This window comes from Listeria immobilis, assembly GCF_014322765.1.
GTDB lineage: Bacteria > Bacillota > Bacilli > Lactobacillales > Listeriaceae > Listeria > Listeria immobilis.
The window spans coordinates 57,672-115,342 of record NZ_JAASTZ010000006.1; the positions used below are offsets into that span (position 1 = coordinate 57,672).

Below are 57,671 nucleotides of genomic sequence, written 5' to 3' on the forward strand. Positions count from 1 at the left end.
CTTGATATAAATAAAGTGCGTGAACTTGCCGGGGAAAACCCGATTGTCTCAACTTCTCTAGTAAATGATGAAGGTTTAGAGGCTTTAGAAGAAGCAATTAAAACACTATTTTTTGCTGGTGATATAGATGCCGGTGATGCAACCTATGTATCAAACGTTCGACATATTGCGCTCCTTCATCAAGCACTAGAAGCGTTAAATGCTGTTACAACAGGGATTCAGCTTGGTATGCCAGTTGATATTGTCCAGATTGATATGACTCGTGCATGGGATTTACTAGGTGAAATTACCGGTGATTCTGTTCAGGATGAACTACTGGATCAGTTATTTAATCAATTTTGCCTTGGAAAATGATTTTTTAGGAGATGTTTTTATAAAATGCAAACCTATGATGCAGGAACTTTTGATGTTATCGTTGTTGGTGCAGGACATGCGGGTGTAGAAGCAGGTCTTGCCAGTGGCCGAATGGGAGCCAAAACGTTGATGTTAACAATAAATTTAGACATGGTCGCTTTTATGCCGTGTAATCCTTCTGTCGGAGGCCCAGCAAAAGGCGTCGTTGTGCGCGAAATTGATGCACTTGGCGGAGAAATGGGACGTAATACAGATAAAACTTACATTCAAATGCGGATGCTAAATACAGGTAAAGGACCTGCTGTTCGTGCGTTACGTGCTCAAGCAGATAAATGGGATTACCAGCATGAAATGAAACATACAATTGAAAAAGAAGAAAACATTACTTTGCGCCAAGGACTTGTTGACCGTTTAGTCATGGAAGATGGCGTTTGTAAAGGCGTTATTACAAATAGTGGTGCCATTTATTACGCGAAAACAGTCGTTATTACTACAGGAACCTTTTCACGTGGCGAGATTATTGTCGGCGAACTGCGCTATTCAAGTGGTCCAAATAACCAACAACCATCTGTCAAACTATCAGAGCATTTGGAAGAACTAGGTTTTGAATTACGTCGTTTTAAAACAGGTACGCCACCACGAGTAAAATCAAGTACAATTGATTACTCAAAAACGGAAGAACAACCAGGTGACGATCATCCGCGAGCATTTAGCTTTGATACGGTCGAAATGATGTTAGATCAATTACCATGTTGGTTAACCTATACAAACGAAACTACCCACGAAATAATCCAAGCGAATTTGCATCGTTCACCTATGTTTACAGCTACGAAAAAAGGAACTGGCGCAAGATATTGCCCATCAATTGAAGATAAAATTGTTCGTTTCAGTGATAAACCAAGACACCAAATCTTCCTTGAACCAGAAGGCAAAAATACAGAAGAAGTATATGTCCAAGGTCTTTCCACCAGTTTGCCGGAAGAAGTACAACGTGAAATGTTAAGAACTATTCCTGGTCTTGAAAATGTAGAAATGATGCGTGTTGGGTATGCAATCGAATATGATGCTGTTATGCCTGATCAATTATGGCCATCGCTTGAAACTAAATTAGTTGAAGGACTTTTTACAGCCGGACAAATTAATGGTACAAGTGGTTATGAAGAAGCAGCCGGACAAGGGCTAATGGCAGGAATCAATGCCGCACGCAAAGTCTTTGAAAAAGAACCTGTTATCCTCGGTCGCGATCAAGCTTATATTGGCGTTTTAATTGATGATTTAGTAACTAAAGGAACAGACGAACCTTATCGTTTGCTTACATCTCGTGCCGAATATCGCCTGCTACTACGTCACGATAATGCTGATTTACGTTTAACAGAAATTGGACATGAAATCGGTCTAATTAGCGACGAACGTTATGAACGCTTTTTAGCTAAACAAAGTGCCATTGAAGCAGAAAAAGAACGACTACAAAAAACACGTATTAAACCAACTGCTGAAGTACAAGCAATGCTAAAAGAAATCGGTTCAGGCGAGCTTAAAGATGGTATTTTAGCAGCCGATTTACTCCGTCGTCCCGAAATAACCTACGACAAAATCGCCCAAATTGTTTCACGTGAAACATTTGTGACTGATGAAATCGCCGAACAAGTAGAAATTCAAATAAAATACGAAGGCTATATCCAAAAATCCAAGCTTCAAGTAGAAAAAATGAAGCGCATGGAAGACAAAAAAATCCCAGAAAACATCGACTATGATGCGATTAGCGGATTAGCAACCGAAGCATTAGAAAAATTGAAGAAAATCGAGCCACTATCCATTGCCCAAGCTAGCCGTATTAGCGGAGTCAACCCAGCTGATATTTCGATATTACTAGTCTATATTGAACAAGGGAAAATTGCGAAAGTGAGCAAATGACATAATTCAACACCAATAAACCACATCATTCATGAAAGTTTTAACCCTTTTATAAATGATGCGGTTTTTCTTTTTGCTTAAATAGCGAGAAAAGTTTTTGAAGGGGAAAAGTTGAAAAATGTTGAATATAGCTAAGCAGCAATAGAATTCATATAATGAGTTGGATTCAGTGGGAATAGGGAAAAGCAAGAAGACAATTGGTGTCATATCCCAAATAACCAACAAACCCACCAGCGAACAATCTTTCATTATCACAGATAAATATACACCGCCCACAGCTCCACTCACCGCAAGAAACCAAGTGAAAAAACTCACTATCCTTTACAAAGGTTCTATGGCACCAAATATGGATAATCTCAGTGTTTCAATCCATCCGCAGAAACTTTACCCAGATGCTTAAGTATATGTTTATGGGCATTCTCTAGTATTCATGAATACTAGAGAATGCTATTGCAGACTTAGATAAACTATTTAATTTCATAGACAGAAAAGATTATGTACCAATAAGTTACGGTATTGGAGACCCGACAATTGGTCATACGACATCAGAGACTCGTAAGAAAATGATGAAAAAAGACCAATTAGCAGATATAAAAAGTAACTGCATAAGCTATGTCGACGGGATTTCTACAACAGCAAAAGGGAAATGGGTGACTCAAGCAAAAGAAAACTTTAAAGAAATTACAGGCAAGTTGGATAAATGTTAGAGATGAAGCGGTTGATAATTAAGGAGAAAAAATTTATACTTTATAAAGACAATAGAAATGAGACTCTATTAATTCGCGAAAGTAAAGTGAGGAAAAAACATGAATCCAGAGCAGTTCAAAATGGCGCTTGCTGAAAAAGGAATAGAACTCAGCGATATGCAAATGAAACAATTCCATGACTACTTTAAAATGTTAGTAGAGTGGAACGAAAAAATGAATTTAACAGCAATTACCGACGAAGAAGAAGTATATTTAAAGCATTTCTATGATTCGATTTCGGCCACGTTTTATGTGGATTTTACTAACTTTGAAACTATTTGTGATGTTGGGGCTGGCGCTGGTTTTCCAAGCATCCCAATTAAAATCTGCTATCCACATCTAAAAGTAAGCATCGTTGACTCCTTGAAAAAACGCATGACTTTCCTAGATGCGCTAGCAGAAAAATTAAGGCTATCAGATGTTCATTTTTATCATGACCGCGCTGAAACATTCGGGCAAAACAAAGCGCATCGTGAAAAGTATGACCTCGTAACTGCTCGTGCCGTGGCAAGGATGAGCGTATTATCCGAACTTTGTATGCCGCTTGTTAAAAAAGATGGCTCCTTCCTAGTAATGAAAGCAGCCCAAGCCGAACAAGAGCTACAAACAGCCGAAAAAGCTATTAAACTTTTTGGTGGAAAAGTGGTGGATCATTTCTCCTTCCTATTACCAGTAGAAGAAAGCGAACGAAACATCTATGTCATTAATAAAACAAAAGAAACACCCAATAAATATCCACGTAAACCAGGAACACCCAACAAATTACCAATCGAATAATGAAGCAAGTCCTTTCAAATGAGAGGACTTTTTTATTTTTAATAGCAACGTCATTTTTTAAAGTTAGTTTCAAATAAGCTGCATTGATAAAATCATTTTCTTGTGATATAGTCTGCTTGAAAACACATACTTTACACTGGAATACAGTATAGAGGGGGAGTATCAGTGAGGAATTCAGCAATGGAAAAAATAAAAGGCGGGTTAGTGGTTTCCTGCCAAGCTTTACAAGAGGAACCACTTCATAGTGCATTTATTATGTCGAAAATGGCTCTGGCCGCAGTTCAAGGTGGGGCTGTTGGCATCCGAGCAAATACAGCAAAAGATATTCAAGCAATCCAAAGCGAGGTAGATGTCCCAATTATTGGTATTTACAAAAAAGATTATGATGATTCAAACGTGTTTATTACACCAACCTTAAAAGAAGCCAGAGAAATATGTGAAACAGGAGTAGAAATTGTTGCAATGGATGCGACAACTAGAAAAAGACCACATAATGAAGACCTCAAAGAAATTTTAAGCACCATTCGAAAAGAGTTTCCAGATGTACTTTTCATGGCAGATACAGGTAGTATGGAAGACGTTTATTACGCTGACTCCCTCGGTTTTGACTTAATTGGCACCACACTTTATGGCTACACCAAGGAAACAGCGAATAAAAATATCAGCGACCACGACTTTTCTCATTTGAAAGAAGTGTTGAAAAGTACAAATCGCCCGGTGATTGCAGAAGGAAAAATCGACTCGCCCAGTAAAGCCAGACAAGTTCTTGCTTTAGGTTGTTATGCCGTCGTTGTTGGCGGTGCAATAACTCGGCCACAGGAAATAACCACCCGTTTTACAAATGAAATCCAAAAAGATAGAACTAATTGATCTAACAAAGTAAATCCTTGCTGACATAATTAATGTAGAACAAATGGGGCAATATCATGCGGAAATTTATCAAAAACTCTCATAAGTAGGGCTGTTAGCAAAAGTAAAAGATATTTTGCCAACCAATACAGTAACCGATGAATTTCATTAACAGCAATTAGGAAAATAGATGGGACTGTGTAACTTTAACAGCACCATCTATTTTTTTATTGAACGACAGAATTAACGTGTTTTTCTGTGCCATTTCTGCTAAAATAGTTAATGAGACTTGTGGATAGAAGGATTTACTTACTTAGCGCCCAAGATTTTCCGGAAAGGAAGGACCCAGATGCCTTTTTCACGTTTATTTGGAAAAAAAGATAAGAATAATCAAATGGATGATATAGTAGAAGAAGGAGTACAACGCGTACAAGAACTTCCTATGGACAAAATTTTCCCAAACCAATTTCAACCACGGACGGTGTTTAATCAAGAGAAAATTGATGAACTTGCTCGAACTATCCGAATTCATGGGGTAATTCAGCCTATTGTGGTTAGAGAGATGGAGCCGGATTATTACGAAATCATTGCAGGAGAGCGCCGTTTTCGAGCTGTCCTATCTTTAGAGATGGAGAAAATCCCAGCAATTATTCAAAATTTAGATGATGAAGAAGTAGCTGCGATTGCCTTAATTGAAAACTTGCAGCGAGAAGAACTTACACCTATTGAAGAAGCAAAAGCGTACCGGAGTTTGCTAGATATGCAAGATGTGACACAGGAAGCACTTGCGCAGCGTGTTGGGAAAAGCCAATCTGCCATTGCTAATAAAATGCGACTCTTAAAACTACCAGAAGCTGTTCAAAAAGCAGTACTTAATAAACAGATTTCAGAACGTCATGCGCGTTCATTACTAGCTTTAGAGACAGAAGAGCAACAAATATCTCTTTTAGCAGAAATAGAAGAAAACCACTGGAACGTTAAACAAACTGAAGCACGAATTCAGGAATTATTAGTCGCGAAGAAACCAGTTGCAACTAAAAAAACCAAGCCGAAACGCCAAGCTATCAGTCGTGATGTGCGGATTGCTATGAATACAATTAAGCAATCTGTTACGATGGTTAAAGATAACGGAATGGAACTAGATTTTAAAGAAGAAGAAACAGATGATTTTTATCAAATTACCATTCAAATCCCTAAAAAGAAGTAAAGAGGTGTAATAGTGAGGTTTTTGAAGATAATTGGACATGTAATTGGGGTTATTAGTTGCTTAATGGTACTTCCATCGTTTGTAATAGCAGTCACTAGTGCCATCCTAAGTTTTAACCCATTATATATTACGTATTTTTTCACCAGTCCTTATACCCGAGCAGTTGCTGTCGCAGAAGAATCCGGTTGGGGAAGTGCCATTAATATTTTATTTATTAATTATGGAGCGTTTCTTATCGCTTTTGCATATACCTTCTTTGCGATAGTGAAAATCTATAGTTGGTATCAAATTGCAAAAGAAACGAAAAAATAAGCGCAACCAGTTAACCCGCCTATTTAAGCGGGTTTTTCTACCTATTTAATATAAAAAGGAAGGAGGAGAGAGTGTGAAGACGACAATAAAAGACATCGCAAAAGAAGCGGGGGTTTCCATTGCGACCATTTCATTAATTATCAATGGAAAGGCAGAATTATTTAGCCCGAAAACGGTCAAAAAAGTAAATGAAGCCATTGAAAAACTAAACTATCAACCTAATTATTTTGCTAAAAACTTAAATAGTGTTAAAAGTAATACAATTGGTTTAATTGTTCCTGATGTTTCCAATCCGTTCTTCTCTAAATTAGCCAATAGTATTGAAAACGCGCTTAATGAGGCGGGTTATTTACTATTTCTATGCAATAGCGCATACGATTTAGAACGCGAACAAAAATATATTAATGAAATGCTATACCGTTCGATTGAAGGAATCATTTTTGCTAGTGCTGAAAACTTAACTGAAGCAACAATACAGCAACTAGGAAAATCAAATGTGCCATATATTTTAATGGATCGACCTAGTAGAGTGGTAAATAATGGTGTTTTTGTGGATGATTATGCTGGTGGAGTGATTGCAACAGAGCATTTAATTGCGAAAGGGCACACTAAAATTGCTTGTTTAAGTGGAGCGGAAAAGTTTGTAAATATCTCTGAACGTGGTCGAGGATATTTAGAAACAATGAGAAAGCATCAATTAACACCCATTTATTCAGAAAATGGGACGTTGACTGTTGAAAGTGGTTATGAAGAAGGTATGGCCATCTGTAAAAAAGATATTTCGGCAATATTTGTTTGCAATGACTTAATGGCAATAGGCGTTTATGAAGCGGCTAATGAGCTCGGCAAAGTGATTCCAAGCGATATTTCAGTGTTAGGATTTGACGATATTACAACAGCACAATACTTAACACCTAAGCTAACAACCATTCAACAACCCATCGAGGAAATTGGCAAGGTTGCTGTGGAAAATTTAGTTTGGCGGATTCAAAATAATAATAAGGCTGTAGAAAATTATGTAGCACCAGTTACTTTGGTTGAAAGATCGAGTGTTAGACTAGAAGAAAACTAAAAAGAAGCGGTTGACTTTTAAAACGTTTTAATTTATGCTTTAAAAAATGACAGCGCTCACAAATATGGCTTTACCGTTTTGTTAAAACGTTTTAATAAATTAGGAGGTAGTTTAAAAAAATGAGTCCAAATAGAGTAATTATTGATACAGATGTAGGCAGTGATATTGATGATGCAATGGCACTTGCACTTGCGATGAAGTCGGATGAAATTTACATCGAGGGAGTAACAACCGTATATGGCGATACCCTTCTAAGAGCAAAACTAGCAAAAAAATTATTAACGCTTGGAGATGCTGAAGAAGTAAAAGTTTATCCTGGGATTGAACTACCGCTTCTACACAACCGAGAAGTTTGGATGGCTGGGCATGAAGGGGATGGTGTTTTAGAAGATTATGAGACGCTTGAAGTGGAGGCAGAGCATGGTGTTGACTTCATTATTAGAACTATTATGGATAATCCACATGAAATTACCCTTATCCCAATTGGACCGCTAACAAATATAGCAGCCGCAATTATTCGTGAACCAAAAGTAGCAGAAAATGTAAAAGAAATTATTTTAATGGGTGGTGTAACAAGACTTGGTGATAACGGATTAAAGATACGCCAAATCGAACATAATATTAAATCAGACCCAGAAGCAGCCTCGTTAGTTTTTCGCAGTCAAGCCAAAATTACTATGGTTGGTCTGGACGTAACAATGAAAGTGAAATTCACCAAATCAGAGCGGGACCAACTAAAAGCATCGGCATTACCATTAAATGATGCGCTTGTTAAAATGTTAGATAGATGGTTTGACTTTATTGAAGAAGATTTTACATTAATGCACGATCCTCTTACCGTATCACTGCTTCTTGATAGAAGTTTAGTGAAGACTGAAAAAGTAACAATTGAAGTGGAATATGACCACAGACATCCGACCGGTCAAACTGTTGCTACTTATGATGAATCTGGCAATGTGGATTTATGTTTAGATGTGGACAGTGAACGTTTTAATGAACTATTACTAGGGGTTTTACTAAAAGGAAAATAAATTATATGGAGGTTTTTAAATGAAGCGCGGAATGAAATATGATTTTTCGTTACTGTCGATTTTGTTAATACCGATTGGAGTGGCAATTAATGTTGTTGGGTACCAATTGTCTTCTATTTTAAAATTACCTGTGTTTTTAGATTTAATGGGTACCGCACTGGTTAGTATGATTGCTGGTCCTTGGGTTGGGCTTGTCACTGGGGGACTGGGGAGCTTAGTAAATGGCATGCTCAATCCTGTTGCAATCCCTTTTGCACTGGTTTCAATGTCAGTTGGTTGGACTGTCGGGATGCTTTCAAGAGTTAAAATGTTTAACAATATAATCTTGTTACTAATTTCCTCTGTTATTGTGACTATTGTTTCATCCATTACCTCTGCACCCGTTCAAGTTATTTTGTTTGGCGGTGTTACAGGGTCATCCATTGACTTAATTACAGCAACATTACTATCTACTGGGGAGCAAATTTGGACAGCAGTATTCTCACAAACACTCATAATTGGAAGTATTAATTCGGTTGTAAACTTGCTGATTGCATGGCTGATTGTAAAAAAAATGTCGGCTCGTTATCTATCGAAGCAAAATTACGGAATGCCATATATTAAAAAACAAGAGTTAAATACTACAAAAATCGTATAAAAAAGGAGTTTGTGATATGAAGCGATTTATTCTTAGTCTCTATCCAACGACCAAACTGTGGGTTGTTGCTTTTGTAATAATATCTAGCATGTTTATTCCGGGTTATTTATATCAATATGCTATTTTTCCCGTGTGTTTACTAATTGCGATGCTTGCAGGTAAGGGTGGCGAATTTTTTAGCTTATTTATGAAAGCTATTTTTACAATTATCATCTTTATTTTTGTTATTCAAGGGCTATTCTATCCAGGAACTACAGTGCTTTTCAGCTGGTGGATTTTCACGGTGAATATGGAGGGGATTGTATATAGTCTCGTATTAACTTCCAAAATTGTTGCTATTAGCTCCATTATCATCTTATTTTTCCGTATTACGAAAACAAAGGACTTTATTTACTCATTAGAAAAAATGGGCATGCCAAAAAAAGTAACCTATGTTATCATGTCGACACTCCAAATTACACCTCAAATGAAAGAACTCTCTAAAACAATTATGGACGCGCAAAGATCACGAGGAATTGAAACAGAAGGAAGCCTGCTTATACGCGCGAAATCATTTTTACCAATATTAGGACCATTAGTACTTTCATCCGTAGAATCATCAGAAGAACGGGTGTTAACACTAGAATCTAGAGCTTTTTCCGCAAAAGTAAAGAAAACCAATATTTATTCCATTAAAAAATCAAAGAAAGATTACTGGATTTCTACTATTTTCATTATCTTGATTATACTCTTAGCTGTGAGGGGTCTTATACTATGAATGTAATAACTTTAGAAAACGTTTCTTACAAATATCCTATTGGTCATAAAGAAGTCTTGCAAAATATTAACTTATCCATTGAAAAAGGTAAATTCTATGCCTTAATTGGAAGTAATGATGCGGGAAAAACAACCTTGTGCAATTTGCTTCGAGGATTTATTCCGCATTTCTATCACGGACAATTAGTAGGGGAAGTAGTAGTTTTTGGAAAACGATTAGAAGAATGGACGTTAAGCGATTTGTCGCAAAAAATTGGCTATGTTTTCCAAAATCCATTTACACAAATCAGTGGTTCTAAGGAAACTGTTTTTGAAGAAATTGCTTTTGGGCTTGAAAATTTAGGGATGCCAGAAGAGCTAATCCGAGAAAAAGTAAATGCGATTATGGATTTATTGGAAATTGATTTTTTACGTGATAAAAACCCTAACTTCCTTTCTGGAGGGCAAAAACAGCGAATTTCTCTAGCATCCATTATTGTGATGGAACCAGAAATTCTAATTATTGATGAACCTACATCTCAGTTAGACCCTCAAGGAACAGAAGATGTATTTAAAATTATTAAAATGATGAAAGACTTGGGTTCCACGATTATTTTAGTAGAGCATAAGATTGAACTTGTTGCTGAATATGCGGACGAAATCATTTTGTTGCAAGATGGCGAAATTAAAATGATGGGGGAAAAACAAGCTATATTATCTAAAGAACAAGTCATTGAATATGGTGGAGTTATTCCTCAATTTGCGATTTTAGGTTTAGAACTTATGAAGACGGGGATTCCGTTAGAAGAAATTCCGTTAACAGAAGACGCGGCCGTGAAACAACTTCAAGCACTTTTAGGGGAGGTTAAGACATTTTGAGTTATTTACAGTTAGATCAAGTCTCATTTTCATACCCAGGTGGTTTTAGTGCAGTAGAAAATGTTAGCATGTCTTTTGAAAAGGGCGAGGCTGTTGCAATCGTTGGCCAAAATGGCGCAGGAAAAACAACGACTGTGAAACTTATGAATGGCTTGCTTCGACCTACTTCTGGAAAAATTGTAGTGGATGGTTGGGATACAAAAGATTATACAACGGCGAAAATATCAAGAAAAGTTGGCTATGTTTTTCAAAATCCAGATGATCAAATTTTTCATAGTGATGTGCTAAGTGAAATTCAGTTTGGACCAAAAAATCTTAAACTTTCAGAGAAACAAGTACAAGAAAACGTAAATAAAGCAGTGGAATTAACTGGGCTTAAGCCATATTTAGAAGAACATCCTTATAATTTACCTTTTTCAATTCGGAAATTTATAACGATTGCTGCGGTTATCGCGATGAATCCAGACGTTATCATTCTCGATGAGCCAACTGCAGGACAAGATTATCCATCAATGCTTAGACTAGGAAAGATTATTTCTGAGTTGCAAAAGGAAAATAAAATCATTATTACCATTACTCATGATATGGAGTTTGTCGTAAGTAATTTTGAACGAGTTATTGTTATGGCAAATAAACAGAAATTACTTGATTCCTCAAGGCGTAAAGTGTTTTGGGATTTTGATATTTTAGAAAAAGCAAATTTAAAACAACCATATATCAGTCGAGTTGCTAAACAACTTGGGATAGGAAATCAAATTTTAGATATAAATGAAATGATTGAGGCAATTAAAACAAATAGAGCATAAATTTTATGCGAGAGGAAGATAGCATGAGTAGAATAGTTGTTTTGGGGAGCTGTTCCATTGACTATGTCGTGGAAACAGAGCATCAGCCGCAAAAAGGCGAAACAATTAAAGGCATAGAATTCCAAAAATATTTTGGTGGAAAAGGTGCAAACCAAGCAGTTGCAGCTAAGCGTTTTGGCGGGGATGTTGCTTTCGTTGGAGCTGTTGGAAATGATGAAGCGGGAAAACAAATTTTAGCTAATTTTAAAAATGAAGGAATTCAAACGAACTTTTTAAAAGAGGTGGAGGCTTCAACTGGAGCGGCTGTAATTACCATTATAGACGGGGATAATTCAATTATTTACGTCCCGGGAGCTAATCATCAATTTACAGTAACTGACTTTTCTTCCATTTTTAGTGATGCGGATATTGTTTTGCTCCAATTGGAATTACCTAAAGAAATCATTTTAGATGCACTAACTTATTGCGTGGAGAACGAAATTACTACCATCTTAGACCCTGCACCTTCTGAGTTATTTTCAGCAGAAATGTTTGAAAAAGCAACGTATATCACACCGAATGAAATGGAATTCAGTGATATAGCGCGTAAATTGCGTACTACAGAGAAAGAACTGCTTGAAAAGAATCCGCAGAAAATCATCCTATCAAAAGGTGCAGAAGGTGTGAGTTACTTTGCTAATGGCATTCAAGTAAATGTTCCAGCTGAGAAGGTAGAAGCAGTTGACTCAACAGGTGCGGGGGATACGTTCGCAGGTGTTTTTGCAGCAACCTTATTAGAAGGAAGCTTTGATCAAGCGGTAAAATGGGCCGTGAAAGCAAGTGCTCTTTCTGTGAAGTCAAAAGGTGCTCAAACCGGCATGCCCACTAGAATGATGCTAAAATGACCTTTCAAACAATCAAACGTCTTCCAAAAATAGAGCTACATTCGCATTTGGATGGTTCCATTTCGCTAGCAACTTTAAAAAAATTAGCAAAAATTGCTGGTAAGAAGCTACCGCCGGACGAAGAAGTTAGCAGAAATCTGCACGTTGCAGCAAATTGTCAGAGTTTAGCCAGTTATTTAAAATGTTTTGAGACGGTAATGCCATTTTTGCAAAATGAAGAAGCGTTAAAAATCGCCGCCTATGACTTAATTGCGCAGGCGGCAGATGAAAATATAATTTATATCGAAGTACGCTTTTCACCAATGTTATTTAAGTTAGAAGGGTTAAGTGAGCAGGAAATAATTCAGAGTGTTGCATCCGGCCTGAAACAAGGGTACTTGGATTATGGTGTACACAGTAATATGATTCTTTGCGCTATGCGAGGGCATGATTTAGAAACAAATAAACGTGTTATTGATTATGCAGTTTCTTATCGAAAAATTGGTGTTGTAGGCGTTGATTTAGCTGGTGATGAAGCTGCGTATCCGCCAAAGATGTACCTTGAATGGTTTGATTATGCAAAAGAAAAAGCAGTTAATTTAACCATTCATGCTGGTGAATGTGGTTCGGCTGCAAATATTCGTGATTCAATTGTTTTTGGAGCAAAGCGTATCGGTCATGGAACTAGCATGCGAGGACATCAAGATTTAATGGCTACTTGCATCCAGCATCAAATTCATATCGAAATGTGTCCAACTAGTAATTTACAAACAAAAGCTATTTCCACAATGGACGAATACCCATTTCAAGCGTTTTATAATGCGGGGATCTCTCTTTCTATTAATACAGATAACCGTAGCGTATCGAGAACCACTTTAACGAAAGAATGGCAAACATTACAAGTAACAACAGAAGTCATTCAAAAAATCACCTTAGATGCCTTGGAAGCCTCATTTGCTACGGACGAGGAAAAACAATTACTAAAGGAAAAAATTACTTCATTTGATTAGGAAAGGAGAAACAATGAAAGAAGCAGTCACTTTTCTAAAAAAACACGGCATTCAAGCGTTGGATTTTGGTCTCGTTTTAGGATCGGGTCTTGGAGAACTTGCAGATGAAATAGAGGATGCAGCTTACTTTGATTACCATACTATTCCGGGCTTTCCAATTTCTACTGTAGAAGGACATAAAGGAAGACTCGTATATGGAAAATTAATGGGAAAATGGGTTCTTGGTATGCAAGGAAGGTTTCATTACTATGAAGGCTACTCGATGGAAGAAGTAACCATGCCAATCCGACTGATGAAAAAGTTAGGGGCACATTCAGTTATACTAACTAATGCAGCTGGGGGAGTTAATGAGCAGTTTAAACAGGGAGAGTTAATGCTAATTTCCGATCAAATTAACTTCACTGGCACAAATCCTCTTATTGGCCCTAACTACGGAGCGGGACCACGTTTTCCAGATATGAGTAGAGCTTATGATCAAGCGTACCAACATAGCTTGCAGCGTATTGCTCAAAAGCTTGAAATCAAACTTCAAGAAGGCACTTATATGGGCTTCTCAGGACCATCTTATGAAACACCAGCAGAAATACGTATGGCTCGGTTGATGGGCGCAGATGCGGTTGGGATGTCTACTGTTAGTGAAACTATCGTTGCCAACCATTGCGGCTTAAGGATTGCGGGTATTTCCTGCATTACCAATTTAGCAGCGGGAATGCAAGAAACATTAAATCATCAAGAAGTGGTGGAAACAACCGAAAAAGTAAAGGCGCATTTTAAAAGATTAATTAAGACTTTTATTCAGGAAGAGCCGCACAAGTAAGTGGCTCTTTTTTATTTAAAAAAGCGACTCATTTTGAGTTGATTTATATTTAAAAGAGTAATTGTTATGTATTTTAGAAAGATTAGAGAAAATAAGTGCAATTTTGAGCAGAAAAAAGTACAATAGAATTAGGTAAAGTTGTAAAGGAGGGAGTGATTCGCTCAAGTAGGAGTGGAATCACGAAACGAATGGCAAAAATCATTTTTGTGAAAGACGAACAAAATGAGTTCCAAGCGTATGATTTTTTACAAAATTTAATTGTAGAAGAACCACTAATGGCCACCTTAGTATTCCAAGGCCTACTACAACTCGAAACAGCAGAAACAAGAAAGCTTAGTACTGGAAAGCAAATTCTCCCTGATGTACATTTAATTATTGGCAAAAGTCAAGCCTATTCACTACAAACAACTCGTATCGAAACAACGGTAGATCAACCAATCCAAGAAATGAAGGCACATTTTAAAGATAAAAATAGCCGTTTAATTTACTTCACTGCCTTTAGTGGAGATGAAACTTATTATTGTTTTGTTAAAGGTTATTTTAAAGATAAAAACCCGTTCACTGATCAAATGGGCTCTTATCGAGAAGAAGCCAAACGTGTTTTCTTACGACGGATTGATGTAGAAACAAGTATTGGTAATTCAGATTATCAATTTGAAACCCTTAAAAAACAAGCATTAGAAAACGAAGGAATTGCTCATTACTTAGAAAGTTTTTCAGCAAGTATAGGTAAATATATATTTGCCAAAAGAATGGAAAAGAAATGGTCGCAATTGGATTTAGCTTTAAAATCCGATCTATCACCAGTAATTATTGGTCGTTTAGAAGCTGGAGATCCCGATTTAACTCTTAGAATGTATCAGAAAGTTTGTACGGTTCTAGGCGTTAAGACAACTTTTTCAGTCGATTGAGTTTAGAGAAGTAATCAGCTTAGGTTGGTTGCTTTTTTTTATTTTAAAATGTTTCACGTGAAACATTTTAAAATAAAAAATAATATTTTCACGCTTTTTTTGCTCTGAAAACACGAATTTAAATTTATTTTTACTTTTTGTAAGACTAAATGAAAATCTTTTGGTAGAATAGAAGATAAAAGAACCGGAAATTTCGGTACAAAATAAGGGTTGGTGAAAAAGATTGAGCAAAGTGATTGCACTAGCGAACCAAAAAGGTGGAGTTGGTAAAACAACATCATCCGTTAATTTAAGTTCTAGCCTAGCTTTTTTAGGCAAGAAAGTATTACTAGTAGATATTGATCCACAAGGAAATGCATCCAGTGGGGTTGGTGTAAATAAAGGTGAAATAGAACATTGTATTTATGATGTCCTTGTTGACGATGTAGCCATTCAAGATGTGTTACAAAAAACAGATTTGGACAATTTAAATGTAATTCCGGCAACCATTCAGCTTGCAGGCGCTGAAGTAGAGCTTGTTCCAGCAATTTCACGTGAAATTAGATTGAAAAAAGCAATCGACTCAATTCGTGACGACTATGATTATGTCATTATTGATTGTCCGCCATCGCTTGGGCTTTTGACACTAAATGCTTTAACAGCAGCAGATTCCGTATTAATTCCTGTTCAATGTGAGTACTATGCGCTGGAGGGTTTAAGCCAGCTTTTAAACACAATAAGAATTGTTCAAAAACATCTTAATGAGGATTTGCAAATTGAAGGTGTCTTACTAACAATGCTTGATGCAAGAACAAACCTAGGTATACAAGTAATTGGAGAAGTGAAAAAATACTTCCAAAACAAAGTGTTTAACACGATTATTCCACGTAATGTACGTTTAAGTGAAGCGCCTAGTCACGGTAAACCAATTTTGCTGTATGATGCAAAATCAAAAGGTGCAGAAGTTTATTTAGAATTAGCAAAGGAAGTGGTTGCACATGGCTAAGGGTCTAGGTAAGGGAATCAATGCGCTATTTAATAATGTTGATACAAATGAAGAAACCGTTCAAAATATTGCTATAAAAGAAATTAAACCAAACCCATATCAACCGCGTAAAATTTTTGATACAAAAGCAATCAATGAATTACGCGATTCAATTAAAGTTCATGGGATATTACAACCAATCATCTTAAGGAATGCTGCTAAGGGATATGAAATTGTTGTAGGTGAACGTAGATTCCGAGCAGCAAAAGAAGCCAAATTAAAAGAAATTCCGGCAGTTGTCCGTGATTTAACAGAAGAAGAAATGATGGAGCTTTCTGTAATTGAAAACTTACAACGGGAAGATTTATCTCCTTTAGAGGAAGCTGAATCATATCAATTCCTAATGAAAAAATTGGGATTAACGCAAGCTAAATTAGCAGAACGTCTTGGTAAGAGCAGACCATATATTGCTAACTTTGTCCGCCTTTTAACGCTACCGGAAGAAGTTCAAGAGATGCTTCGAGATGGCTCATTATCAGCTGGACATGGTCGTGTGTTGTTAGGGCTAAAACTTAAGAAAAATATTGTTCCAACAGCCCAAAAGACTATTACACAAGGCTTAACAGTACGGCAGTTAGAAGAGGTTGTAGCAAACTTAAACGAAAATGTTTCACGTGAAACATTAAAACCAGCTCGTGTTCCTATCTTTATTCGTGAAAGTGAAAGTCAATTACGCGAAAAATTTGGAACTGCTGTATCTATTAAACGTCGCGATAAAAAAGGTAAAATTGAAATTGAGTTTTTATCTGATGATGACTTAGATCGTATTTTAGAAATTCTAGATATTCAGTTTGATGATGAATAGGTTGTGATGTTTATGGAAAAAAAGCATTTCGATTTAAATGATGTTGTAGAAATGAAAAAATCTCATCCTTGTGGAACGAATCGTTTTAAAATTATCCGCATGGGAATGGACATTCGAATTAAATGTGAAGGCTGCGGACATAGTGTGATGATTCCGCGTCGAGATTTTGAAAGAAAAGTGAAAAAGATTTTAGTGAAGGCTGAAGAAAACTAAAAAAGCAATCCATTCGTTATCTTTTATTTTAGGTAACGGAAGGATTGTTTTTTTAAAGCCTTTTAGTTGAAGTTTGAGAAAACCTTCTTTAGAATATAAATAGTATCATTTAATAATAATTATAAATAAAAATGATCAAACTATTTTATTGGAGGTTTATACATATGCCAGATAAAAAGAATTTAACAACGAATCAAGGAGTACCAATTGGGGACAACCAAAATTCGATGACAGCGGGATTAAAAGGACCAACATTACTAGAAGATTATATGCTGATTGAGAAGTTGGCGCATTTTGATAGAGAGCGTGTTCCAGAACGCGTTGTACATGCTCGTGGTGCAGGAGCGCACGGAAAATTTGTTACGAAAAAGAGCATGAAAAAATATACAAAAGCGCAATTTTTACAAGAAGAGGGAACCGAGACAGAAGTTTTTGCACGTTTTTCAACAGTTATTCATGGACTGCATTCACCAGAGACTTTACGTGATCCACGTGGTTTTTCTGTTAAGTTTTATACGCAAGAAGGAAATTATGATTTTGTGGGAAACAATTTGCCAGTATTCTTTATTCGTGATGCGATTAAGTTTCCGGATGTAATTCATTCTTTGAAGCCAGATCCACGTACGAATATTCAAGACGGGAATCGTTATTGGGATTTCTTTAGTTTAACTCCCGAAGCGACGACGATGATTGCTTATTTGTTTAGTGATGAAGGAACACCGGCTTCTTATCGTGAAATTCGTGGTTCCAGTGTGCATGCTTTTAAATGGATTAATGCAGAAGGGAAGACAGTTTATGTAAAACTTCGCTGGGTTCCAAAAGCTGGAATTGTTAACCTTTCAACCGAGCAAGCGGCACAAATTCAAGCAAAAGAGTTTAATCATGCTAGTCGTGATTTATATGAAGCGATTGAAAATGGGGACTATCCTGAGTGGGACTTATATGTGCAAGTTCTTGATCCAAAAGATCTGGATAACTATGATTTCAACCCACTTGATGCAACCAAAGATTGGTTTGAGGATGTATTTCCATACGAATTAGTCGGAACGATGACCTTAAATCGTAATCCGGATAATATTTTTGCCGAAACAGAGTCTGTTGGCTTTAACCCAGGTGTGCTTGTGCCTGGAATGCTACCTTCTGAGGACCGTTTGCTTCAAGGGCGATTGTTCTCTTACTCTGATACGCAAAGACATCGCGTTGGACCAAACTATTTGCAACTTCCAATTAACAGCCCGAAATCAACGGTTGCTAACAATCAACGTGATGGTTATATGCCATTTAAACAACAAACAAGCTCGATTAATTATGAGCCTAATAGTTGTGAGACTGAACCAAAAGAAAATCCAGCATTTATCGAACCTGAGCAAGAAATTCGCGGTGATATTTCTGGTCGCCTTGCTGCTGAAAAACCAAATAACTTTGGACATGCGAAAGAAGTTTGGAATCGTTATTCAGATGCAGAACGTGCGGCACTTGTGAAAAACATTGTGGATGACTGGGAAAGCGTTCGTGAAGATATTAAGATTCGCAACCTGCGTAATTTTTATCAAGTGGAGCCTGAATTTGCAGAGCGTGTTGCTGCTGGAACGGGCATTAATCTCGCAGAACATGTAATAGATTTAAAATAAGCTAAAAGAAAAACGAAAATCCTACACTATGTAAAGGGTTTTCGTTTTTTTATTGGGTGGCTTTTTGTGTGAAAAACCTTTATAATATACGTTAGTGAAAAAATGTCTATTTGACGGGCATTTGAAAATGAAGTTAATGAAAAGGAGTTTATATATAATGGCACTTACAGCTGGTATAGTCGGGCTTCCTAACGTAGGGAAATCGACACTTTTTAATGCAATCACAAAAGCAGGAGCAGAGGCTGCGAACTATCCATTTGCGACGATTGACCCAAATGTTGGTATTGTAGAAGTACCTGACCACCGCTTAAACAAATTAACCGAACTTGTAAAACCGAAAAAAACAGTTCCAACCACTTTTGAATTTACAGATATTGCTGGTATTGTGAAAGGGGCCAGTAAAGGGGAAGGGCTTGGGAATAAATTTTTATCACATATTCGCCAAGTAGATGCGATTTGTCATGTGACTCGTTGTTTCGATGACGAGAACATCACGCACGTAGAAGGCCGCGTAGATCCGTTAGATGATATTTCTACAATTAACTTAGAACTTATCTTAGCGGATTTGGAAACAGTAGAGAAGCGCATTGGTCGTGTGGAGAAGCTCTCTAAACAAAAAGATAAAGATGCTGTTGCAGAATTTAATGTTTTAGTTAAATTACGTGACGCCTTTGAAAATGATAAACCAGCTCGTGCCATTGAATTCAGCGACGATGAGGAAAAAATTGTTCGTAATTTATTCTTGCTTACAAGAAAACCAGTTTTATATGTGGCGAATGTAAGTGAAGAAGATGTTTCTAACCCTGATGATAATAAATACGTGCAACAAGTACGTGAGTTTGCTGCAAGTGAAAACTCCGAAGTTATCGTTGTTTGTGCTCGTGCAGAAGAAGAAATCGCTGAACTAGAAGACGAAGACAAAATCGAGTTTCTTGAAGCATTGGGTATTGAAGAGTCTGGTTTAGATCAACTTATTCGTTCTGCGTATACATTGCTTGGACTTGCTACTTACTTCACAGCAGGAGTTCAAGAAGTTCGTGCATGGACGTTCATTAAAGGAATGAAAGCTCCTCAATGTGCGGGAATTATTCATACGGACTTTGAACGAGGATTTATTCGTGCAGAAGTAGTTGCTTACGATGCTTTAGTTGAATATGGCTCTGAACAGGCAGCTAAAGAATCAGGAAAAGTTCGTTTGGAAGGTAAAGAATACGAAATGAAAGATGGAGATGTAGTTCATTTCCGCTTTAACGTTTAATATGTTTCACGTGAAACAATTTCTTGATAAACCTATAGTCGAGAAATTGTTTTTTTTCGTACTTTTTAACGGATTTATGAAAGAAACGTTCACAAAAGCTACAAACCTGATAATAGTTTTAAATGCTATAATTAAATGTAAAATTTGATTTTAGGAGTGTTTTATTTGATCCAATTAATTGGAATTGTATTTTTAATTGTTTTATTTGTTCTTATACCAAAGAACAATAAAGAAGAAGTAAAGGCGGCACATTTACTAATAGATAAATATGCAATACCCGTTGTGAAGAAGAAAAATCCGGTACGCCAGTTAGCGTTACTTGAAAAGCAATTAGACGTTTCGACTTATCGGGCAAGCCGGAAGAAAACGCTGCTTTTCATACCATCATATTTTGTTTTGGTTATTGTTTTAGGCGCACTTACCGCTTTCTTTGCGGTAAACACCCAAAATTCAGCAGCAATAGTAACTGGCATTCTGTGTTTTTTGGTATTGATTGCTGGAATCATTATATTGTTTGTTATGACGATTCGTCAATCATCATCTTTGCGAACAGATGCATGGGCGAAAATCCTCCATAAACTAGACCCATCATTTCCAATTGAATTCTTGAACGAAAAGAAATGGCAAAAAGCATTCTTGGCACAAATGGAAAATTTAGCTTAATAACAAAAAGAGCATTAAGTCCAATTTAATGCTCTTTTTGTTATTAAAAAACAGATAAACTTAAAAGGAAGTGAGTGTATGAGGAAATCTTATTTTTCAGAATATGGAACTAAATTATCTAAAGAGCAAATAAAAAATATTTTTGAAGATAAGTGGGATATAATATGTTCAGAGCATGATAGCTTGTTTTTTGGTGTATACTTTCTTTATAAAGGACTTTATGCGGATAAGTTAACTATTACTGATAATTATGTAGCTTCTTCACAAGAATGGTTGTATGCAGAAAATAAGCAATTCAATACTTTGGTAGAAGTAGCATTTACTAATGGCAGAAATGCAGATAAGCTAAGCAGGTATAAATTTATGAAGAATGTCATTAATCAAATGGATGAAGTAGTATTGATTGAAGAAAATTGTATCGAGGAAACCTCTTGAACAATGTCTTATATATAAAGACCCCTTAGCAATTTACAATAATTGCACTGACATGGAAAAGTGAGAATTGAATAAAAACACCTTTGATTAGGCTGCTTGTTTTCTGAAATTAACAGGAGACTGGTAGCCTAATTTTTGTTGAATTCTTTTTTCATTATAATATTTAATGTAATCTTTTACAATTTGGATTACAATAGATTTAGCGTATTTATACGCTTTATTGAGGTAGAATGTTTCACACTTTAGCGAGGAATGGAAACATTCTATGGGAGCGTTATCTGCTGGTGTCCCTTTTCGGGACATACTGCGGATAACGTTTTTCTTTTGACAACATTGATAATACTCATAAGAAGTGTACACAGAGCCAGGTCGGTTTTTCTTTTTCACTTTCACTTGGCATTGCCAACTGTGTTTCTGCATAATGCGTTGAACTTGATTGATACCAATAGTTTTTTCTTGTTTCATTAGTGCAGCAATCTTTCGATAACCACACGTATAACGATAAGTTTTACACAATTTCCCCACTTTGTTTTCCACGGTAGTTCGTGTAAAATCTTTCTTTTTCCAGCGGTAATAAGTGGATATTGGAACTTGTAATGCTTGGCAGATTTCTTTGACTAGATAGGTTCCTTTTAGATTTTCTACTAAGGAAACAAAATAGGAGGGATTCCCTTCCTTTCCAACGCCTTGTACTTTTTTAAGATTTCCAGTTCCACTTCTTTTTGTCGAAGAGCTATTTTTAATTGCTCTATTTCTGGTAATTCAACAAGACCTTTTTGATATTTATATTGTTTTCCTACACCTTGATGAAACCGATTTTCTCCATTTCGATACCAGCGCCACCAAATTTTCACTTGTGTTGGATTCTTGATATTTAAAGCGTCCATAATTTCTTTGGTTGCTTTGCCAGCTAGCTTCATTTTGATTGCTTCTTCTTTTATTTCTACTGGATATATAACTCTTGTACGCACAAAAAACACCTCCATTAATTTCATTTTACATGAATTCAACGAAAGTGTTTTTCTTTTATTCTCATTTTTTAGTGGCAGTGCCTAATAGCTAAGGGGTCTTTTCTAATCAAATAAGAAATTTAAAATTTTATCGCCAATTTTTTTCTGTTCACCTTGATATGGGAAGCAGTGCATATGCATCGCAGGATTGAAATTAAGCTCGATGATAGCATGTTTTTCACGATCAATTGTTTCACGTGGAACAATTATATCAACGCCGCAAATTTTGGCATTAAGCACTTGTGTTGCTCGAATTGCAATTTCTTTAAAGTAATCATCCATTTCAGCAGTGTAATCAATGCTATCGCCACCAGTGCTGACGTTGGAGTTTTCACGCAAGTATATGGTTTCGCCGGGTGCTGGAACGCTATCCCAAGAAAGTTTTTGCATAGAAAGCATCAGGGTTTCTTCTGGGCCAGTCTGGATTTTCTCAAGTGGTTTTAAATGATTTGTTCCACGTAATGGGTCGGTATTTTTTTCGTTTACTAGTTCGCGAATACTATGGATGCCATCACCAGTAACATTAGCGGGAACGCGCTTTAATACTGCTTCTACTTTGTCGTTAATTACTAGAAAGCGAAACTCATCACCGGGGATAAATTCTTCAATAATGACGGAACTATCATAACTAAAAGCGATGTTTAAAGCTGCTTGATAGTCTTCCAGCGTAAAGGTGTTTTTAAATATACTGATACCCCATCCGTAATTGGTGGATTTAGGTTTAATAACGATTTTTCTATCTTTAAACAATGGATAGGCTTCACTTGCCAGAAGTTGGTCGCTAAAACTGTCGCCAAATGGGACGCGGATGCCATTTTCTGCTAAAACCATTTTGGTGACGACTTTGTTTTCCATCATTAAGACGGAGACATAATTATCTTTGGAGGTTTTGCTTGCTTGTTTAACGTATTCAACATGGTTATCTTTTTGGAAGCGTAAAAAATTTTCGGCGCGGTCGAGAACATCTACCTTTATACCCCGTGCGATGGCATCTTTCCAAATGATTTGTGTGGATAGTTCCATGTCTTCAGCGCCAATCAGTTTATAGGCTAGCGCATCGGTTTCTTCCATAAATAATTGGGCTTGATTTAAATGGAAATTGATATAGCCGTTTGTTGCTGTTTGCTCTTTTACTTGATAAGCAATGGTCTTTTCAGGGTGTAGCAAGCGCTCTTTTTGTTTTTCGATGATACTAGAAAAATAGGTATCATTTGGAAGAAGGGCGCTAACAAAGTCATCCATTTTTGTAAGTTCTAGGAGTCCAGCTTCAGAAAGGCTGATTTTCTCATTGTCACAATTTTTGATGGCTGGTTGTGCCAGACCATTTAAAGCAATATTATTTTCATTTTCATCGGCTAATTGTTGGTTGTTGTCGCATAGTTCACGGTCTTTGGACAGCAGCCCTTTAATTAAAAACAGATGAATAAAGTTAAGTTCGTCTTTTGAAATGCCGTTTGCTTCTAGTGGGTTTAAGTCAATGGAGCGGATTTCTAAATATTCAACGCCGTGCTCTGCTAAACTTTCAACGGTTTGATCAGTATGGGCATTTTTGAGGCGAATGGGATTGTAAAATTCGCGCATGCTTTCGATTTTACCTTGTTCAATATAATTAGAAATGCTAGCGATATAGGCATCAAAAGAATTGTAATCAACAAAAAGTGTTTCTTTATTTTTGTAACCGGCGCTGCTATTACGAAGCGAAATTCCGTCACGGAGAGAACTGCTTCCATCAGTTAGTGTTTCTTCGTTTTCTGTTTTGGTAAAGTCAGTTAGATAAACGGGGCTAGCACCAGTTAAGTAGATTAATAACCAGCGATTTTTCATGAAGTATTTGGCGACTTTTAAATATAAGCGGTTTTTAAAAGCTTGTTTGGACTCTTCTGGTAAGCTGATTTCTGAATAAAGACCATCAATCAACGCTTCTGGGAAGGAAAAATTATAATGAATACCGGATAATAACTGGATTTTTTTGCCATATCCTTTTGCTAAATGTTCGCGATATTTCCGGTCGGGACTATCGGGTGTTTTATACTCAGCGATTGGAATATCTTCTTCAGCTGGTAAAATTGGTGGATTACTAGAAGGCCAAAGAAGTTCGTTTTTAGAGCGTAAGGAAACGATGTTATGGAGGTTTTCAAGCCACTCATAAACAGTGTCAATGGAGTCTGTCACTGGTGTAATCATTTCAATTTGGCTCTCAGAAAAATCAGTTTTGATATATGGATTATCTTCTTTCGGTCCAAAAATGGCTGGATGAGGGGTAAGGGCTAATTTTCCATCAGCAGTTACGCGAACATTTTCTTTTTCCAAGCCAAAATGACCAGAAAATAAATATTTCCGGAGAGTTGGGTTTTCTTTAAAATAATCAAGCATAGTAGTGTCTAGTTTTATCATGTTTTCACCTCAGGGAGAGTTAAATAAATTCATATAGAAGTATTTTACCGCAATATGTGAAATTAGTATAATGATTGGTTTGGGCCTTAAGTTTGTGAAAGGAATTAGTAGAAAATTTTAAAAAGTATAGAAAAATTATCATGGAGCTTATATAATGGTTTGGAGAGGTGAAAAAATGGAAATTCGAAAGATAACAAAAAAGATGGAAGACAAGATAGTGCTGAAGGATATTTCATTTGATTTAAAAGGTGGAGAAGTGACTGCGCTTATTGGTCGAAATGGTGTGGGGAAAACGACGCTATTTTCAACGATGACGGGAATTTACTTACCTGATGAGGGGGACGTTTTTTTAAATGGGAAAAGCATCTATGCGCATCCCGAAGTAAAGTGTGATTTGTTTTTCTTGGAAGACAATATGAACCATTATAATACATATAGTGTGAATGCAGTTGTCAAAATTTATAAAAATATTTATACGACGTTTGATGAGCCTTTTTTTAATGATTTAATGGAGCAATTTGAGCTTCCTAAAAAGGCAAAATTAATGTCTTTTTCGAAGGGGAGAAGAGCTTTATTTTTCATTATTTTAGCTTTTTCGCTTAATGTTCGTTATTTACTGTTAGATGAGCCGATGGATGGTCTGGATGTGATTATTAAAAAACAGATTTTAACACTCATTACGAATACGGTTAAAATGCGTGAAACAAGTGTGGTTATTGCTTCACACCGCTTAGATGAGCTTGAGGCAATTGCAGACCGGGTGATTGTTTTAAAAGGTGCTAGTGTGGAGTTAGACTATTATCTGGCGAATATGCGCGATAATGCGTTGAAAATACAAGTGGCTTTTAAAACAAAGACAATTCCGGGTTTTGTAAAAGAAAAAGCAAGGTTACTTTATCGAAACGGAAGAATATATACGCTTTTGGTTACTGAAAATGCCAGTGAATTCGCAAAGCAATTACGGCAAGAAGAGCCAATTTTGTATGAAGAGATGGTAATTACCATAGAAGATATTTTTACGAGCCATTTAACGAATGATAAAATTGATTATTACGAGATTTAGGACATAAAGTGAGGGGTGAAGGCTAGCAATGTTTAATCGAGGTTTGTGGTATAGAGAATGGCGTAATATGAGGTGGATGCTATTAGGTGTAGCAATATTATTTTTCTTAGGAATTAGTTTGGGTCTTGTCTTAGATGCGGACAGATGGCAAAGTCAAAAAAATTATTATGAGACTAGTGAATTTTTGGAGCAACAAAAAGCAGATCCAGAGTTTAAGACTTCGGATGAAGAGATAAATACTAGTTTGACGGTTGCTTATTTGGCTGTCCCAATGTATACAACTTTTGTGGCAGAGGAATATCAAGAATATATGCCATTTATGTTTTATTTTCAAATGGATATGTTTTTTTCATTGATTAAGATAAGTGTGTTTATTTTAGGCGTTTTAGCTATTATTTTTGAACGGTATACGCGAGGAAATCGGATTACAGCAGCACTGCCGTATAAAAGAACACATATTGTTGGTGTAAAATTGATTTTGGGGATTGCGACGATTACATTAAGTTATATTATTTCAACTGCACTTGGTTGGCTATATTTTTTAAAACATGTGCCAAGTGAATATATTCAACTAGATATAGCGAAATTTTGGATGGATATAGCAGGTGGATTATCATCGTTTATTCTTATTTTTTTAGTAGCAGTATTAATTGGATTGTTAATTGGTTCGCCGATTGCAGCTGCAGCAGTGGCTTTTGGGGTTACTTTATCACCTAATGTGATAAATCCGATGCTTGATAATATCTATAATTATATTTGGCCGAATGCTGGTGAAGCAGGAATGGCTACTTTACTTAGATTTGAAGATTATTTAAATGTTTTTACATTGTTTTCGTTTGAATCTGTTGCGATTGGGCCAGTGATATTTAGTATCATTTTAAATATAATGATGGTTCTAGCTATTTTAATTTTATATAAAAAACAGCATATCGAGCGTAGTGGCTACTTATTTGCATTTCCTTGGGTAAAATGGCCGTTTCTTATAATATTGTCATTAGTTCTTGGTATTGCAATAGCGAATTTGGCTACCGCGAATACAGATTTAAGTTTTGTTGCCTATATTTGTTGGGGGATAGGTTCAATAATTGTTATTTTTATTTTAATGATGTATCTTTTGCGCAAATTACGGGGACTTTTTCAAGGAGCGAAAATGAATTGAAAAAATAGCTTTTTTATAGCTGATAAGTCCGGTATAATAGAAGGTAGTATAAGTGAGGGAGGATTTAGCATTGACCACAGAAACGAATAAACCGCAATTGGCTGAACTAAAGGCTGAATTAACAAAGCGGAATTTGCAATATGTAATGGAAGTCGAAAAGCATTTGCGCGGCACTCATTACGGTGAAGAACAGCGAGAAACCATCATCTATGAAATGTGTGAAAAGATTTTAGCAGAACAGAAAAAAGGCATAACAGCAAGAAAATTATTTAATTTAACACCAACAGAATATGTTGTTTCTTTAGACGTAAAAGCAGAACAAGTAGAACAAAATACCGATAAATGGTGGCTAGTACTAGACGGTGGTTTGCTCGTACTTGGAGCGATGATGTTAATTTCTGGAGTTAGTGCTTTTTTTCAAAAAAATGCGCAGACTTTGGGGATTATTGTACTTCTAATTACAGCAGTAGTCGGCGGTTTTGCAATGCTGATTTTACGTAAATATGCTTCCAATATGCGTGCTGGGCAAAAAGGCGGCACAGTAAAATACTTACTTGTTGCAGTTGGAGTCATTGCTGTATGGATGTTTGTAATGACCATTGTTCAAGTGACAATTCCTCCAAATATCAACGTAGCATTAAGTCCGATGGTTAATACGGTTGGCGGTGCGATTATTATTGCCCTTCGATTCTATGTAAAGAAAAAGAAAAATATTCCATCTTTATAAGAAGGATACGGACAGATGACCTAATTTGCATATTGCGAGGTGGTCATCTGTTTTTTATTTCCCGGGAAATACTGATTTGGATGAGGTGAATAGATTTATGTTTTCCTATGAAGTAATTAGGCAGTTTACAGAGACAGAACATCATTTATACCGATACATAATGGATAATAGAGATAAAGTTATGTTTATGCGGGTTCGTGAGCTTTCGGAAGCAACCCATGTATCACCAGCTTCTATTGTGCGTTTCACTAGAAAAGTTGGTTGTGAGGGGTTTTCGGAGTTTAAAGTGAAGCTGAAGCAAGAAGCAACTCGAGGTGAAAAGAAAAAAACAGCAGACACAGTCGAAGTCTTAGAAGAATTTTTTGAACGAACGATGAATCGGGATTATGATCAAGTCCTAGATGCAGCTGCTGAAATTATTAATGAGGCAGACTTAGTTGTGTTTTTTGGAATTGGGACATCAGGAATTTTAGCGGAATATGGCAGTCGCTTTTTTTCCAATATGAAAAAACGGACATTTTATATTAAAGATCCATTTTATCCTAATCCGGGAGAACAATTTAAAAATAAAGCTGTAATGATTATTTTATCTGTATCAGGGGAAACGGATCAGGTACTTGAGCAGGCGCAGAATATGCAGCAATATGGTAGCCGGATTATTAGTATCACCAATACAAGTCACAATACACTTGCAGGATTATCAGATGTCAATATTCCGTACTATGTAACACAGGAAATGGTTGATAGAACGAATATTACAACACAAATCCCGGTATTATTTTTACTAGAGGCAATGGCAAAAAAGAACTATAATCAGGAGCAGGTAGAATAACTTCATAAAATTTTTTCTATACATCGTGATTAACATATTATTTAATAAAGGAGAAGATTATGTTGGAACAACCATTTAATTCTGAAAGTCAGGATGCGCCAGATGAACAAAAAAATTTTTGGAAAAAAAGTGCGGTTGTGCGCCAGTTGACAGTGGCTCTAGGTATTATGAGTTTGCTGATAGGGGTTTTTACTTTATTTACTACGGTTCCTATGGTTGGTAGACTACTTATTATCTCTGGTAATTTATTATTATATGTTTTTGGGATAATTATGCTGCTTATTACTACAGCATATTTCGTTTTCAGTTATTTTTGTTTCAAAAATTTTGCCCGTTTGCGTCGGTTGGGACTTCCCAAAAAACGAATGTACATTATCATTATTATTTGTATGGGGCTTTCTTTAATAGCAACAATTATTAGTTGGTCAATCCCAATAATTGAGTTAATTTATCTTTTTTTAGCAATACTGCCATTAGTGAATATTTCTAGAATTAAGAAAGAAAATGCTTGATAGAAATTGAAAATGGTATACGGAATGATTTAAAAATTCTAGTAGAGAAAACAAATAAGGTTTCCAGCCAAAATTAGGGGTGGAAGCCTTATTTGTTTTATTTAAAATTGGAGCTGTCAAAAAAGTGGAGTGGCAAGAGAAAAGTAGACATATAAATTAAGCGAATTCGTTAATCGCTTCACATTCATGACGCACACTACACATTTATCAGGACTTATTTTTTATTTAGATAAATTTTTGATTGCATAATCAGCTTCTTCAGCAGTGAATTGCTCACCAGCATCAGATGTTAATTGATCGCGAATTGCTTCGGGTGCCATAGACATAGTCTTTTGATATTCCTCTGCTTTGGCTAGGGCGTTTGCATTGTAATCTGCTTTTAAATTATCAACAGCATATTGACCAGCCTCTGCGGAGAATTTTTCACCATGCTCTGATGTAAGTTGATTGTATATACCAGCTTTGGACATGTTCATCATAGAAGAATATTGTTCTGCTTTTGTTAAGGCTGATTTATATTCTGCTGGAACACTTGACTCATCTAAATTATCATCTGAATCTTCCGTGAGTTCCATATCGCTCTCCATAAGAGTAACAGTTTCCACCTTATTCAATACGCCATTTTTAATAAATTGTCCATCAAAAGTTTTATCAGCTTCTTTTATTTTCTCTTGTACTTTTTCGCTTTGTTTATGGAGTGGCAATGTTGTAAATGTGAGTGTATATTTACCAGGTTTTACATTTTTAAAAGTTCCTTTCATGCCGCCCAGAACGCCAATTTCACCGGTCTGTTTTTCTAATCTGGTACCATCATCAGATTTCGCGGAAATTTCGAATAACATGCCACTCGGTAAATCTGTATCAATATTCGCTTTAATAGTGTTGTTGCTCGTTTTTGTCTTTTCTTTAATTGCATCTCCGTATCGCTCCGTTTTCTTAGCGTCTTCTGTGTCAGATTGAGCGCTACATGCGGTAAGCAACATAACGCTGATAAGCAGAAGTAAAGCCATCAATCCCTTTTTCAAATAAATCCCTCATCCCTTTTTATTTTTATGAATTCAATATAGTTCATTATATCATCGTAGTTTTCTTCTGTAAAAGCACCTTCATTCTATTAAAAAAGGACAGAAAATAATATCTTTTTTAACGGTATGGAGTGATCATTCATTGATTTTCTTTAATGGGGAATTTTTTATATTAGTAAGTATTATTTTGCTTGTTATTAATAAACTTACCAATAGAAAGTGCGGGAATTATTTTTAAAAGGGAAAAAATAAAGAATTCAAAAATAGTTCATTGACCTTTATGCTATTTTAGTTATGGCTTGTATTTATATCCTTATTAGGAAGGAGAACTCAATTTTTGAGATATCAAAATGCTAAAAAAACTGAGCGCTAATGCTGATTATCATGAATATAACCTCATTAAGATTGTGCAGACAGAGTATTGATTCGGAGCTGACAACATCGGAGTATAAGAAGTACCATTTTTTCATTCTGTTAGAAGATGATGGAAGGCTAAAGATCTTAAATTAAGTTTGGAGGTCTTTTTTAGCACTCTTGATTAGCTGAATATGGCTTTTCTAGCAATTCTCTTTGTGAATGATATAATAAGAACAGGAGAATGGACTCCTATAACACTAACAGAGAGGATGCGGATACATGGAACGGGAGCAACAACTTATGTCAAGACACAGGGAGCTGACACTCATTGAGTCGAATTGACATTGCCGAATTAACCGAATTTCTACATAACTTGAAGAAAAGTAACGAGGAAGCAAGAACGATGCTGAAAAATATCCAAACTGCCGCCGCCACCGATACTAGTTTAAAAGGAAAAGCTATAACCACCTCATAAACTTATTTTCAGGAAACCTATCCAGTGATTTGTAAAATACTTATCGAAGCATTGAATGAAAGTGAGGACAGACTGGAGCGATACATCCGAGAGTTTGGAGAACAGGTGGATCCGTCGCCTAATTCCAGAGTGGATGCCCAGTTGCTACAAGAATTAATGGATAAAGTGGCAGTCATCAAGCGAAAACAGGAAGACTTACTACTAAGAATGTCTGCTGGTACAGGCACATTATATGAAGGTCAGCAACAAAGCCTTCGAACGCAATTCACAGATGCCATAGAACAAGAGAATATCTTAGAACGTTATATTACGTTTGAACAAAGCCATGCGAACTTTTTCGACTCGTTAAGTGAACTTATCTATCAAGCGAAGAAAGCCATACAAGAATTAACTGATCATGTTACCTTTAACAGCCAAACAGGTACATATGGGTTAGAGAAGCTAGACACTACTCGATTTGAAGCATTACAAGAATTGTTGCCTAAAAAGAAAAAATACAACTTTAATGAGTACGAAATTAGGTATAACGGTGCTATCCATATTTTATTGAAGAACGGAATAGTCGATGTAGAAGCCACGAATGCCTACAATGAAGCCATGAAAAACGGCGAACTGCCTAAAGTATCCAATCAAGCAACCGAAAGCGCCGAAGCAATCAAGGCCGTCGTTGCAGCTCTCCAAAAAGGCCGAGACCCCATCACCGGACAGCAAATAAGCAAAGCACAGAGTTTCGGCATTATCGTAGGCTTAGTCTATATGTACGCAGGAGGCAGATACAAAGGAAGAAAAATAAAAATCCCTAAAAGCGCACTTGAGAACTTGGAGAGGGGAAAAGTGTTTAAGGATAAGAAGGCTAGTGGGGCAAAGGTTCCAAACCTATCTTCTTTATCGGAGAAACAACAATTAAAACTCGCAAATAAATACAAGAAAAAAGCCCCTATTTCAATTCCAGATGATGCTAAAATAAAAGCACAGACGAAAAAGGCGGGTTATGAACAAATATCTTATAAGTGGAAAGAAAATGGTATCACTTATGAAGTTAGATGGCACACTAGAACGCCGGGAGCACCAGAGGAGCAAGGAAATACTTTTGTAGTTGAAAAGACTATTCCAGGCAATGCGAATGGAAAACTGAGGGTTCAACAAATATTGGTCGGACCAGACAAATGGATTAGTAGAATCGAATGGGAAAAAGCCATGACTGCCAGAAAAAAAGGTGTAAGTACGCTGGAGCAAGATAAAATGTTATCTAATGGACATTGGGATGAATAGAAAGGAGCTAAATTATGGATGACTATTATAAGGGGTTTGAAGGGAATCCCGAAATAGATTTTTATACTTATAAAGATAATGGCGAAAAAATAGGGTTAGAAATATGGGAAGGATATTTTAATGAAATTATGCAAGAAATTAAACCTGTTAACGGAAAATGGAGGTCGTTAGCATACTATTACCATTTATATGAAGGGTGGTATGATGAAAGTCCGTGGGAAATACCAAATAATAAAGAAGCATTAGAATTACTAGAAACGGTTGAAACATCTCAGTTAGATGTCATCCCACAAGAAATCCTACTAAAATTAATAAAGCTATTAAAAGAAAACATAAATAATACTATTTACATTGAATATGATTAATTATTGTGTATAAAAAATAACTCGGGCTATGGCACATTTTTCTTGACTATCAGTTACATTACCGGCAGGAATGACCTCTATTGAGAAAAACGTATGATCGTGAATTTAAACGGAAGATTTCTCAAGATATTCTTGAGAAGAAAGTAACTATCAAGAGAATTTCTGAAGAATATAATATCTCTCGTCCAACAATTTCTCGGTGGTTTTCAGAATATCATCGATACGAAAAAAAGGCTTTTGCCGGACAAGGAAAAAGATTACCTGATAAAGCAGATTTCTACATTCTTGAACAGGAAAATAAACGGCTAAAAGAGGAAAATGAAATTTTAAAAAAGTTCAAAACGTCTGTGAAGCAAAAAAAGTAGTTCGTTTTGAGTTTGTTCACAAACATCATCAACAGTATTCAGTTCAAGCTTTGTGCAGGATTTTAAATGTAAGTAGGCAAGGATATTATTTATGGCGGAATCGTTTCCCAAGTAAGACCCAACTCCGCCCTAATTTTTTAAGAGAAAATAGTAAACGAGTGTTCTATGAAAACAAAGATCGATATGGATCCCCAAGAATCGCTCAACAGCCTTACGATGAAGGAATCGAGACCAATAAACGTGTTGTGGCTGTCCTAATGCGTGGAATGAATTTATGCGCCAAAGAAGTTCATCGATGCTGTTTGGGTGACGGATATTACTTTCATTCCTTGAGTAGTCATGGCCGCCTTTATTTGTCCACCTATATTGACTTAGCCATTCGTATTCCGCGTTGCTATATGGTTGATTCACATATGAAAAAAGACATTGTCGTCCAACCGTTACAAATTTACAAAGGAGAGACTGGGACAAAAGAGGCTCTACAATGAAAAACAAGCAGAAATCATGTCTATTCCATTTTTCGAAATGGCTCTATACGATGATTTCTGCTTTTCTATTTTCCAATTTTTATTGCTGAGTTTTAGTTATGTCCCAGCCTCATTCCTACGATTAGTCAAGTAAAGCCTACTTAGCTAATCATGCAAAAATCACCCTGTCTATTTTTCAGTTGAAGCTGTTGCGTTTGCGTCCATTGCGGCATCACTCGCGGCAATTTTATTTGAGACAATGACGAATGGTAGATAAATGACTGTCGCGACGGCGAGACATAGCAGTCCGACCAGAAGCGCGAGCCAATTTCCTCCTGTACCTAGGAATGGAATCAGTGGTCCTGGTGTCGTCCAAGGCACTTGATAGGCGACAGGGGGGATTAATTTTGTTGTGATAAAGAAATAACCAATTAATGTGTTGATAGCTGGTGTAATAATAAACGGAATAACCATAATCGGGTTTAATACGATTGGCAAACCGAAAATAACAGGTTCGTTGATATTAAAAATTCCTGGTGCTAGAGAAAGTTTTGCAATATCACGGTAGTCTGCACGACGAGAAGCAATAAAGATGGCAATTAATAGCCCAAGTGTCATACCAGATCCGCCGTAGTTTGCAAATCCGTCATTTAAACCTGCCCAAGTTGCCGGATAAGGCGCGCCCCAAGCGGAACCATGCTCGGCGACATAAGATAAGTTATCTAAGTTTGGTTCGGTGAAAATAGTGTCACGAATGGCTGCAACTGTGTTTGGCCCGTGAATCCCAAGAACCCATAGTAAGTTAGATACTAGACCAATGATAATAACAGAGAACACGTTTGTCCCCATATCTTTAAGAGGTGCTTGAATAACTGTGTAAACAAGATCATTTAATCCTTCTGGGGCTACAAGAGTAATAAGATAGTTAATGACAGAAAACAGAATTGTAATGATAATAACAGGAATTAGTACTTTGAATGAACGAGCAACAGCTGGAGGTACTTGAGCAGGCATTTTAATCATTAAACGAGGGGATCTTGCAAGGCGACTAAATACTTCCCCAGTGATAATAGCAACAATAATTGCTACGAAAAGCCCTTGAGCACCAAGAAATTTGATGGTCATATAAGTAACATCGTCAACAACGGTATAAGGTGTATAAACAATGAAGAAAGCGCCAATTGCAGTGAGTCCGCAAAGCAAATCATCTTGTTTAAAGAAAATGGCAAGATTTCGAGCGACTAAAAATACAATTAGAATTGCCATAATATTTGTAGATCCTTGCAATACAGGGGAGAAAATAGCCTGTGCATCGGCTAAATTAGGGAAAATTTTCCCAAGAAATAAGATTTTCGCAATAAAGCCATCTGGTGATAATACTGCGAAGTTAATCAACGTAATAATGGAACCAGCCATAATTAATGGAAAAACCAAAATAAATGCATCACGAATAGCGGCAATATGGCGCTGAGAATTCAATTTATTCGCAACCGGTACTAGAACACGTTCCATTCCATGTTCAAATTTTGTCATTATACTCATTTTAAAACCTCCCTATTTATCTAAAATTATTTAATCTCTGCAAAGGCTTTTTCTAGAACTGCTTTCCCGTTTAACATGCCATAATCTTTCATATCAATAACAACAACAGGGATACGTCCTTGTACAAGCTCATTTACTTGTGGTTTTTGGTAGCGAACTTGAGGTCCAAGCATAACAATATCCATTGTATCAATCACGCTACTAGCTTCAGAAACAGGCAATGCATCAATTTCAATTTCTTCCCCGATAGAATTTGCGTGCGCTTTCATTTTAGTCACAAGTAAACTGGTGGACATTCCTGCTGCACAAACAAGCAATATTTTTTTCATAAATAATTCCCTCCCAAGAAAAATTAGTGGAGCGAAGAGAGAACAAGACTTATTTGTCCTGTTCTTCTACTAAATTAGCTCCGTTTGTTTCTATTGTTTTTTTATACCAGTAAAAACTGTCTTTTTTATAGCGTTTTAGTTCTTTTTCATCATTTTCATCGCGGTCAACATAAACAAAACCATAGCGTTTTTGATAGCCATTTAACCAACTAAGTAAGTCAGTGAAGCTCCAAGTGCAGTAACCAAGCATTTCTACTCCATCTGTAATTGCTTCTTGAATTGCTATAGCGTGGGCGCGAATATAGCCAATTCGGTATTTATCATGCACTTGATAATCTTCTGTTAAGTTATCATATTCTCCAAGACCATTTTCTGTAATCATAATGGGTAATTTATAACGGTTGGTAATTCTACGTAAACCAATGCGAAGTCCAGTTGGATCAATATCCCAGTCCCAATTAGTTTTTTCAAGATAAGGATTATTGGTGTTTTTGTATAACCCTGGGATTCCAGTCTCTTCGGAAGTGCCTTTTTCGCCAGTAGTGTTCATTTTTCCAGAACCAACACCATTTTTGCCATTAAAAGCGTGTGTCATCGAACGATAATAGTTCACGCCCATAAAGTCGGGTTTCCCTTGTTTTAGAAGTTCTGTATCACTTGGTAAAATCTCCGGTGCTAGACCATGCTCCTCTAGCCAGTTCCAAGTAGCTCGAGGATATTCCCCCCAGGTATAAACATCCATCCAGAAATGGGCATTAAATTCTTCGGAGTTTTCAGCAGCTAAGACGTTAGCAGGGTTGGCATCAATCGCGTAGCTTGGTCCGTAAGCAAAACTCGGGCCGATTTTTCCAGATGTACCTAGTTCGCGAAATTTAGCAATAGCAGAAGCGTTTGCCAAGTTTGCGTGATGATTTGCTGCAAACATGCGCTTATCGTCAGAAATACCGGGTGGATGATAGGCCAATTTGTAGCCATGCGAGATAAAGACGTTTTGCTCGTTTAGTGTCACCCAGTATTTTACTCGACCATTAAAGCGTTTGAAAAGTAGGGCAGCATAGGTAGTAAAATCTTCTACTACTTTGCGCGATTCCCATCCGCCATACTCATCTTGAAGCCCTTGTGGAATATCCCAATGATAAAGTGTCACAATAGGTTCAATCCCATAAGAAAGCAGCTCGTCAATCAAACTATCATAAAATGCCAGCCCAGCTTCATTAATCTTTCCATTTCCGTGCGGGATAACCCTGCTCCAAGCAACAGAAAAACGATATGCTTTTAAGCCTTGTTCCGCCATTAACGCTACATCTTCTTTATAACGATGGTAATTGTCCACCGCCACATCTCCATTTGTTTCTTTGAATGTTGTTCCAGGAATACGAACAAATTCATCCCATACAGATGGTCCTTTGCCATCCTCATTCCAGGCACCTTCGACTTGGTACGCTGCAGAAGCTGATCCCCATAAAAAGTCTTTAGGGAAAGGTTTTAGCTTATTATGTTCCATTGTGGCACCTCCAAAAAATATATATGATTAGTATGTTTTAGTTATGCTTGCCTTACTAATGTAAACGGTTTCGGTCGCTTGGTAAATAGATTTTGGCATTTTGGGTTCGTGTTTCATATTAATGGTATAAATTTCTAATATGAAACGCTGTGTTTCACGCATGTGATAAAAAGAACAATTGACATTTAGCATTGCATCCCTTATTCTAGAAATATTAATGAAAAGAGGTGAGATGACATGTTTCTTTTAAAAGCACGAACTAGTATAGCTAAATATTTGTATATTGTCCGTGCAATTTTTTCCGTTATTGCAGTTACATTGGTGAAGTCTGCCCAAAAAACTGTATAACTAGAAAAAATGAGAGAAGCATGGAGTCACACAATCGGTTTGTATAGTGCTAAGTTAGTATTGTACTTATAATTGGCGGCAGGCGCTTGTCTGGCGCTTTTTTGTTGTCTAAAAATGTTTCACGTGAAACATTTCTGTGCTTCCTTGGATAAATGGAGGATAAGATGACAATTATAGCAATGAATAATGTAGTAAAGAGTTTTGCAGGGGATTTAATTTTAGATAAAGTATCACTTCAATTAGAAGAAGGGGAACGTGTTGGGTTAATCGGTCGAAATGGTGAAGGGAAAAGTACCATTTTAAAAATTTTAAAAGGGCTAGAAGAAGTTGATAGTGGTATTGTTACACATAAAAAGGGTGCGAAAATTGGACTTTTAGAGCAATTGTCTACAGTGGATTCGGAACTGATTGTTGAGGAGTATTTGCGAACAAGTTTTGGGGAACTGCATTCATTAGAACAAGAACTTCGAGGATTAGAACTAGAGATGGCGACAAATTCAAATGATAAATTAATGAATCGTTATGGTGACAAAGTGACACTATTTGGAGAACTTGGTGGCTATGAAATGGACGCTAATTTAAATAAAGTAGTGAATGGTTTAGGTATCAAGCAACTTATAACAAGGCGATGGGGGGAGCTAAGTGGTGGAGAGAAAACAAAAGCAGCATTAGCGCATTTATTACTCCAGAAGACAGATTTATTATTACTAGATGAGCCAACTAATCATTTGGATTTTTTGGCAGTAGAGTGGCTAACGGAATTTTTGCAACATTATGCAGGTACAGTGTTTGTGGTATCTCATGACAGATACTTTTTAGATGAAGCAGTTCAAAAAATGGTGGAATTAGAAAATAAGGAGCTAATTATTTACAATACCAATTTTTCCGGCTATTTAAAAGAACGAGAAGCACGTTTGTTACGAGAATTCCAAGATTATAAAGATCAACAAAAGAAAATCAAAAAAATGGAAAAGGCAATTAAGCAACTTAGAATATGGGCAATGGCATCAAATCCGCCTAGTGATGCGATGTTTCGGCGAGCAAAAAATATGGAAAAAGCCTTGGACCGAATAGTGACAGTAAAAAAACCAACTTTGACACAGAAACAAATGCAGTTACAATTTGATGAGGCGAGGCGTAGTGGACAAGAAGTAGTAGTAATGAAAGGTGTAAGCAAGGCTTTTGCAGATAAAACAATTGTAAAAGACGTGTCAGTACAAATTATGCAAGGGGAACGAATAGCGCTTATTGGCGAAAATGGTACAGGTAAAACGACGCTTCTAAAAATGATTGAGGGGTTAGTTGTTCCAGATGCCGGTTTCATTAAAGTTGGTCCAAGCGTTAAAGTTGCATATCTTTCTCAGCAAATGGAAGAACTAAATCCAGAAATAACTGTCCTTGAAGCTTTTCGAGATAAAGTGGCTGTAACTGAAGGAGAAGCGAGAAAAATGTTAGCGGGATTTTTGTTTTATGGTGAAATGGTATTTCGAAAAGTTGGAAATATTAGCGGTGGGGAACGAATGAGACTTAGATTAGCTAGTTTTATCCATATGCCTATCAATACACTGATTTTGGATGAGCCGACCAATCATTTAGATATTGTTTCTCGGGAGGTTTTAGAAGAAGCAATTAAATTATTTTCAGGAACAGTTATAACAGTTTCGCATGATCGCTATTTTATGGATCAGCTTTGTTCTAAAGTAATTTGGCTTGAAAATCAGCAGCTAACAGTTTATGAAGGGAATTATAGTTATGCGATAACTAAACGAAATTAGTCGCTTAGCTGGAAATTCGCATTAAAATAAATTAAAATGAAGAAAAGAGGTGATGAAGTGAAGCTAACAATTGTAAAAGGTGATATTACTGAACAAGATGTCGATGTTATTGTGAGTGCAGCTAATTCAGGACTTTTAGGTGGAGCTGGAGTGGATGGAGCGATTCATCAGGCAGCAGGTCCAGCTTTATTAAAAGAATGCCAAGAAGTCATTAATCGAATTGGTTCATGTCCAGCTGGGGAAGCAGTTATCACTTCAGCAGGCGATTTAAAAGCCAACTATATAATACATGCGGTAGGGCCAGTCTGGAAGGGCGGCGAGCATCAGGAAGCAAATAAGTTGGCATCTTGCTATTGGAAGGCTTTAGATTTGGCTGCTGGTAAAGACTTAACATCTATTGCATTTCCGAATATCTCGACAGGTGTATATGGCTTTCCTAAAGAAATAGCTGCGGAAGTGGTGCTATATACAATACGAAAATGGATAGAAGAAGAGTACGAATCAAGTATTAAAGAAATTCGATTTGTATGCTTTGATGATGAAAATTTTGCTTTGTACAATAAATTAAGTAAAAGTGAAACCGTTTAAGGATAATTATCTTAAGCGGTTTTAAAATGTTTCACGTGAAACATTTTTTACTATATTTTCTGAATAAAACAATAAAAGAAAACCTTCTTGACATAGCTCCAAGCTTCTTGTAACATCATATTCAATAACTAAAAAATACATTGGCTATTTCAGCATGATTATAGAAGTACAAGTCGCATGATGTGGATATTCTCCACCATTTTTTCTTTATGAAAATAGAGAAAAGATGATGCGTTTTTTCTATATAAAAAGCTAGCGCCATAAAAAGGAGTGTTTGCGACCCATGTGGGAATCAAAATTTGCAAAAGAAGGCTTAACATTTGATGATGTTTTACTCGTTCCAGCAAAATCGGACGTATTACCAAATGATGTAGATTTAAGTGTAGAAATGGCGCCATCACTTAAATTAAACGTACCAATTTGGAGTGCGGGAATGGATACAATTACGGAGGCTAAAATGGCGATTGCAATTGCTCGCCAAGGCGGAATTGGTGTCGTTCATAAGAATATGAGCATTGAGCAACAAGCAGAAGAGATTGAAAAGGTTAAGCGATCTGAAAGTGGTGTTATTATTGATCCTTTCTACCTTACTCCAGATCATCAAGTTTTTGCAGCGGAGCATTTAATGGGGAAATACCGGATTTCAGGTGTTCCAATCGTAAACAATGAGAATGAGCGCAAGTTAGTTGGGATTTTAACTAACCGAGACTTACGCTTTATTTCTGATTATTCGACAGTGATTAAAGATGTTATGACAAAAGAAAACCTAGTGACTGCACCAGTTGGGACAACGCTAAAACAAGCAGAGAAAATTTTACAAAAGCATCGTATTGAGAAATTGCCACTTGTTGATGAAGCTGGAATCTTAAAAGGATTAATCACTATTAAAGATATTGAGAAAGTAATAGAGTTTCCAAATTCTGCAAAAGATATGCACGGCCGACTTCTTGCAGCGGCAGCAGTAGGAATTACGAACGATACATTTGTACGTGTTGAAAAGTTAGTAGAAGCTGGCGTAGATGCCATTGTTATTGATACTGCGCACGGACATTCAGCAGGTGTTATCAACAAAATTTCTGAGATTCGTAAAGCTTTTAAAGATATTGTTATTGTTGCAGGAAATGTTGCTACAGCCGAGGGAGCACGTGCTCTTTTCGAAGTTGGCGTTGATATTGTGAAAGTGGGAATTGGACCAGGTTCGATTTGTACGACTCGAGTAGTTGCAGGCGTGGGAGTTCCGCAAATTACTGCTATTTATGACTGTGCAACCGTTGCGCGCGAATTTGGTAAAACCATTATTGCAGATGGTGGCATTAAATATTCTGGGGACATCGTGAAAGCATTGGCTGCTGGTGGTAATGCCGTTATGCTCGGAAGTATGCTCGCTGGTACAGATGAAAGCCCTGGTGAAACAGAAATTTTCCAAGGTCGTCAATTTAAAACTTACCGTGGCATGGGAAGTCTGGCCGCTATGGAGCATGGTTCTAAAGATCGTTATTTCCAAGCGGATGCTAAAAAGTTAGTTCCAGAAGGTATTGAAGGTCGTGTTCCTTATAAAGGTTCTGTTGCAGATATTATCTTCCAATTGGTTGGAGGAATTCGTTCGGGAATGGGTTATACTGGCTCAGCAGACTTGAAACATCTTCGTGAGGAAGCTGCATTTGTTCGTATGACTGGTGCTGGGCTACGTGAAAGTCATCCACATGATATCCAAATTACGAAAGAAGCACCAAATTATAGTATTTCTTAAGTGTAAAAAAACAGAAATCTCTTTAAAAAGGGGTTTCTTTTTTTATTTTCTATTCTAAAAAATACAAATCAACGCTAAAAAACGAATTTCTTCAAAAAGCTTCAATTACTATCGGAAAACAGCTATACTATTCCTATAGAGGGGGCGTGAAAAAAGATAATGATAGAGCAAGCAAAAGTAATTTTACAACAAAATTTTGGTTATCAAGATTTTCGGGATGGTCAAGTAGATGTCATTTCCAAACTTTGCGCAGGAGAAGATGCCCTCGCAATCATGCCAACAGGTGGTGGGAAGTCACTTTGTTATCAAATTCCTGCACTGTTATTTGATGGATTAACTATTGTTGTTTCTCCACTTATTTCACTGATGAAAGATCAAGTGGATGCGCTGGTTTCTGAAGGAATTGCCGCCACTTTTATCAATAGTACATTGACGACTCACGAAATCAACCTTCGTTTAGACGCTGCTTTTTCAGGAGAAGTTAAGATGCTCTATATTGCACCAGAACGAATCGAAACGCCAGGCTTTCAGCGACTAATCGAACAAGTACCGATTTCCTTATTCGCAATTGATGAAGCTCACTGTATTTCGCAGTGGGGACACGATTTTAGACCAAGTTATTTAACGTTATGTGATAGTTTAGATAGAATGAAAAAAAGACCACTTGTTATCGCGCTAACAGCAACTGCAACTCAAGCTGTTTCAGATGATATTTGCCGTTTGTTAAAAATAGGGCAAAATTCCGTCGTGAAAACAGGATTTTCTAGAGATAATTTAGCTTTTCAAGTAGTTAAAGGACAAGACAAAGATAAATATTTGATAGATTACTTATCAAAGAATAAAACAGAATCTGGCATTATTTATGCTTCGACTCGCAAAGAGGTTGAGCGGCTCCATGCGTTTCTGCTTAAAAAAGGCGTTGAATCTGGAATGTACCACGGTGGCATGACTGATTTAGCAAGACAAGAGTGGCAAGAAAAATTTCTATACGATGATATTCGTGTAATCGTTGCTACAAATGCATTTGGAATGGGAATTAATAAATCCAATGTGCGCTTTGTTATTCACTATAACATTCCTCGAAATATTGAAGCATACTACCAAGAAGCTGGACGAGCCGGTCGTGATGGCGTTCCAAGTGATTGTATTTTACTTTTTTCACCACAAGATAGTCGGATACAGCAGTTTTTAATTGAGCAATCTGAACTGGATGAAGAACGTAAGCAGAATGAATTTGCCAAACTACGCCAAATGACGGGGTATGGTTATACAGAAATTTGCTTACAAAAATATATCGTCCAATATTTTGGCGATGATGAGGAAAATTGTGGTAAATGTAGTAATTGTTTAGACATTAGAGAGGCAACAGATGTGACGATTCAGGCTCAACAAGTTTTCTCCTGCATTAAAAGAATGGGAGAACGCTTTGGAAAGGTGTTAATTGCCAAAGTATTAACTGGTTCGGCTGATCAAAAAGTAAAGGACTGGCGATTTGATGAACTCAGCACATATGGCTTAATGAAAGAGGACTCTCAAAAAGACGTATTGCAGCTTATCGACTACCTCATAGCTGAAAAATATTTACAACCAACTGACAGCCAGTTTCCATCATTAAAATTAACTGATCGTGCTGTTTCCGTACTGCGAGGCGAATTAAAAGTAGCACGAAAACAAGCGAAACGAGCAGAAAAAGTGAAGCTAGCAGTAAATAGTAGTTTATTTGAACAACTTCGGGAAGTACGAAGAGAGTTAGCTTCCAAGCATAAAGTTCCACCATATATCATTTTTTCTGATGAGACCTTGCGAGAAATGTGTGCTTACTTACCGCAAGATGAAGAGGCGCTTTTAGAAGTTAAAGGAATTGGTGCAATGAAACGGGACAAATACGGAGCGGCATTTTTGGCAGTTTTGCAACAAGAAGCAGTGAAAGAATAGACGAATTATGTTACGATAAATAGGATAGAAGAGAGGATTTTGACAGATGACAAAAACACTAGTACTGGCAGAGAAACCATCTGTCGGTAAAGATATTGGTCGTGTACTTGGGGCCAAACAAGGAAAGAATGGCTATTTAGAAGGTGGAAAGTATGTGGTTACGTGGGCGCTTGGGCATCTTGTTACACTAGCAGACCCAGAACGATACGACCCTAAATATAAAAATTGGAACATGGAAGATTTACCAATGCTTCCGGAAAAAATGAAATTAGAACCTATTAAACAAACTAGAAAACAGTATGAAACAGTGAAAAAACTCATGAACCGCACGGATATTACAACAATTGTTATTGCGACTGATGCAGGACGTGAAGGAGAATTAGTTGCACGTTGGATTATTGATTATGCAAAAATCAAAAAGCCGCTTAAACGACTATGGATTTCTTCTGTAACTGACAAAGCAATACGTGAGGGATTTGAACATTTAAAACCTGGAAAAACATACGAAAATCTGTATTATTCGGCTGTTGCACGTTCGGAAGCAGATTGGGTAGTTGGCATTAACGCAACACGAGCACTTACTACTAAATATAATGCTCAACTTTCGTGTGGTCGTGTTCAGACACCAACGCTTGCTATGATTCAGTATCGTGAAGAAGAAATTCGCAACTTTAAACCAAGGGAATACTACGGAATTACAGCTCTAACTGAGCAAGAATGTTTCACGTGGAACAATGGGCAAACTTTTGATAAAGCTTTAGCGGAAAAAATAGTCAAATCTTTGCAAGGTGAAACAGCAGTTATCACCGATGTTTCTATGAAAGAAAAGAAATCATTTTCTCCAGGATTATATGATTTAACAGAGCTGCAACGTGATGCCAGTAACCGTTATGACTTTTCCGCAAAAGAAACGCTTAATATTATGCAAACTTTATATGAACGACACAAAATTTTAACTTATCCACGGACAGACTCGCGCTTTATTTCTACGGACATTGTCCCAACATTAAAAGAACGTTTACATGCTTGTGGCGTTGGTGAAAATGCAAAAGCTACTCGTCAAATTAGCAATAAACCAATCAAAACTAATAAATCGTTTGTAGATAATAGCAAAGTTAGTGACCATCATGCGATTATTCCAACAGAGCAAGTCGTTTCACTAGGAGATTTAAGCGATAAAGAACGAAAAATATATGATTTAGTTGTTAAACGTTTTTTAGCAGTACTTTCAGAGCCATATGTTTATGAAGAGACTGCCGTTAAAGCCAAAATTGGTCAAGAAGATTTCACGTTAAAAGGAAAAGTAGTTAAATCACTCGGTTGGAAAAGTATTTATGGAGAAGCACGTGAACCAGATCAGCTAACAAAAATGAAAAAAGGGGATAAAATTCCAGTTAGACGAGTAAACTTGGAAACTGGAAAAACAAAACCACCAGCTAGATTTAATGAAGCAACCCTATTATCAGCAATGGAAAATCCGTCGAAATACATGGAAACCTCGAATAAAGCACTGGCGAAAACACTTGGTGATACAGGTGGGCTCGGAACAGTTGCAACTCGAGCGGATATTATCGAAAAACTTTTCAACAGTTTCTCATTGGAAAAACAAGGTAAAGAAATCCAAATAACTTCCAAAGGTCGCCAATTGCTTGAATTAGTTCCAGAGGATTTAAAGTCTCCAGAATTAACTGCTCGTTGGGAACAAAAGCTATCCAAAATTGCAAAAGGCGAATTAGATTACCGTAAGTTCACTGCGGAGATGCGTGATTATGCGAAAAAAGCAGTGACGGAAATTAAACAAAATGATAAGAAATTCCGTCATGATAATATCACTTCTCAGAAATGTCCTGATTGCGGAAAACCAATGCTAAAAGTTAAAGGAAAACGAGGAACGATGCTCGTATGCCAAGATCGTGAGTGCGGCCATCGCGAATCACTTTCAAGAACAACTAATGCACGTTGCCCTAATTGCCATAAGCGGATGGAAATGCGTGGTGAAGGAGAGAAACAACTGTTTGTGTGTGTTTGTGGTTATCGTGAGAAACTCTCTGCTTTCCAGGAACGTCGTGACAAACAAAAAAATAAAAACGTCTCTAAAACAGATGTTGCGAAGTTTATGAAGAAACAAAACAAGCAAGATGATGAACCGTTCAACAATCCAATGGCAGAAGCACTTGCCAAGTTAAAATTAGATAAATAAAATCAACAAAGCGACCCACTCAAATCGAGTGGATCGCTTTGTTTGACATAAAAGGTAGTATACGGAACAATAAAATAAGAATTATATTAAAAAGGAGATGTTTCACGTGAAACATAATCGTTTAATTATAGAATCAGGTATTCCGGCTAAAATGCGGGATGGAGTAACACTTTATGCGGATATATATCGCCCAGCAGACGAAGGGAAGTACCCAGTGTTACTAACGCGATTACCTTATAGCAAATCTTATGGGCTTCATTTTATCAGACCGAATATTTTGGCACAACAAGGTTATATTGTTATTGTTCAAGATGTTCGCGGAAGATACGCATCAGAAGGGGAATTTGTACCTTACATAGCAGAAGTTGATGATGGTTATGACACAATTGAATGGGCCGCAAATCTTCCTTACGCAAATGGAGATGTAGGGATGTTTGGTTTATCTTATTATGGCTACACACAAATATTAGCGGCAATTAGTGGAAATACTCATTTAAAGGCAATTGCACCAATTATGGCGCAAAACAGCATGACAGATGTTTTTAATGATCATGATGGAGCACTTGAATTAGGTATGTGGGAAACGTGGAACTTAGAATCCATGCTACCGGATATGCTGTCGCGGAAATACAGGACACGAGAAGCACTGAAACAGGCAGCGGATACTCTGACGGAAAACTTGGATAACCTGGATATGCTTTATAAATTTAAACCATATAAAGATTGGCCAGCAATTGGTCGTGAAGAAATGCCATATTTTGCAAAATTATTAGACTATGAACCAACGAACAGCCACTGGGAGAAGATTGATGCTAAAAGTAACTATGATAAAATTAAAGTTCCTGGTCTTCATGTTGCCGGTTGGTATGATTGCTTTTTAGATAAAACAATTGCTAATTTCCAAAATGGATATAGTCGAGGCTTTGGAGATAAGCTTGTGATTGGACCATGGACACATGCTAATTTTGGTCAAATGATTGGTGATCGGGACTTTGGTATGGCAGCTAATGCATGGGGGGAAGCAAGTATGCATAAACGGCATATCGAATGGTTTAATCACCAGTTAAAACAAAAACCGCTCCCAGAAATGGCGCCAATTAATTACTTTGTTATGGGGCTAAATGAGTGGAAAACTGCGGAAGAATGGCCACCTAAAAATGTAGCTGAGACCCCTCTTTATTTCCAAAAAGGAGAAGTAGGCGCCGAGTTTTCAGCACCAACAACTTTTACTGAGTCGAGATTTAGCTATAATCCAGAAAACCCCGTTCCATCTAATGGTGGAGGAACACTGCATAAAGAACTACATGCTGACGGGCCGCGAGATCAACAAACTTTAGAACTTCGCGAGGATATACTTTGCTACACCACAGCTCCATTAGATAAAGCATTAGAAGTAACAGGACCCGTTCAAGTAAAATTATGGGCCAAAACAGATGCGCCAAATACAGATTTCACCGCTAAGTTAGTGGATGTTTTCCCGGATGGTAAAGCATTTAATCTCGCTGATGGGATTATTCGCGCAGCCAAACAACATGGCGATAATGTACAAAACAATATCAATGAATACACCATAGATCTATGGGCAACAAGCAACATGTTCCAAAAAGGGCATCAAATTCGCATTGAAATTTCTTCTAGTAACTTCCCAAGATTCGACCCAAACCCAAACACAGGAGAGAGCTTCATCAATTCAACCGACAGCCAAATTGCGAATCAAACAATTTATCATAGCCCAGAATACCCGTCACATATCCTATTGCCAATTGTCAGGTAGTTTCTCTTTGGGCGAAAAGTTTTATATACGAGGCAATTAAATCATGGTAAAATATGAAAGTATCCGTCTGAAAAATGAACTCTATTAGAAAAAGGGAATTTAAAATAGAGTTCTTGATGAAAATATAGATAAAATGAGTGATATTTTTGCTCAAATGAAGGAGAAGTTATAGTGAAAAATATAATAAAAAAAGCTGGGATTGCAATTATGGCAGCCTCCCTAGCGATAAGTGGCTTTTTAGTAAGCCCGAACTTGGCTCAAGCTGCAGAAGCACCAAATGTTAACGCAAATGCAGCCATCGCAATAGAAGAAAGCACAGGGAAAATTTTATATTCCAAAGACGCAGATAAGCTAATGGGCATCGCATCTATGACGAAAATGATGGATGAATATTTGTTATTAGAAGCAATTAATGATGGAAAGTTAAAATGGGACGATAAAGTAACCATTTCGGAATATGCTTATAAAGTTTCTCAAGATACCTCATTGTCCAATGTACCGCTTAGACTAGGCGAACAGTATACAGTACAAGAATTATATGAAGCAATGGCGATTTATTCAGCAAATGGTGCAGCAATAGCTATTTCTGAAAAAATTGCAGGTTCTGAAAAAGAATTCGTAGCAATGATGAATAAAAAAGCAGAGGAACTAAAACTTGGTGAGCATCAATTTGTTAACTCAACTGGGCTTAATAATGAAGATTTAAAAGGTGGGCAACAAGTTGGTGGTCCAAAAGATGAAAACAAAATGACAGCTCGCGGTATGGCGAAGTTAGCAAATCACTTAATTAATGACTATCCGGAAGTACTTAAAACAGCAAGCACAACAAAAAAAGAATTTCGTAAAGGAACATCTGACCAAATAGATATGACAAACTGGAATTGGCTATTGCCAGGTCTGATTTACGGTCGTGAAGGTGTAGACGGATTAAAAACCGGAACTACTGATTATGCTGGAATGTGCTTAACTGCTACAGCTGTGCAAGACGGTATGCGCGTTATCACCGTTGTATTACATGCTAATGGTGGAGGAGAAGGAGAACACACTAGCGCTCGTTTTGATGAAACAAACAAAATGCTAGATTATTCCTTTAATAATTTTCAAGTAAAAGAAGTACAAAAAGCTGGTTCAAAAGTGAAAGACCCTGCCACTATCGCAGTAGATAAAGGTAAAGAAGACACAGTTGGACTTGTTACAAAAGATGCGGTAAAACTAGTTGTGCCAAAAACTGGCAATGAACCAAAATTAACTACAAAAGTAACATTAAAAGATAAAACGCTAGAAGCACCAGTTAAGAAAAATACCGAAGTTGGTGAAATGGCGGTCTCTTTGAAAGATGGCGACAAATTAGGTTATCTTGACGGGGCGCAAACAGAAAATGTTAAAGTTGTAACTGCTAGCGACGTCGAAAAAGCAAACTGGTTTGCTCTTTCCGCACAAGCAGTTGGATCATTCTTTACAGGCGTTGGCGATTATGTAGCTGATGGTGTACAAGGTTGGTTTAATTAAACTATATTTATACACATAGGAACAAAAGAGATAGCATTCCCACCGGATGCTATCTCTTTTTGCTGTGATCAAATGCAGACTAGTTTGATTATAAAATGCTTTGTATAGGTTCTTTTAAATAGTTAGCTCACGGACTTTTCAATGCTTATTTATACAGACAACAGTCGTGTATCCTAACAAACATAAGTGAGAATATCTTCCTAATCAGGGGAATCGGCTTTTTTATTTATTGGCCAATTTTTATAGAACCACAGTAAGAAGAATATGATACTAATAGCAAGAAATAAAATAGGAACTATAATGAGCTTTGTAGACATCAAACTTTGATTAATACTACCATCCATGAATCCAGATTGAATGATTAATCCCCTAACAAAACTTAAAACTTGTACAATAAATAATAGAATTAGGGCAATAAATCCACTTGTAATAAAATATTTAAAATACATATGCAATTCACCTCTGTTTTAATTTTCTTTTTATTTAGATTTATGGTACCATAAATTTGCTGAGATGAAAACAAAAAAAGGAGACTATTTATGCTAAAATATAATTACTTAAAAATTGGTTTTCTGTTAGTACTAACGGGGTTTATATTCTTCATGATTCAAGTTCAGCCAGTTTCTGCTAATGAAACTGCGAATGATTTGAATGCAGATGAAGAATATGTTGACAATGAATATGTTGAGAAACTAGATGGAATTATAATTAACGGGGAAAGTTCAGAGGAAGTTATTGATGAAGGGGTATCTCCTGAAAAAGGAATGTTATATGGCATATCATCGTTTTGGGAAATATATAGTAAAACCAAAACGGCGAATTCTTATGGTCCTTGGAATGTAGGGACATCCTCAAAGAAATCAAATGCTTCGGGGACTTTAAGCTATTCGCGCTCATTTACAAGTTCGAATTCTTATTCCGGCACATTGAAAGTACCAAAAAGTAAGCTAAATGCATCTGTAGGTTTTAATGTTACGAAAAGCACTACGGCAACTTCATCCTATTCTGTAAATGTTAAGAAAAATAAAGCTTATACTATTTACTATAGAAGGGTCTATACAAATTATAAAGTCAAGCAAAGATATAAGAATATTAATACTTGGACTGGACAAGTCTATTACAATAATTATGCTAATGTATATCCAAAAAAATATTCGCATATACAATTCAAAGCAGTAGAAAAATAAATCTTATAAAATTCCATCTCAGTAGGGCGCATAGATATATGTGCTTTTTTCTACACTATGATTTGAAGATTTCTACCAAAAAAAATCCTGTTAAGAGTCATATCGAATCTTAACGGGATTTTTTTGTTCTCTAATAGAGATTCTTAATTATTTTCACTCAATCACAAACTGATTATGATAAAGTTCCGAATAAAATCCTTTTGCTTTCATCAGTTCATCGTGATTACCTTGCTCAATAACTTCTCCTTGGTGTAGCACCACAATATGGTCTGCGTCGAGGATTGTTTTTAAACGGTGGGCAATAACGAAACTTGTTCTACCAGAGATAACGTTATCCATGGCTTTTTGGATTCTGCTTTCTGTTACAGTGTCTACATTACTGGTTGCTTCATCTAAAATTAGTAGAGACGGATTCGTAATGATGGTTCTAGCAATACTCATTAGCTGCTTTTGACCAACACTGAAAATATTGTTTTCATCGCTAATTTCAGTATCATAACCATTTTCTTGACTCATAATGAAGTCATGAATATTGGCTTGTTTAGCGGCGTTGAGAACTTCTTCGTCTGTTGCCTCGGGTTTACCGAAAACAATATTATCACGAATTGTGCCTGTGAATAACACAGAATCTTGAAGTACGATACCAACTTGCTTACGTAAGGAATCAAGTTTAATATCTCGAATATCAATACCATCAAACAAAATCGAACCGCCATCAACGTTATAGAAACGATTTAGCAAATTCATAACAGTTGTCTTACCGGAACCAGTCGGACCTACAAGGGCAACCATTTTTCCTTTACTTACATCAATCGAAACGTCTTTTAGAACTGGTTTTTCAGGATCATATGCAAAATCAACATGATCTAGCTTAACGCCTTTTTTAATCCCATCAATTGTTTGAAGGTTAGCACGTTCAACTTCTTCTTCTTCGGCAAACACTTCGCTAACGCGGCGCGCACCAGTGATTGCAAGTTGTAGCAAGCTGTACTGGGACGAAATTTGCGTTAGTGGCATATAAAACTGTTGTGAATACTGAACGAACATAACAATCAAACCAAGAGCAGCGGTACGTTCTAAGTCACCATTTAACGCTAACCATCCACCAAAGAAGATAACAACAGCTGTATTAAGTAGTGAGATACCTTGCATCATTGGGAAAAGTAAACCGGAGTAAACTTGACCTTTGTATGTTGCGTCTTTTACGATATTGTTTTGTTTTACAAAGCCTTCAATGGTTTCTTCTTCCAAGCCATTAGTGATAATAATTTTTTGACCGGAAATTTTTTCATCGATGTAGCCGTTTAATACACCTAATTCATCTTGTTGGTCATCCACATATTTGCGGGCTTTTCGGATGATAATAGTGGCAATAACTACTGCGAATGGTGCAGAGATAAGTGTAACTAAAGCAAGTTCTACGTTTTGTTGGAACATCATAATGATAACACCAATCATTAGCGCTATATTAGAAAGAACTTGAATGAGCGCCTGGTTAAGTGTATTGGAAATGTTATCTAAATCACTAGTAAAGCGACTAAGCATTTCACCATCATTGCGGCTATCGAAGAAACGAATCGATAATTTTTCCATCTTACGGAAAAGCCCTATACGCATTCTATTCGTCGATTTACCAGCTACTCCAGTCATAATGATACTTTGGATAAAAGTAGCAGCAGCGAGCAGTACGTAGCAGAGGATAAGCATCCAAATAATATGAATGAAGTCACTCTTATCGTCGACACCTGTTTGCATTAATCGAACGACATAATCGCCTAACTCTTGAACTGCATTACCAATATATTGTGGTGCTTTTACTTGCAGATATGTTGCGAAAATGACAGCAACAAAAATGACAGCAAGTTGCGGTTTATAACCTTTGAGATAGTGCCAGAAAAAGCGGCTAATTTGTTTAAACTCTTTCATTATGCAGTTACCTCCTTGCCTTTTTGAGTGTCATAGATTTCACGGTAAATCGCATTTTCTTTAATAAGTTCTTTGTGAGAACCGACTCCAACTAGCTTGCCTTGATCAAGAACAAGAATTTTATCTGCCTGAATAACAGAGGAAATTTTTTGGGCAATGATAAAGGTGGTGGTGTTGTCGAGCTCTTTGTTTAGTGCTTCTTTAACTAATTTCTCAGACTTTGCATCTAGCGCACTAGTACTATCATCGAGAATTAATACTTTAGGAGAACCAATAACGCCACGAGTGATGGATAAGCGCTGTTTTTGACCGCCAGAGAAGTTAGTTCCACGCTCAGAAACAGGTGCATCATAAAGTTTTACTTGTTTATCAATGAACTCTTTTGCTTGGGCGATTTTACTCGCTTTTTCCATTTCTTCGGCTGTCGCATCTTTTTTACCATGACGTAAATTATCTGCAATGGTTCCGGAGAAAAGGATTGCCCGTTGTAGGACGAAAGCAACTGTACTACGAAGCGTTTTTTTGTTAATATCTTTTAAATTTGTGCCGCCAATAATAACATCGCCTTCAGTTGGATCATAAAGACGAGGGATCAGCTGGGCAAGAGTGGACTTACCAGAACCGGTTGCGCCGACGATACCGACCATTTCTCCAGCATCAGCTTTAAAAGAAATGTCCTGTAAAGCGTTAGTATCATCGCCATCATATTTAAAGCTAACATGACGGAATTCTACCGTACCAGCTAAGTCTTGCTCGGGTGCATTTTCGTTATACGTAATATCTGGCTCTGTTTCAAGCACTTCGGTAATACGTTTTAAGGAAATAAGTGCACGAGAAGCCATCATCATTAGCATTCCACCGATAATAATCGCCATCATAATTTGCATAAGATAGTTCATAAACGATGCAATTGCCCCGATAACTTCAGGATTTTCTGCTGCCATATCACCAACAAAGTAAATCGAAACGACGATTGCTAAGTTTGAAACGAGCATAAATGCAGGAATCATTACTGAGAAAAGTGTTCCAACAATGATAGTATGACGAGTTAATTTGTCACTGACAGTTGTAAAACGGTTGATTTCGTTTTCTTCTTGAACAAAGGATTTAACAACACGCATTCCAGCCAGATTTTCTTTGGCAATAGAGTTAACACGATCAATTAAAGTTTGAATAATCGCGAAATGTTTACCCATTGAGCCAAATGTGAAAACGACGATAATTACTACCAAAACAACTAACACAATAATAATCCACCAAAGTTCTGGAAGAGTAAACATCGCTAAAATAAAAGCACCAATAAACATGATGGGGATTCTAGTTAGCGACTGTAGGGAAAGCATTACTAGGTTTTGTACTTGGGTAATATCATTTGTTTGTCTAACTACTAGATTACCAGTGGAAAGTTTTTCAATATTACTGAATGAGAATGTTTGAATTTTACGGAAACTAGACTCACGAATATCTGCACCTACGCCTTGAGCGACTTTAGCAGAAAGAATCGTGTTTAGAATTCCGGCGATAAGGCCAACAGCGGCAATACCGATTAGAAGTACGCCAATGGAAGAGATTTTGTCCATATCATCTTTGAGAATGGCGTCCAGTACTTGTTGAAGTAATTTTGGTTGCCAAAGTTGTGAGATAACCATGACTACTACAAACAAGGTAGATAGCGTTGCTTGCAGCTTGTAATTTTTAAGATGGTGAAACAATACTTTCATGTCTTTCCTCCCTTAGAAAATGGATATAAAAACGTACGAACACATATTCTAATATAGATTGTGAAAATTTGCAAGCTATATTTTAAAAGAATTTAAATATGGCGAAATTATGGCAAAAATAGTCCGAAAATTCATTTTTGATTTGTGAAAAACGGAAATTCTAACGTTGAACTTCTACCTCTACAAATCCTCGGACACTATTAATTAACCACACATAGTCAGCATCATAGAGGTCTTTTTTCGTTAGTATTTGTTCTGATACCCGCTTTTCAGCTAATAAACTGGCTCTCATCGTGCCTGGTAGTAGACCTGAGGATACGGGGGGAGTTAAAAGATGCCCATTTATATTTAAGACGATATTTCCATTTATAAATTCGGTTAATTCTCCATTTTCATTCCAAAGTATTGTTTCGTCAGTAAAGGTGTTTTTTAGATGGTTATAAATAGCTCGATTAGTTGTTTTATGGTAAAGAAATAAATCATCGGTGGAAACAGGCTTACGAGCTAAAGCAGCAGTGATTGAATTGTTATTTGTACTAATTTTAGTGATTTCCGTATGCGTTGTGCCATCGGAGTTAAGCAGAAAACGATATTTATATGTACCATCTGCATAATTTTTGGCAGTTTTGTACCATAGTTGTTCCGTTTCTGTTCTATTAAAATGAAAACCAAAATAATCTGCACTTTGCTCAAGACGTGCTAAATGAAACTCTATTCTTGATAAGACTCCATTTTCTATCCGTAAACATTCTATTAAAGAGAATGTAGTAGGGTTTTTTAAAATAGCAGATTTAGCTTGAATCTCGGAGAACTCACTTTCTGCATCAGAATCCCAAACAATACCGCCACCAACACCATAAGTAGCTTTGTTGTTTGTAATAGAAATCGTTCGAATGGGTACGTTAAAAATAGCATTTCCATTGGGCTCTAGAAATCCAATCGCTCCACAATATACTCCGCGTGCTGAATCTTCTAATTGCGAAATGATTTCCATTGTTCGTGCTTTTGGGGCGCCGGTTATTGAGCCACAAGGAAAAAGTGCTTTAAAAACATTAGTTAAACTTGTTTCAGGGGAAGTCTTGGCAGTCACGGTTGAAGTCATTTGCCAAACAGTTGGATAAGGCTCTAAATTCATTAGTTTTGGAACCCGAACACTGCCAGGTTGCGCTATCATTCCTAAATCATTACGTAATAAATCAACAATCATTACATTTTCCGCGCGGTTTTTTGGATCATTTAGCAGCCAATCATGGGCAGCTTGATCAGCCCCTTTTGTAACCCCACGTCTGACAGTTCCTTTCATTGGTCGTGTTGTTAGCAAATTTCCTTCCCATTTGAAAAATAATTCAGGTGAGGTAGAAATAATTTGGAAATCAGTTGTAGAAAGTAGCGCCGTGTAGTTTGCTTTTCCGGCTTGTTGTAAAGCTTGATATGTAGCTTGGGCAGAAAAATCATCTGGTAAATCTCCTTGAAGTCTGATGGTGTAGTTTAATTGATAGGTGTTCCCGGAAGCTATTTCGGACTTGATTGCGGCAATTTTCTTTGTATAGTCAAGATAATTAGCTTCCATATTAAACGCAATTGGCGAGTTTTCCTTAACTCCAACAGCGGCATCAGTGAAAGTATCATACACCCCAAACCAAATAAGGGGTATTTTTAAGTCAGGTGTTTTTGTTAGCAAATCACTTCTAAAAGCAGGGGCAGCCTCGTAACTAATAAATCCAGCTACATATTTTCCGGCTTTTTGTGCTTCTTCTGCTTTTTTCATCACAGGAATAACTTCACTTAAATTTTTGGCAATAAGCTCTTCTAACGGGTTTTCAAAAACTTTTACATTCCCTTCAAAATCAAATCGTAATAAACTCATTTAGCATTTCTCCCTATTCGTATAAAATTTTGAAGTAAGGCATGTCCATGCTCGGAAAGAATCGCTTCTGGATGAAATTGGACACTATAAATTGGCTTTTTCGTGTGTTTTAGCCCCATTATAATATTATCGTCTGTAAGTGCTGTTATTTCTAAATCAGCTGGAAGAGAGTCTTTTTGAACGATTAATGAATGATACCTAGTTACATGAAACGAGGAGGGAAGACCAGTGAATAGTTCGGCTTGATTATGCGAGATTAAACTTGTTTTTCCATGAACTGGGACTTTTGCGGGAACTATTTTGGCACCAAAACCAGCTGCTATCATTTGATGACCAAGACAAATCCCAAGAATAGGCACTTGGATGTGGTTAATTAATTGGAGGCTAGTTGTAAAATCAGCAGGCGAACCGGGTCCAGGAGAAAGTACAACCATTTCTGGATTAAGTTGAAAAAATTTTTCAAGAGTTAAATCGGTTGCCGAAATAACTTGAATAGCTTCTCCAAGTTCTAAAAAATATTGATATAAATTATATGTAAATGAATCATTATGGTCAATTAGTAAAATCATTTCAAAAGCCCTCCATTTAAAAGGTTATACTTCTTTATAGCAAATAGTTACTTAGATAACAAGTTCCAATGTTTAAGGCAAGAAAACAAGTGGAAAGGTACACTAAATAAGTAAAGGAAGGTGTTTTAGATGGAAAATGAACTGGAAAAAAAGATACTGACCATTTTGGACGAACATCAAGTAGGTGTACTTGCCTCTGTACAAGGAGATTTTCCACATGCTAGATATATGACATTTCTTCACGAAGGGTTAACTCTCTATACACCTTCTGGAAGAGAGCAACCAAAATTGGAAGAAGTTCGTAAAAATCCACATGTATGTGTGTTAATTGGCTATGACGGGAAGAGCTCACCTTTTTTAGAAGTAAATGGGTTAGCTTCACTGGAAGAAGATGAATCAATAAAAGAACTTATTTGGGAAAATATTTCAAAAGAATGGTTCCAAGACGAAGAATCACCATCCTTTGTAGTGATAAAAATTGTTCCTGAGCAAATTAGATTATTGAATGCAGATGGCGACGGATCTGATACACTTGATTTAATTGGTTAAATAATTGCTTGTAATTTAGATAGATATGCGATAGAATAACTTTAAATTCATACGAAAAGCGAAGACAAGAAGTAGTAATAAGGTCAAGTTTCTCAAGAGAGCCGGTGGTTGGTGCGAACCTGGCGTAATTTCCTTATGAATCCATCTTGGAGCGAGTGGTGGAAAGCAATTTTTGCGAGTAAATCATTCCGGAATGGTCCGTTAAACCTAAATGAAGCTGGGGATTTTTATAAGTCCCAATAAGGGTGGCAACGCGGTTAACTCTCGTCCCTTTCCTGTTAATTCGGGAAAGTACGGGAGTTTTTATATGGAAAAAAATAAAGGAGGAATTAGCATGTTAGATGTTAAATTGTTACGTAATAATTTTGATGAAGTAAAACAAAAACTACAAAATCGCGGAGAAGACCTTGGTGAGTTCGAAAAATTTGGCGAGTTAGATAAACGTCGTCGAACTTTAATTGTTGAAACGGAAGCACTAAAAAGTCAGCGAAATGAAGTTTCCCAAGAAATTGCCAAACTAAAACGTGAAAAACAAGATGCAGATGCAAAAATTGAGGAAATGCGTGTTGTTGGGGATCGAATTAAGACCCTTGATATTGAACTAAAAGAAATAGATGATAAGCTAGATACGATTTTAATGTCGATTCCGAATATTCCCCATGAATCTACGCCTATTGGTGAAACAGAAGATGATAATATTGAAATTCGCAAATGGGGCGAAGTGCGGGAATTTGATTTTGAACCGAAAGCTCACTGGGACCTTGGAACAGATTTAGATATTCTTGATTTTGAAAATGCTGCTAAAGTAACTGGAAGCCGTTTTGTCTTTTATAAAAAATTGGGTGCGAGATTAGAACGTGCGCTAATTAATTTTATGATGGACTTGCATTCTAATGAACACGGCTATGAAGAAATGTTACCGCCATACATGGTTAACCGCGCAAGTATGACGGGCACTGGTCAATTGCCGAAATTTGAAGAAGATGCTTTTCTTATTGAAGCAGAAGATTACTTCCTTGTTCCAACCTCTGAAGTTCCTGTAACAAATTACCATCGTGAAGATATTCTAAAAGCAGAAAATTTACCAATAAAATACACTGCTTTTAGTACGTGTTTCCGTTCGGAGGCAGGCTCTGCGGGACGCGATACTCGTGGTTTAATCCGTCAACATCAATTTAATAAAGTCGAACTAGTTCAATTTGTAAAACCAGAAGATTCGTATGAAACACTGGAAAAATTAACGGATAACGCTGAAGAAGTACTACGCCGACTTGAACTACCATATCGTGTTCTAAGTATGTGTACAGCGGACTTAGGTTTTACTGCAGCTAAAAAATATGACTTAGAAGTATGGATTCCAAGTTATAATTCGTACCGTGAAATTTCGTCGTGCAGCAATTTCGAAAGTTTTCAAGCAAGACGTGCTAACATCCGCTTCCGTCGTGAACCAGGAAGTAAACCGGAATATGTACACACACTTAACGGATCTGGCCTAGCGCTTGGTCGTACAGTTGCCGCAATTCTAGAAAATTATCAAGATGCGGATGGTTCGGTTCGTATTCCAAAGGTACTTCAAGGATATATGGGCGGTGTCGAAAAAATAGCAGCTCCCCAAAAATAAGGAGT

General features: G+C 36.8%; 52 protein-coding genes, 5 pseudogenes and 1 other annotated feature (1 of these 58 only partly in view). Of the genes and pseudogenes, 45 read left to right on the forward strand and 12 right to left on the reverse strand.

Annotated features, from left to right (window positions below; genetic code table 11):
• From mnmE to HCJ50_RS05970, 25 genes and pseudogenes are all read left to right on the forward strand, one after another.
• Positions 1 to 354, forward strand: the final stretch of a protein-coding gene (gene mnmE / locus HCJ50_RS05855; RefSeq protein WP_185344254.1) for a tRNA uridine-5-carboxymethylaminomethyl(34) synthesis GTPase MnmE. The gene continues 1,020 nt to the left of window position 1, outside the view; only the last 354 of its 1,374 coding nucleotides appear in the window; its start codon lies beyond the left edge, outside the window; the stop codon is at positions 352 to 354.
• A gap of 24 nt (positions 355 to 378) precedes the next feature.
• Positions 379 to 2,268 (forward strand): tRNA uridine-5-carboxymethylaminomethyl(34) synthesis enzyme MnmG, encoded by a 1,890-nt coding sequence (gene mnmG, locus HCJ50_RS05860; protein WP_185344252.1) that lies wholly within the window; start codon positions 379 to 381, stop codon positions 2,266 to 2,268.
• Between the two features lie 118 nt (positions 2,269 to 2,386).
• Positions 2,387 to 2,831 (forward strand): annotated as a pseudogene (locus tag HCJ50_RS15740) (hypothetical protein); the annotation flags it as partial.
• A pseudogene (locus HCJ50_RS05865) lies at positions 2,805 to 2,975 on the forward strand (hypothetical protein); the annotation flags it as partial. The pseudogenes HCJ50_RS15740 and HCJ50_RS05865, both read left to right, overlap by 27 nt.
• Before the next feature lie 99 nt (positions 2,976 to 3,074).
• Positions 3,075 to 3,791, forward strand: coding sequence for a 16S rRNA (guanine(527)-N(7))-methyltransferase RsmG (gene rsmG, locus HCJ50_RS05870; protein WP_185344248.1), 717 nt, complete (start codon positions 3,075 to 3,077; stop codon positions 3,789 to 3,791).
• Between the two features lie 165 nt (positions 3,792 to 3,956).
• On the forward strand, positions 3,957 to 4,661 hold the full coding sequence (locus HCJ50_RS05875) for an N-acetylmannosamine-6-phosphate 2-epimerase (RefSeq protein ID WP_185380413.1): 705 nt from the start codon (positions 3,957 to 3,959) through the stop codon (positions 4,659 to 4,661).
• Positions 4,662 to 4,989: 328 nt separating this feature from the next.
• Positions 4,990 to 5,847, forward strand: coding sequence for a nucleoid occlusion protein (gene noc, locus HCJ50_RS05880; RefSeq protein WP_185344244.1), 858 nt, complete (start codon positions 4,990 to 4,992; stop codon positions 5,845 to 5,847).
• 12 nt (positions 5,848 to 5,859) lie between these two features.
• Complete coding sequence (locus HCJ50_RS05885; protein WP_185344242.1) at positions 5,860 to 6,159, forward strand: hypothetical protein; 300 nt, start codon at positions 5,860 to 5,862, stop codon at positions 6,157 to 6,159.
• Between the two features lie 73 nt (positions 6,160 to 6,232).
• On the forward strand, positions 6,233 to 7,231 hold the full coding sequence (locus HCJ50_RS05890) for a LacI family DNA-binding transcriptional regulator (protein ID WP_185344240.1): 999 nt from the start codon (positions 6,233 to 6,235) through the stop codon (positions 7,229 to 7,231).
• A 119-nt stretch (positions 7,232 to 7,350) separates the two neighbouring features.
• Positions 7,351 to 8,262 carry a nucleoside hydrolase gene (locus HCJ50_RS05895; protein WP_185344238.1) on the forward strand — a complete coding sequence of 304 codons (912 nt, stop codon included), beginning with the start codon at positions 7,351 to 7,353 and terminating at the stop codon, positions 8,260 to 8,262.
• A gap of 19 nt (positions 8,263 to 8,281) precedes the next feature.
• A complete protein-coding gene (locus HCJ50_RS05900; RefSeq protein WP_185344236.1) occupies positions 8,282 to 8,899 on the forward strand; it encodes an ECF transporter S component in 618 nt (205 codons plus the stop codon).
• 16 nt (positions 8,900 to 8,915) lie between these two features.
• Positions 8,916 to 9,656, forward strand: coding sequence for an energy-coupling factor transporter transmembrane component T (locus HCJ50_RS05905; RefSeq protein ID WP_185344233.1), 741 nt, complete (start codon positions 8,916 to 8,918; stop codon positions 9,654 to 9,656).
• A complete protein-coding gene (locus tag HCJ50_RS05910; RefSeq protein ID WP_185380412.1) occupies positions 9,653 to 10,513 on the forward strand; it encodes an energy-coupling factor ABC transporter ATP-binding protein in 861 nt (286 codons plus the stop codon). The genes HCJ50_RS05905 and HCJ50_RS05910 overlap by 4 nt, the downstream gene beginning before the upstream one ends.
• Complete coding sequence (locus tag HCJ50_RS05915; protein WP_185380411.1) at positions 10,510 to 11,319, forward strand: energy-coupling factor ABC transporter ATP-binding protein; 810 nt, start codon at positions 10,510 to 10,512, stop codon at positions 11,317 to 11,319. Before HCJ50_RS05910 ends, HCJ50_RS05915 begins: the two co-directional genes overlap by 4 nt.
• A 23-nt stretch (positions 11,320 to 11,342) precedes the next feature.
• Positions 11,343 to 12,203 carry a ribokinase gene (locus tag HCJ50_RS05920; RefSeq protein WP_185344227.1) on the forward strand — a complete coding sequence of 287 codons (861 nt, stop codon included), beginning with the start codon at positions 11,343 to 11,345 and terminating at the stop codon, positions 12,201 to 12,203.
• Complete coding sequence (gene add, locus HCJ50_RS05925) at positions 12,200 to 13,192, forward strand: adenosine deaminase (RefSeq protein ID WP_185380410.1); 993 nt, start codon at positions 12,200 to 12,202, stop codon at positions 13,190 to 13,192. The genes HCJ50_RS05920 and add overlap by 4 nt, the downstream gene beginning before the upstream one ends.
• A gap of 13 nt (positions 13,193 to 13,205) precedes the next feature.
• Positions 13,206 to 14,009 carry a purine-nucleoside phosphorylase gene (locus HCJ50_RS05930; protein WP_185380409.1) on the forward strand — a complete coding sequence of 268 codons (804 nt, stop codon included), beginning with the start codon at positions 13,206 to 13,208 and terminating at the stop codon, positions 14,007 to 14,009.
• Between the two features lie 188 nt (positions 14,010 to 14,197).
• Positions 14,198 to 14,920, forward strand: coding sequence for a helix-turn-helix domain-containing protein (locus tag HCJ50_RS05935; protein ID WP_221636075.1), 723 nt, complete (start codon positions 14,198 to 14,200; stop codon positions 14,918 to 14,920).
• Positions 14,921 to 15,143: 223 nt separating this feature from the next.
• Positions 15,144 to 15,905 (forward strand): ParA family protein, encoded by a 762-nt coding sequence (locus tag HCJ50_RS05940; protein WP_185344219.1) that lies wholly within the window; start codon positions 15,144 to 15,146, stop codon positions 15,903 to 15,905.
• A complete protein-coding gene (locus HCJ50_RS05945) occupies positions 15,898 to 16,749 on the forward strand; it encodes a ParB/RepB/Spo0J family partition protein (protein WP_185380408.1) in 852 nt (283 codons plus the stop codon). The genes HCJ50_RS05940 and HCJ50_RS05945 overlap by 8 nt, the downstream gene beginning before the upstream one ends.
• 6 nt (positions 16,750 to 16,755) lie before the next feature.
• Complete coding sequence (locus tag HCJ50_RS05950) at positions 16,756 to 16,962, forward strand: DUF951 domain-containing protein (protein WP_185344215.1); 207 nt, start codon at positions 16,756 to 16,758, stop codon at positions 16,960 to 16,962.
• A gap of 164 nt (positions 16,963 to 17,126) precedes the next feature.
• Complete coding sequence (locus HCJ50_RS05955; protein ID WP_185380407.1) at positions 17,127 to 18,593, forward strand: catalase; 1,467 nt, start codon at positions 17,127 to 17,129, stop codon at positions 18,591 to 18,593.
• Positions 18,594 to 18,750: 157 nt separating this feature from the next.
• On the forward strand, positions 18,751 to 19,851 hold the full coding sequence (ychF, locus tag HCJ50_RS05960; protein WP_185380406.1) for a redox-regulated ATPase YchF: 1,101 nt from the start codon (positions 18,751 to 18,753) through the stop codon (positions 19,849 to 19,851).
• 165 nt (positions 19,852 to 20,016) lie between these two features.
• A complete protein-coding gene (locus HCJ50_RS05965) occupies positions 20,017 to 20,514 on the forward strand; it encodes a DUF2545 family protein (protein ID WP_185344211.1) in 498 nt (165 codons plus the stop codon).
• A 78-nt stretch (positions 20,515 to 20,592) separates the two neighbouring features.
• Positions 20,593 to 20,949 carry a hypothetical protein gene (locus tag HCJ50_RS05970; RefSeq protein WP_185344208.1) on the forward strand — a complete coding sequence of 119 codons (357 nt, stop codon included), beginning with the start codon at positions 20,593 to 20,595 and terminating at the stop codon, positions 20,947 to 20,949.
• An 87-nt stretch (positions 20,950 to 21,036) separates the two neighbouring features.
• Here the strand turns inward: HCJ50_RS05970 and HCJ50_RS05975 are convergent.
• Together HCJ50_RS05975 and gshAB are read right to left on the reverse strand one after the other, a co-directional pair.
• Positions 21,037 to 21,920: pseudogene (locus tag HCJ50_RS05975) on the reverse strand (IS3 family transposase).
• 102 nt (positions 21,921 to 22,022) lie between these two features.
• On the reverse strand, positions 22,023 to 24,353 hold the full coding sequence (gshAB, locus tag HCJ50_RS05980; RefSeq protein ID WP_185344204.1) for a bifunctional glutamate--cysteine ligase GshA/glutathione synthetase GshB: 2,331 nt from the start codon (positions 24,351 to 24,353) through the stop codon (positions 22,023 to 22,025).
• Between the two features lie 175 nt (positions 24,354 to 24,528).
• Here gshAB and HCJ50_RS05985 point away from each other — a divergent pair, with 175 nt between their 5' ends.
• From HCJ50_RS05985 to HCJ50_RS06005, 5 genes are all read left to right on the forward strand, one after another.
• On the forward strand, positions 24,529 to 25,416 hold the full coding sequence (locus HCJ50_RS05985) for an ATP-binding cassette domain-containing protein (protein WP_185344202.1): 888 nt from the start codon (positions 24,529 to 24,531) through the stop codon (positions 25,414 to 25,416).
• 28 nt (positions 25,417 to 25,444) lie between these two features.
• Entirely contained in the window at positions 25,445 to 26,575 is a 1,131-nt protein-coding gene (locus HCJ50_RS05990; protein WP_185344200.1) for an ABC-2 transporter permease, read from the forward strand.
• A 70-nt stretch (positions 26,576 to 26,645) separates the two neighbouring features.
• Positions 26,646 to 27,302 carry a DUF1129 domain-containing protein gene (locus HCJ50_RS05995; protein WP_221636074.1) on the forward strand — a complete coding sequence of 219 codons (657 nt, stop codon included), beginning with the start codon at positions 26,646 to 26,648 and terminating at the stop codon, positions 27,300 to 27,302.
• A 97-nt stretch (positions 27,303 to 27,399) separates the two neighbouring features.
• Positions 27,400 to 28,134, forward strand: coding sequence for a MurR/RpiR family transcriptional regulator (locus HCJ50_RS06000; RefSeq protein WP_185380404.1), 735 nt, complete (start codon positions 27,400 to 27,402; stop codon positions 28,132 to 28,134).
• Positions 28,135 to 28,196: 62 nt separating this feature from the next.
• Positions 28,197 to 28,646 (forward strand): hypothetical protein, encoded by a 450-nt coding sequence (locus tag HCJ50_RS06005; protein ID WP_185380403.1) that lies wholly within the window; start codon positions 28,197 to 28,199, stop codon positions 28,644 to 28,646.
• A gap of 221 nt (positions 28,647 to 28,867) precedes the next feature.
• On the opposite strand, the gene HCJ50_RS16075 is transcribed toward HCJ50_RS06005, so the two are convergent.
• A complete protein-coding gene (locus HCJ50_RS16075) occupies positions 28,868 to 29,671 on the reverse strand; it encodes an Ltp family lipoprotein (RefSeq protein WP_376698128.1) in 804 nt (267 codons plus the stop codon).
• Between the two features lie 685 nt (positions 29,672 to 30,356).
• Here HCJ50_RS16075 and HCJ50_RS15745 point away from each other — a divergent pair.
• The 5 genes and pseudogenes from HCJ50_RS15745 (at position 30,357) to HCJ50_RS15645 (ending at position 32,993) form a co-directional block, all read left to right on the forward strand.
• Positions 30,357 to 30,503: a hypothetical protein gene (locus HCJ50_RS15745; RefSeq protein WP_246456493.1), complete on the forward strand. Its 147-nt coding sequence runs from the start codon at positions 30,357 to 30,359 to the stop codon at positions 30,501 to 30,503.
• Between the two features lie 12 nt (positions 30,504 to 30,515).
• Positions 30,516 to 31,775: pseudogene (locus HCJ50_RS06015) on the forward strand (T7SS effector LXG polymorphic toxin); the annotation flags it as partial.
• Between the two features lie 14 nt (positions 31,776 to 31,789).
• Entirely contained in the window at positions 31,790 to 32,140 is a 351-nt protein-coding gene (locus HCJ50_RS06020) for a dihydroorotate dehydrogenase (quinone) (protein WP_185380402.1), read from the forward strand.
• 80 nt (positions 32,141 to 32,220) lie between these two features.
• Complete coding sequence (locus HCJ50_RS06025; protein ID WP_185380401.1) at positions 32,221 to 32,505, forward strand: transposase; 285 nt, start codon at positions 32,221 to 32,223, stop codon at positions 32,503 to 32,505.
• 158 nt (positions 32,506 to 32,663) lie between these two features.
• On the forward strand, positions 32,664 to 32,993 hold the full coding sequence (locus tag HCJ50_RS15645) for a transposase (protein WP_185389847.1): 330 nt from the start codon (positions 32,664 to 32,666) through the stop codon (positions 32,991 to 32,993).
• Between the two features lie 168 nt (positions 32,994 to 33,161).
• Here the strand turns inward: HCJ50_RS15645 and HCJ50_RS06040 are convergent, their stop codons facing one another.
• From HCJ50_RS06040 to HCJ50_RS15750, 4 genes and pseudogenes are all read right to left on the reverse strand, one after another.
• A complete protein-coding gene (locus HCJ50_RS06040) occupies positions 33,162 to 34,514 on the reverse strand; it encodes a PTS sugar transporter subunit IIC (protein WP_185380400.1) in 1,353 nt (450 codons plus the stop codon).
• 26 nt (positions 34,515 to 34,540) lie between these two features.
• The gene (locus tag HCJ50_RS06045) at positions 34,541 to 34,843 is read right to left on the reverse strand and encodes a PTS sugar transporter subunit IIB (protein ID WP_185380399.1); all 303 of its coding nucleotides are present in this window, start codon (positions 34,841 to 34,843) and stop codon (positions 34,541 to 34,543) included.
• A gap of 49 nt (positions 34,844 to 34,892) precedes the next feature.
• Positions 34,893 to 36,347, reverse strand: coding sequence for a glycoside hydrolase family 1 protein (locus HCJ50_RS06050; protein ID WP_185380398.1), 1,455 nt, complete (start codon positions 36,345 to 36,347; stop codon positions 34,893 to 34,895).
• Between the two features lie 27 nt (positions 36,348 to 36,374).
• A pseudogene (locus HCJ50_RS15750) lies at positions 36,375 to 36,683 on the reverse strand (hypothetical protein).
• A gap of 176 nt (positions 36,684 to 36,859) precedes the next feature.
• On the opposite strand from HCJ50_RS15750, the gene abc-f reads away from it, so the two are divergent.
• The 7 genes from abc-f to pbpD1 all read left to right on the forward strand — a co-directional run bounded on the left by abc-f (position 36,860) and on the right by pbpD1 (position 48,226).
• Positions 36,860 to 38,470 (forward strand): ribosomal protection-like ABC-F family protein, encoded by a 1,611-nt coding sequence (gene abc-f, locus HCJ50_RS06055; RefSeq protein ID WP_185380397.1) that lies wholly within the window; start codon positions 36,860 to 36,862, stop codon positions 38,468 to 38,470.
• 57 nt (positions 38,471 to 38,527) lie between these two features.
• The gene (locus tag HCJ50_RS06060) at positions 38,528 to 39,058 is read left to right on the forward strand and encodes an ADP-ribose-binding protein (RefSeq protein WP_185380489.1); all 531 of its coding nucleotides are present in this window, start codon (positions 38,528 to 38,530) and stop codon (positions 39,056 to 39,058) included.
• A 283-nt stretch (positions 39,059 to 39,341) separates the two neighbouring features.
• On the forward strand, positions 39,342 to 40,808 hold the full coding sequence (gene guaB / locus HCJ50_RS06065; protein ID WP_185347832.1) for an IMP dehydrogenase: 1,467 nt from the start codon (positions 39,342 to 39,344) through the stop codon (positions 40,806 to 40,808).
• A gap of 159 nt (positions 40,809 to 40,967) precedes the next feature.
• Positions 40,968 to 42,743, forward strand: a complete 1,776-nt coding sequence (gene recQ, locus HCJ50_RS06070; protein WP_185347830.1) for a DNA helicase RecQ — start codon at positions 40,968 to 40,970, stop codon at positions 42,741 to 42,743.
• 46 nt (positions 42,744 to 42,789) lie between these two features.
• Complete coding sequence (locus HCJ50_RS06075; RefSeq protein ID WP_185380396.1) at positions 42,790 to 44,943, forward strand: DNA topoisomerase III; 2,154 nt, start codon at positions 42,790 to 42,792, stop codon at positions 44,941 to 44,943.
• A gap of 106 nt (positions 44,944 to 45,049) precedes the next feature.
• Positions 45,050 to 46,717: a CocE/NonD family hydrolase gene (locus HCJ50_RS06080; RefSeq protein ID WP_185380395.1), complete on the forward strand. Its 1,668-nt coding sequence runs from the start codon at positions 45,050 to 45,052 to the stop codon at positions 46,715 to 46,717.
• A gap of 171 nt (positions 46,718 to 46,888) precedes the next feature.
• Positions 46,889 to 48,226 (forward strand): D-alanyl-D-alanine carboxypeptidase PBPD1, encoded by a 1,338-nt coding sequence (pbpD1, locus tag HCJ50_RS06085; RefSeq protein WP_185380394.1) that lies wholly within the window; start codon positions 46,889 to 46,891, stop codon positions 48,224 to 48,226.
• A gap of 200 nt (positions 48,227 to 48,426) precedes the next feature.
• On the opposite strand, the gene HCJ50_RS15755 is transcribed toward pbpD1, so the two are convergent.
• Entirely contained in the window at positions 48,427 to 48,675 is a 249-nt protein-coding gene (locus HCJ50_RS15755) for a hypothetical protein (protein WP_260443057.1), read from the reverse strand.
• Positions 48,676 to 48,765: 90 nt separating this feature from the next.
• Between HCJ50_RS15755 and HCJ50_RS06090 the strand changes: the two genes are divergently transcribed.
• Entirely contained in the window at positions 48,766 to 49,413 is a 648-nt protein-coding gene (locus HCJ50_RS06090) for a hypothetical protein (RefSeq protein WP_038409307.1), read from the forward strand.
• Positions 49,414 to 49,566: 153 nt separating this feature from the next.
• On the opposite strand, the gene HCJ50_RS06095 is transcribed toward HCJ50_RS06090, so the two are convergent.
• The 4 genes from HCJ50_RS06095 to HCJ50_RS06110 all read right to left on the reverse strand — a co-directional run bounded on the left by HCJ50_RS06095 (position 49,567) and on the right by HCJ50_RS06110 (position 55,496).
• Positions 49,567 to 51,339 (reverse strand): ABC transporter ATP-binding protein, encoded by a 1,773-nt coding sequence (locus HCJ50_RS06095; protein ID WP_185347822.1) that lies wholly within the window; start codon positions 51,337 to 51,339, stop codon positions 49,567 to 49,569.
• Positions 51,339 to 53,060 carry an ABC transporter ATP-binding protein gene (locus HCJ50_RS06100; protein WP_185347820.1) on the reverse strand — a complete coding sequence of 574 codons (1,722 nt, stop codon included), beginning with the start codon at positions 53,058 to 53,060 and terminating at the stop codon, positions 51,339 to 51,341. Before HCJ50_RS06100 ends, HCJ50_RS06095 begins: the two co-directional genes overlap by 1 nt.
• Positions 53,061 to 53,220: 160 nt before the next feature.
• The gene (pabB, locus tag HCJ50_RS06105) at positions 53,221 to 54,927 is read right to left on the reverse strand and encodes an aminodeoxychorismate synthase component I (protein WP_185347818.1); all 1,707 of its coding nucleotides are present in this window, start codon (positions 54,925 to 54,927) and stop codon (positions 53,221 to 53,223) included.
• Entirely contained in the window at positions 54,924 to 55,496 is a 573-nt protein-coding gene (locus tag HCJ50_RS06110) for an anthranilate synthase component II (RefSeq protein ID WP_185347816.1), read from the reverse strand. The genes pabB and HCJ50_RS06110 overlap by 4 nt, the downstream gene beginning before the upstream one ends.
• A gap of 129 nt (positions 55,497 to 55,625) precedes the next feature.
• Here HCJ50_RS06110 and HCJ50_RS06115 point away from each other — a divergent pair, with 129 nt between their 5' ends.
• Complete coding sequence (locus tag HCJ50_RS06115) at positions 55,626 to 56,045, forward strand: pyridoxamine 5'-phosphate oxidase family protein (RefSeq protein WP_185347814.1); 420 nt, start codon at positions 55,626 to 55,628, stop codon at positions 56,043 to 56,045.
• Between the two features lie 52 nt (positions 56,046 to 56,097).
• Positions 56,098 to 56,320: a binding site (T-box leader), on the forward strand.
• A gap of 59 nt (positions 56,321 to 56,379) precedes the next feature.
• Complete coding sequence (gene serS, locus HCJ50_RS06120; RefSeq protein WP_185347812.1) at positions 56,380 to 57,666, forward strand: serine--tRNA ligase; 1,287 nt, start codon at positions 56,380 to 56,382, stop codon at positions 57,664 to 57,666.
• The last annotated feature ends 5 nt before the right edge of the window (positions 57,667 to 57,671 follow it).

Excerpts from the sequence above, each read along its gene's own strand:
- mnmG (WP_185344252.1), top strand. The coding sequence starts at position 379 with ATGCAAACCTATGATGCAGGAACTTTTGATGTTATCGTTGTTGGTGCA.
- rsmG (WP_185344248.1), top strand. The coding sequence starts at position 3,075 with ATGAATCCAGAGCAGTTCAAAATGGCGCTTGCTGAAAAAGGAATAGAA.
- noc (WP_185344244.1), top strand. The coding sequence starts at position 4,990 with ATGCCTTTTTCACGTTTATTTGGAAAAAAAGATAAGAATAATCAAATG.
- HCJ50_RS05895 (WP_185344238.1), top strand. The coding sequence starts at position 7,351 with ATGAGTCCAAATAGAGTAATTATTGATACAGATGTAGGCAGTGATATT.
- HCJ50_RS05900 (WP_185344236.1), top strand. The coding sequence starts at position 8,282 with ATGAAGCGCGGAATGAAATATGATTTTTCGTTACTGTCGATTTTGTTA.
- HCJ50_RS05905 (WP_185344233.1), top strand. The coding sequence starts at position 8,916 with ATGAAGCGATTTATTCTTAGTCTCTATCCAACGACCAAACTGTGGGTT.
- HCJ50_RS05910 (WP_185380412.1), top strand. The coding sequence starts at position 9,653 with ATGAATGTAATAACTTTAGAAAACGTTTCTTACAAATATCCTATTGGT.
- HCJ50_RS05920 (WP_185344227.1), top strand. The coding sequence starts at position 11,343 with ATGAGTAGAATAGTTGTTTTGGGGAGCTGTTCCATTGACTATGTCGTG.
- add (WP_185380410.1), top strand. The coding sequence starts at position 12,200 with ATGACCTTTCAAACAATCAAACGTCTTCCAAAAATAGAGCTACATTCG.
- HCJ50_RS05930 (WP_185380409.1), top strand. The coding sequence starts at position 13,206 with ATGAAAGAAGCAGTCACTTTTCTAAAAAAACACGGCATTCAAGCGTTG.
- HCJ50_RS05935 (WP_221636075.1), top strand. The coding sequence starts at position 14,198 with ATGGCAAAAATCATTTTTGTGAAAGACGAACAAAATGAGTTCCAAGCG.
- HCJ50_RS05945 (WP_185380408.1), top strand. The coding sequence starts at position 15,898 with ATGGCTAAGGGTCTAGGTAAGGGAATCAATGCGCTATTTAATAATGTT.
- HCJ50_RS05950 (WP_185344215.1), top strand. The coding sequence starts at position 16,756 with ATGTTTATGGAAAAAAAGCATTTCGATTTAAATGATGTTGTAGAAATG.
- HCJ50_RS05955 (WP_185380407.1), top strand. The coding sequence starts at position 17,127 with ATGCCAGATAAAAAGAATTTAACAACGAATCAAGGAGTACCAATTGGG.
- ychF (WP_185380406.1), top strand. The coding sequence starts at position 18,751 with ATGGCACTTACAGCTGGTATAGTCGGGCTTCCTAACGTAGGGAAATCG.
- HCJ50_RS05970 (WP_185344208.1), top strand. The coding sequence starts at position 20,593 with ATGAGGAAATCTTATTTTTCAGAATATGGAACTAAATTATCTAAAGAG.
- gshAB (WP_185344204.1), bottom strand. The coding sequence starts at position 24,353 with ATGATAAAACTAGACACTACTATGCTTGATTATTTTAAAGAAAACCCA.
- HCJ50_RS05985 (WP_185344202.1), top strand. The coding sequence starts at position 24,529 with ATGGAAATTCGAAAGATAACAAAAAAGATGGAAGACAAGATAGTGCTG.
- HCJ50_RS05990 (WP_185344200.1), top strand. The coding sequence starts at position 25,445 with ATGTTTAATCGAGGTTTGTGGTATAGAGAATGGCGTAATATGAGGTGG.
- HCJ50_RS06000 (WP_185380404.1), top strand. The coding sequence starts at position 27,400 with ATGTTTTCCTATGAAGTAATTAGGCAGTTTACAGAGACAGAACATCAT.
- HCJ50_RS06020 (WP_185380402.1), top strand. The coding sequence starts at position 31,790 with ATGGATGACTATTATAAGGGGTTTGAAGGGAATCCCGAAATAGATTTT.
- HCJ50_RS06040 (WP_185380400.1), bottom strand. The coding sequence starts at position 34,514 with ATGAGTATAATGACAAAATTTGAACATGGAATGGAACGTGTTCTAGTA.
- HCJ50_RS06045 (WP_185380399.1), bottom strand. The coding sequence starts at position 34,843 with ATGAAAAAAATATTGCTTGTTTGTGCAGCAGGAATGTCCACCAGTTTA.
- HCJ50_RS06050 (WP_185380398.1), bottom strand. The coding sequence starts at position 36,347 with ATGGAACATAATAAGCTAAAACCTTTCCCTAAAGACTTTTTATGGGGA.
- abc-f (WP_185380397.1), top strand. The coding sequence starts at position 36,860 with ATGACAATTATAGCAATGAATAATGTAGTAAAGAGTTTTGCAGGGGAT.
- guaB (WP_185347832.1), top strand. The coding sequence starts at position 39,342 with ATGTGGGAATCAAAATTTGCAAAAGAAGGCTTAACATTTGATGATGTT.
- recQ (WP_185347830.1), top strand. The coding sequence starts at position 40,968 with ATGATAGAGCAAGCAAAAGTAATTTTACAACAAAATTTTGGTTATCAA.
- HCJ50_RS06075 (WP_185380396.1), top strand. The coding sequence starts at position 42,790 with ATGACAAAAACACTAGTACTGGCAGAGAAACCATCTGTCGGTAAAGAT.
- HCJ50_RS15755 (WP_260443057.1), bottom strand. The coding sequence starts at position 48,675 with ATGTATTTTAAATATTTTATTACAAGTGGATTTATTGCCCTAATTCTA.
- HCJ50_RS06090 (WP_038409307.1), top strand. The coding sequence starts at position 48,766 with ATGCTAAAATATAATTACTTAAAAATTGGTTTTCTGTTAGTACTAACG.
- HCJ50_RS06095 (WP_185347822.1), bottom strand. The coding sequence starts at position 51,339 with ATGAAAGAGTTTAAACAAATTAGCCGCTTTTTCTGGCACTATCTCAAA.
- HCJ50_RS06100 (WP_185347820.1), bottom strand. The coding sequence starts at position 53,060 with ATGAAAGTATTGTTTCACCATCTTAAAAATTACAAGCTGCAAGCAACG.
- pabB (WP_185347818.1), bottom strand. The coding sequence starts at position 54,927 with ATGAGTTTATTACGATTTGATTTTGAAGGGAATGTAAAAGTTTTTGAA.
- HCJ50_RS06110 (WP_185347816.1), bottom strand. The coding sequence starts at position 55,496 with ATGATTTTACTAATTGACCATAATGATTCATTTACATATAATTTATAT.
- HCJ50_RS06115 (WP_185347814.1), top strand. The coding sequence starts at position 55,626 with ATGGAAAATGAACTGGAAAAAAAGATACTGACCATTTTGGACGAACAT.
- serS (WP_185347812.1), top strand. The coding sequence starts at position 56,380 with ATGTTAGATGTTAAATTGTTACGTAATAATTTTGATGAAGTAAAACAA.